General features: G+C 45.9%; 37 protein-coding genes, 1 tRNA gene and 1 other annotated feature (1 of these 39 only partly in view). Of the genes, 6 read left to right on the top strand and 32 right to left on the bottom strand.

Annotation, left to right across the window (positions count from 1 at the left end; genetic code table 11):
* The 9 genes from GPK88_RS15690 to GPK88_RS15650 form a co-directional block, all read right to left on the bottom strand.
* Nucleotides 1–423: M48 family metalloprotease (locus GPK88_RS15690; RefSeq protein WP_215708017.1), on the bottom strand; the 423-nt coding region annotated here is incomplete at its 3' end.
* Nucleotides 424–507: 84 nt separating this feature from the next.
* Nucleotides 508–1,086 (bottom strand): MarR family transcriptional regulator, encoded by a 579-nt coding sequence (locus tag GPK88_RS15685; RefSeq protein ID WP_173771951.1) that lies wholly within the window; start codon nt 1,084–1,086, stop codon nt 508–510.
* Nucleotides 1,087–1,353: 267 nt separating this feature from the next.
* Nucleotides 1,354–2,565: a threonine ammonia-lyase gene (gene ilvA, locus GPK88_RS15680; protein ID WP_148447143.1), complete on the bottom strand. Its 1,212-nt coding sequence runs from the start codon at nt 2,563–2,565 to the stop codon at nt 1,354–1,356.
* A gap of 6 nt (nt 2,566–2,571) precedes the next feature.
* The gene (gene ftsY, locus GPK88_RS15675; protein WP_118062468.1) at nt 2,572–3,510 is read right to left on the bottom strand and encodes a signal recognition particle-docking protein FtsY; all 939 of its coding nucleotides are present in this window, start codon (nt 3,508–3,510) and stop codon (nt 2,572–2,574) included.
* 19 nt (nt 3,511–3,529) lie between these two features.
* Nucleotides 3,530–7,090, bottom strand: a complete 3,561-nt coding sequence (gene smc, locus GPK88_RS15670; protein ID WP_215708016.1) for a chromosome segregation protein SMC — start codon at nt 7,088–7,090, stop codon at nt 3,530–3,532.
* Between the two features lie 14 nt (nt 7,091–7,104).
* Nucleotides 7,105–7,785, bottom strand: coding sequence for a ribonuclease III (rnc, locus tag GPK88_RS15665; RefSeq protein ID WP_021977667.1), 681 nt, complete (start codon nt 7,783–7,785; stop codon nt 7,105–7,107).
* The gene (locus GPK88_RS15660) at nt 7,775–8,023 is read right to left on the bottom strand and encodes an acyl carrier protein (RefSeq protein ID WP_148447149.1); all 249 of its coding nucleotides are present in this window, start codon (nt 8,021–8,023) and stop codon (nt 7,775–7,777) included. Before GPK88_RS15660 ends, rnc begins: the two co-directional genes overlap by 11 nt.
* A gap of 44 nt (nt 8,024–8,067) precedes the next feature.
* Nucleotides 8,068–9,114 carry a phosphate acyltransferase PlsX gene (gene plsX, locus GPK88_RS15655; protein ID WP_173762615.1) on the bottom strand — a complete coding sequence of 349 codons (1,047 nt, stop codon included), beginning with the start codon at nt 9,112–9,114 and terminating at the stop codon, nt 8,068–8,070.
* Nucleotides 9,115–9,362: 248 nt separating this feature from the next.
* On the bottom strand, nt 9,363–11,195 hold the full coding sequence (locus tag GPK88_RS15650; protein WP_173762614.1) for an ABC-F family ATP-binding cassette domain-containing protein: 1,833 nt from the start codon (nt 11,193–11,195) through the stop codon (nt 9,363–9,365).
* Nucleotides 11,196–11,711: 516 nt separating this feature from the next.
* On the opposite strand from GPK88_RS15650, the gene GPK88_RS15645 reads away from it, so the two are divergent.
* On the top strand, nt 11,712–12,440 hold the full coding sequence (locus GPK88_RS15645; protein ID WP_021977671.1) for a LytR/AlgR family response regulator transcription factor: 729 nt from the start codon (nt 11,712–11,714) through the stop codon (nt 12,438–12,440).
* On the opposite strand, the gene GPK88_RS15640 is transcribed toward GPK88_RS15645, so the two are convergent.
* The 7 genes from GPK88_RS15640 to pta all read right to left on the bottom strand — a co-directional run bounded on the left by GPK88_RS15640 (nt 12,379) and on the right by pta (nt 19,104).
* Nucleotides 12,379–14,061: a sensor histidine kinase gene (locus GPK88_RS15640; RefSeq protein ID WP_215708015.1), complete on the bottom strand. Its 1,683-nt coding sequence runs from the start codon at nt 14,059–14,061 to the stop codon at nt 12,379–12,381. The genes GPK88_RS15645 and GPK88_RS15640 overlap by 62 nt on opposite strands.
* Nucleotides 14,062–14,101: 40 nt before the next feature.
* Complete coding sequence (locus GPK88_RS15635) at nt 14,102–14,278, bottom strand: hypothetical protein (RefSeq protein ID WP_173771957.1); 177 nt, start codon at nt 14,276–14,278, stop codon at nt 14,102–14,104.
* A gap of 169 nt (nt 14,279–14,447) precedes the next feature.
* On the bottom strand, nt 14,448–15,815 hold the full coding sequence (locus GPK88_RS15630) for an MATE family efflux transporter (protein ID WP_215708014.1): 1,368 nt from the start codon (nt 15,813–15,815) through the stop codon (nt 14,448–14,450).
* A 95-nt stretch (nt 15,816–15,910) separates the two neighbouring features.
* Complete coding sequence (gene rpmF / locus GPK88_RS15625) at nt 15,911–16,093, bottom strand: 50S ribosomal protein L32 (RefSeq protein ID WP_015525241.1); 183 nt, start codon at nt 16,091–16,093, stop codon at nt 15,911–15,913.
* 3 nt (nt 16,094–16,096) lie between these two features.
* Complete coding sequence (locus GPK88_RS15620) at nt 16,097–16,624, bottom strand: YceD family protein (RefSeq protein WP_092069907.1); 528 nt, start codon at nt 16,622–16,624, stop codon at nt 16,097–16,099.
* A 255-nt stretch (nt 16,625–16,879) separates the two neighbouring features.
* Nucleotides 16,880–18,070, bottom strand: coding sequence for an acetate/propionate family kinase (locus GPK88_RS15615; protein WP_215708013.1), 1,191 nt, complete (start codon nt 18,068–18,070; stop codon nt 16,880–16,882).
* Between the two features lie 26 nt (nt 18,071–18,096).
* Entirely contained in the window at nt 18,097–19,104 is a 1,008-nt protein-coding gene (pta, locus tag GPK88_RS15610) for a phosphate acetyltransferase (protein ID WP_148447162.1), read from the bottom strand.
* 218 nt (nt 19,105–19,322) lie between these two features.
* Here pta and GPK88_RS15605 point away from each other — a divergent pair, with 218 nt between their 5' ends.
* A complete protein-coding gene (locus GPK88_RS15605) occupies nt 19,323–20,693 on the top strand; it encodes a tRNA(Met) cytidine acetate ligase (RefSeq protein WP_252197788.1) in 1,371 nt (456 codons plus the stop codon).
* Here GPK88_RS15605 and GPK88_RS15600 read toward each other — a convergent pair.
* The 10 genes from GPK88_RS15600 to GPK88_RS15555 form a co-directional block, all read right to left on the bottom strand.
* On the bottom strand, nt 20,683–21,858 hold the full coding sequence (locus GPK88_RS15600) for a pyridoxal phosphate-dependent aminotransferase (RefSeq protein WP_148447165.1): 1,176 nt from the start codon (nt 21,856–21,858) through the stop codon (nt 20,683–20,685). The genes GPK88_RS15605 and GPK88_RS15600 overlap by 11 nt on opposite strands.
* Nucleotides 21,859–21,916: 58 nt before the next feature.
* Entirely contained in the window at nt 21,917–22,705 is a 789-nt protein-coding gene (locus GPK88_RS15595) for an ABC transporter ATP-binding protein (protein WP_148447167.1), read from the bottom strand.
* Nucleotides 22,706–22,708: 3 nt separating this feature from the next.
* Nucleotides 22,709–23,620, bottom strand: a complete 912-nt coding sequence (locus tag GPK88_RS15590; RefSeq protein WP_148447253.1) for an ABC transporter permease — start codon at nt 23,618–23,620, stop codon at nt 22,709–22,711.
* A 36-nt stretch (nt 23,621–23,656) separates the two neighbouring features.
* Nucleotides 23,657–24,685 carry an ABC transporter substrate-binding protein gene (locus GPK88_RS15585; protein ID WP_148447169.1) on the bottom strand — a complete coding sequence of 343 codons (1,029 nt, stop codon included), beginning with the start codon at nt 24,683–24,685 and terminating at the stop codon, nt 23,657–23,659.
* 135 nt (nt 24,686–24,820) lie between these two features.
* Nucleotides 24,821–25,071: a binding site (T-box leader), on the bottom strand.
* A 69-nt stretch (nt 25,072–25,140) separates the two neighbouring features.
* On the bottom strand, nt 25,141–26,505 hold the full coding sequence (locus GPK88_RS15580) for a PFL family protein (protein ID WP_148447171.1): 1,365 nt from the start codon (nt 26,503–26,505) through the stop codon (nt 25,141–25,143).
* A 92-nt stretch (nt 26,506–26,597) separates the two neighbouring features.
* Nucleotides 26,598–26,870 (bottom strand): ACT domain-containing protein, encoded by a 273-nt coding sequence (locus tag GPK88_RS15575; protein ID WP_021977683.1) that lies wholly within the window; start codon nt 26,868–26,870, stop codon nt 26,598–26,600.
* 13 nt (nt 26,871–26,883) lie between these two features.
* Complete coding sequence (locus GPK88_RS15570) at nt 26,884–27,681, bottom strand: MBL fold metallo-hydrolase (RefSeq protein ID WP_022427103.1); 798 nt, start codon at nt 27,679–27,681, stop codon at nt 26,884–26,886.
* Entirely contained in the window at nt 27,668–28,267 is a 600-nt protein-coding gene (gene coaE / locus GPK88_RS15565) for a dephospho-CoA kinase (RefSeq protein WP_021977685.1), read from the bottom strand. The genes GPK88_RS15570 and coaE overlap by 14 nt, the downstream gene beginning before the upstream one ends.
* Complete coding sequence (gene polA / locus GPK88_RS15560) at nt 28,268–30,907, bottom strand: DNA polymerase I (RefSeq protein WP_173762612.1); 2,640 nt, start codon at nt 30,905–30,907, stop codon at nt 28,268–28,270.
* A gap of 2 nt (nt 30,908–30,909) precedes the next feature.
* The gene (locus GPK88_RS15555; RefSeq protein WP_148447177.1) at nt 30,910–31,257 is read right to left on the bottom strand and encodes an anti-sigma factor; all 348 of its coding nucleotides are present in this window, start codon (nt 31,255–31,257) and stop codon (nt 30,910–30,912) included.
* 164 nt (nt 31,258–31,421) lie between these two features.
* Between GPK88_RS15555 and GPK88_RS15550 the strand changes: the two genes are divergently transcribed.
* A complete protein-coding gene (locus GPK88_RS15550) occupies nt 31,422–32,291 on the top strand; it encodes a DegV family protein (protein ID WP_195567409.1) in 870 nt (289 codons plus the stop codon).
* A 60-nt stretch (nt 32,292–32,351) separates the two neighbouring features.
* Here GPK88_RS15550 and ftsH read toward each other — a convergent pair whose 3' ends face one another.
* On the bottom strand, nt 32,352–34,229 hold the full coding sequence (gene ftsH / locus GPK88_RS15545; protein WP_174095856.1) for an ATP-dependent zinc metalloprotease FtsH: 1,878 nt from the start codon (nt 34,227–34,229) through the stop codon (nt 32,352–32,354).
* Nucleotides 34,230–34,450: 221 nt separating this feature from the next.
* On the opposite strand from ftsH, the gene GPK88_RS15540 reads away from it, so the two are divergent.
* A tRNA-Leu gene (locus tag GPK88_RS15540) sits at nt 34,451–34,532 on the top strand.
* Between the two features lie 78 nt (nt 34,533–34,610).
* On the top strand, nt 34,611–35,987 hold the full coding sequence (locus tag GPK88_RS15535) for an MATE family efflux transporter (RefSeq protein ID WP_173762609.1): 1,377 nt from the start codon (nt 34,611–34,613) through the stop codon (nt 35,985–35,987).
* Nucleotides 35,988–36,105: 118 nt separating this feature from the next.
* Here GPK88_RS15535 and GPK88_RS15530 read toward each other — a convergent pair whose 3' ends face one another.
* From GPK88_RS15530 to GPK88_RS15515, 4 genes are read right to left on the bottom strand one after another with little or no spacing between them, the layout of a single operon-like run.
* Entirely contained in the window at nt 36,106–37,395 is a 1,290-nt protein-coding gene (locus GPK88_RS15530; protein WP_118071640.1) for a diaminopimelate decarboxylase, read from the bottom strand.
* Nucleotides 37,396–37,446: 51 nt separating this feature from the next.
* Entirely contained in the window at nt 37,447–38,883 is a 1,437-nt protein-coding gene (gene pyk / locus GPK88_RS15525; protein ID WP_148447185.1) for a pyruvate kinase, read from the bottom strand.
* 30 nt (nt 38,884–38,913) lie between these two features.
* A complete protein-coding gene (locus GPK88_RS15520) occupies nt 38,914–39,804 on the bottom strand; it encodes a DUF1751 domain-containing protein (protein ID WP_148447187.1) in 891 nt (296 codons plus the stop codon).
* Nucleotides 39,805–39,834: 30 nt separating this feature from the next.
* The gene (locus GPK88_RS15515) at nt 39,835–40,776 is read right to left on the bottom strand and encodes a magnesium transporter CorA family protein (protein ID WP_173762608.1); all 942 of its coding nucleotides are present in this window, start codon (nt 40,774–40,776) and stop codon (nt 39,835–39,837) included.
* A 226-nt stretch (nt 40,777–41,002) separates the two neighbouring features.
* Here GPK88_RS15515 and aroC point away from each other — a divergent pair, with 226 nt between their 5' ends.
* Nucleotides 41,003–42,097 carry a chorismate synthase gene (gene aroC, locus GPK88_RS15510; protein ID WP_148447189.1) on the top strand — a complete coding sequence of 365 codons (1,095 nt, stop codon included), beginning with the start codon at nt 41,003–41,005 and terminating at the stop codon, nt 42,095–42,097.
* Nucleotides 42,098–42,247: 150 nt separating this feature from the next.
* Here the strand turns inward: aroC and GPK88_RS15505 are convergent, their stop codons facing one another.
* On the bottom strand, nt 42,248–42,566 hold the 3' end of the coding sequence (locus GPK88_RS15505; protein ID WP_021977696.1) for a lactonase family protein. The gene runs 767 nt beyond the window's last position; only the last 319 of its 1,086 coding nucleotides appear in the window; its start codon lies beyond the right edge, outside the window — the gene reads right to left on this strand; the stop codon is at nt 42,248–42,250.

The raw sequence follows: 42,566 nt of genomic DNA, 5'->3' as shown, positions 1-42,566 counted from the left end.
TGAATTTGCCAGAACATGTCCATGGACAATATGTCCGAATTCATGGGCAATGATAAAATTCAGCATGGACTGATACAGCTCTTTTTTATAACTGTCTTCTTTTTCTTCTGACAGGTGAAATACTTTTCTGAAATTTTTATTACCGATGAATTCTTCGACTTCTTTCCAGAAAGCGACACAGAGTCCTATTGTCAGTACTATGTAGTTTTTTCCTTCGTATTTCTTTGCAAATGCATTTACTCTGATGTCATTTACGATCCAGACGGAGACCTGCATTTTTTCAAATACGTCTTCGGATACCCATGTCTTGATTCCTGGTCTCATTTCGGATAGCAGTGGGTTGGTGATTTCTGCTATGGAGTAGAAATCCGGGATGTATTCTAGAAGTTCGATTTCGGCTTTGTTTATTTTAATTTTCTCCATTACTCTTTTTTTATCTCCATTAAACTTTTCGTAATTTAAAAGTTATCTTTTTATTAACAACTATTTCTGAATCTACATTATTTCCTAGTCAATATTTTCTATCTTAGTTCTAATGTATTCTTGTCCTTCACTGGACAATTCATAAAAAACGCAATTTTCACATTGAATTCCATTAACCAATCCAGCATTCTCAAGAGCCTTTAACGTATCTGCAACTGAACTTTTTGAAATACCCAGTTCTGTTAGATCTTTATATCTTGCATGCAAATGTTTATATAAAAATTCCATGATATCTCTAGCATCTTTATGTTGAGCTTCTATAAATTTTGTATTTACCTTTACCTTTTTATTAATAGCAAGATTTTGGTAAATTTTATTAAAAATATTATATTGATCTACTATTTTCGCTGAAAGAAGCAGAATCTGATCAGCAGATTTATTCAATTCCTTTGTCATTTCTATTCTTAATTTACGTTGTTCTTCTAACAATTGTTTCATTTTTTCCAAATTATTTTCTTCATATGCCATTAAATACGAATCTGAAATGGAAATCAATAAATCTCGAAATAAATCTTCTATAGCTCCATCCACAACTACTTTATTTCTGTTATTTTGGTTAACGCATTCTTTTAATTCTGCAATATAATATTCCATTTCTTTCATCTTGCCACCTCATTCTCCATAAAACTTATAGAAATCCTCATATTATATAGTTGTCTTAGCTCATTTCTCATTCCTCCAATTACTACTCAGTTTACTACATTTCATTACAAATTTCATTCTATTTTCATCGACAAATTTCGACTCTACCCATACCAAAGGTTTCCACTTTCGGAATTTTCCAGAAATTTTTCAACATAAAAAACGCCCCAGATTCATCATAACTCTGAGACGTTTTCCACATTTGCTTTTATTTAGCTCTATCTTTCTTTACAATATCGCCCGCACAACCCTAGGCTTGCATCCAGCCTTCTCCAGTGCCGCAACAATCTGATTCTTATGATCTGTTCCGAATGCTTCCATGGTGATTCGAAGTTCTACGGCTGCGTTTCGGTTGGTGCTTACGAACTGGTTGTGATCCAGCTTGATGACGTTGCCCTGGTTCTCGGCGATGACGCTGGCTACTCTTACGAGTTCGCCTGGCTTGTCCGGGATGAGGACGGAGACGGTGAAGATTCGGTCTCTCTGGATGAGGCCGTGCTGTACAACAGAGGACATGGTGATTACGTCCATGTTTCCACCGCTTAAGATGGAGACGATCTTCTTTTTCTTCACATCCAGGTGGCGGAGAGCTGCTACGGTAAGGAGACCGGAGTTCTCTACGATCATCTTGTGGTTCTCTACCATATCCAGGAAAGCTACGATCAGTTCGTCATCATCGATGGTGATGATATCGTCCAGGTTCTCCTGGATGTACGGGAAGATATTTTTTCCAGGGGTCTGTACTGCGGTACCGTCGGCGATGGTGTTTACGTGAGGAAGGGTTACGACCTCACCTTTTTCCAGGGATGCCTTCATGCAGGCTGCTCCTGCAGGCTCCACGCCGATGACCTTGATATGTGGGTTGAGGAGTTTTGCAAGGGTGGAAACACCGGTTGCAAGTCCGCCGCCGCCGATTGGGACGAGGATATAATCTACCAGCGGAAGTTCCTGTACGATTTCCATGGCGATGGTTCCCTGTCCGGTTGCTACTGCCGGGTCATCAAACGGATGAATGAAGGTGTAACCTTTTTCTTCTGCAAGTGCAAGTGCGTGTGCACAGGCCTCATCGTATACGTCACCGTGAAGGATAACTTCTGCGCCATAGCTCTTGGTACGCTCTACCTTGATCAGTGGTGTGGTGGTCGGCATAACGATGACTGCTTTTACTCCGTATTTATGTGCGGCATAGGCAACACCCTGTGCGTGGTTTCCTGCGGATGCGGTAATCAGGCCTTTATTTCTCTCTTCATCGGAAAGTGTGCTGATCTTATAGTATGCGCCACGTACTTTGTAGGCACCGGTGCGCTGCATGTTCTCCGGTTTCAGATAAACCTTGTTTCCTGTCATATCTGAGAAATAACTGCTGTATATCAGCTTTGTTTCCTGTGTCACTTCTTTTACTTTGGCTGCCGCTTCTTCAAAGCTCTCTAATGTAAGCATTTGTATTTAGCTCCTTTCTTCTACGTCAAAGAGGGCGTTTACAAATGCGTCTGCGTCGAATTTCTGCAGGTCATCGATGCTCTCGCCTACTCCGATGTATTTTACTGGTATGTCAAGCTCGGACTGGATCGCTACGGCGATTCCACCTTTGGCTGTACCATCAAGTTTGGTAAGAATGATTCCGGTAACATTGGCTACCTCTGCAAACTGTCTTGCCTGAGAAAGTGCGTTCTGGCCGGTGGTTCCGTCAAGGACTACCAGGGTTTCCAGATAAGCTTCCGGGTACTCACGTTCCAGGATACGGTATATTTTGCGAAGCTCCTCCATCAGGTTCTTCTTATTGTGAAGTCTTCCTGCTGTATCGCAGATCAGCACATCTGCGTTTCTGGCCTTGGCTGCTGCCACCGCATCATAGACAACCGATGCCGGGTCTGCACCGTCCTGTCCGCCGATGATCTCAACACCTGCACGGTTGGCCCACTGTGTCAGCTGTTCTCCTGCTGCCGCACGGAACGTATCTGCTGCACCAAGGATCACCTTCTTTCCCTGATCCTTCAGTTTACCGGCCAGTTTGCCTACGGAGGTAGTCTTACCGACTCCGTTGACACCGATTACCAGGATTACGGATTTCCGGTTCTCGAATTCATATTCTGTGCTCTCCACCTGCATCTGCTTCTTGATGCTGTCGATCAGAAGCTGCTTGCACTGGGAAGGCTCCTTGATATGCTGCTCGGCCACCTGTTCCTTCAGATGTTCCAGAATGGAGGTGGTTGCGTTGATGCCGATGTCTCCCATAATCAGAATTTCTTCCAGCTCTTCATAAAAATCATCATCAATACTGGAAAATCCGCTGAAAATGGAATCAAATCCGGCAACGATATTGTCTCGCGTTTTGGTAAGGCCGCTTACCAGACGTTTAAAAAATCCTTTTTTTTCTTCTGCCATACTTGTTTCATCCCCTCTGTTACCGGGTAAGCTGGTTCTCAACTAGGTCTACAGATACCAGCGTGGATACCCCTTTTTCCTGCATGGTAATTCCATAAAGCCGGTCTGCGGCATTCATGGTACCACGTCTATGTGTTATTATAATAAATTGTGTGTTCTTCGTCAACTTCTGTAAATAACCTGCAAAACGGCCTACGTTGGAGTCATCCAGAGCTGCCTCGATCTCATCCAGAAGACAGAACGGTGATGGTTTCAGGTTCTGGATGGCAAAAAGAAGGGCAATGGCTGTCAGTGCCTTCTCTCCACCGGAAAGCTGCATCATGTTCTGGAGTTTTTTTCCGGGCGGCTGGGAAATAATTTTGATTCCTGCCTCCAGAATGTCCTCGTCTTCCGCAAGTTCCAGAGTTCCCCGGCCTCCGCCGAACAACTCTTTAAAGGCTTTGTCGAATTCTTTTTGGATTTCTCCGAATTTTTCGGTGAACTGTTTCCGCATTCCCTCATCCAGCTCCTGAATGATCTGTTCCAGCGTTTTTTCCGCTTCCAGAAGATCGTTGTACTGGCCACTTAGGAAGGTATGACGTTCCAGAAGTTCTTTGTAATCTTCAATGGCATTGACATTGACAGAACCAAGGGAGCGGATCTCTTCTTTTAGCTTGTGGATCTGCTGTTTCATCACATGGCGGTCACTGAATTCTTCTTTTCGGTACTGCAGCGCATTATTCGGGGTGATCTCGTATTCCTCCCACATGTAGGAAATACGGGCTTCCCGGTTTTCTTCGATCTTTTCTGCCTGAGTTTTCAGACGGAAACATTCTTTGTCCAGAAGGCTGATCTGATTGGATAATTCATCCCGTTTTTCAAAGAACTCTTTATGGCTCTTTGTGCTTTCTTCTTTTTCCTGCTGCAGTTTTTCAAGCTGTTTCTGGGAAGCTTCTTCTTTTGCGGCAAAACTTTCGATCTCAGCCTGGACATTTTTGATCGTTTTTCTTTTTTCTGCAGTTTCCTGGCTGCCTTTTTCCAGGGAATCCAGAATTTCTTCTTTTTCTTTTAAAAGAACATCGATCTCTTCTTTCAGACGTTTCAGGTTCTCCTTTATGAAGCTTTCCTTCTGCTGGGATGCGGATGCATCCAGACGGATCTTTTCCAGAGTTTCCAGGGTTTGTGCCTCATCTTTTTTCCAGTCTTCCAGTTCCTTCTGTCGGGTTTCGATGAAGGTTTCCAGTTCTTCCTCGTCCTTTTTGGAAGTTTCCAGTTCCTGGGTGATCTGGGCGTTATCTGCCTGCATTTCTCTTGTCTGGCGGCGGATTTCTTCCTCTTCCCGCTGGATTCTCACATAACCGCCCCGGATTTCTTCTGCTTTTTTCTCCAGCTGCTCGATGTTCATTCTGGCTGTATTCTGCCCGATAGACTGCTCCTGGAATTTCTGCTGCAGGGAATTTACGGTATCCCGCATTTCATTTCGTTTCCTGCGGTTATCCTCCATGGACTGACGGATTTCGTTGTACCTGGCCGCCAGTTCTTTTACTTTCTTTTCCAGTTCTTCGATCTCACGGCGGCGGCCAAGAAGGTTGCTGTTGTTCTTAAAAGCACCACCGGTCATGGAACCGCCCGGGCTTAAGGACTCTCCCTCCAGAGTTACCATCCGGATACTGTGGCGGTATTTTCTGGCAATGGCAATGGCGTGGTCAATATTGTCCACAACCAGTACTTTTCCAAGAAGATAACCGATCAGTCCTGCGTATTCTTTGTCTGCACTTACCAGACCACTTGCAAGACCGATGGCTCCCTCTTCATTTAAGGCTCCCCTCTGGGCGAATTCGCCTCTCTGGGAAATACTGTTTAAGGGAAGGAAGGTAGCACGTCCGTACCGGTTTTTCTTCAGGAATTCGATCATCTCCTTGGCTGTCTGCTCATTGTCTGTGACAATGTTCTGGATGCTTCCGCCAAGTGCTGTCTCAATGGCGATCTCGTAGTTTTTTTCCACATGGATGATATCTGCCACAACACCGCGGATGCCCGGTACATGGTCTTTCTGCTCCATGACACGGCGGATACTGTTTCCGTAACCGTCGTAACGTTCCGTGATATTCTTTAAAGATTCCAGACGGGAAGCCTCTCTGTGGTAGGCTCTCTGGCTTTCTTCCAGCTCGGTATTCTGCTGTTTCAGGGTTTCCTGGATGGCTTTGATCTCTTTTGTGAGGTGGCTTCCCTCTTCCTGGATGGCCAAAATGGCTTCGGTGATGGTATCGTACTCTTTTTTTGCCCGGCTGATGGCTGACTGCTGTTCTTCTTCCTGTGTTTTCAGGGAAAGCATTCTCTGGCTGATTCCGGCTTTCCGGATATCCAGCTGTTCCATCATGGCATCAAAACGCTGGGCCTTACCTTTGGTGTTTGCACGGGAGTTGAGGATTTCGATAATTTCGTTTTTTCCATCTTCTACTGCCTGGGTACATTCTTCAATGTTGCTCTGGATGTTATCCAGCTTTTCCTGCTCGTCGGAGAGCTCTTTGCTGATCTCGCGGAGCTTTGCCTGCAGGTCTGCTCTCTGCTCTTCCAGTTCCTCTTTGTCTGCGGATTTTTTCTCCGTGTCTTCCTGGATAGCCAGAAGACGGCTGCGGTAATGGCTGTCGTTCTGCTCGCCTGCAAGGATCTGTTCATGAAGGACATTGATCTCACCAGAAAGCTGCTGCTTACGGATGGCACGGTCCCGGCTTTCTTCCCGGAGAGTGTCCATACGCTGATTTAGCTCTTCCAGAGATTTTTCCAGGCGCTCATACTCCTCTTTTGTGCGGCTGTGGGCGTCTTTTGCCTCCTGTAACTGGTTTTCCGCGATTCTGGTCTTTTCTTCCAGCTCTTTGATCAGATTGCCGGTGTGTTCATATTCCAGAAGGAACATGTTCACATCCAGCTCTTTCAGACTTTCTCTTTTTGCCAGATAGATCTTTGCAGTTTCAGACTGACGTTCCAGAGGTTCCAGCTGTTTGGTCAGCTCGCTTAAAATATCAGTGACACGGACCAGGTTCTGCTGTTCTTCTTCCAGTTTTTTCAGAGTGGTGTTTTTTCGTCTTTTGAACTTGACGATTCCTGCTGCCTCGTCAAAAAGCTCTCGGCGGTCTTCCGGCTTGCCACTTAAGATCTTGTCAATCTGGCCCTGGCCGATGATGGAGTAGCCTTCTTTTCCGATGCCGGTATCATAAAACATCTCATTGATGTCTTTCAGACGGCAGGAACTTCCGTTGATGCGGTATTCGCTTTCTCCGGAGCGGTACAGCCTTCTGGTTACGGTTACTTCCTCAAAATCCACCGGAAGTTTGTGGTCACTGTTGTCCAGAGTGATGGCCACCGATGCAAAGCTTAAGGGCTTTCTGAGTTCTGTTCCGGAAAAAATAACGTCCTGCATATTTCCGCCTCGCAACTGCTTGGCACTCTGCTCTCCCAGAACCCAGCGGACTGCATCGCCGACGTTGCTTTTTCCACTGCCGTTTGGACCTACAATGCCAGTGATTCCGTTATGAAATTCAAAATTGATTTTCTGTGCAAAGGATTTGAATCCCTGCACCTCTATATTTTTCAGATACATTGGACACCTGCTGTTTATTTGATCCTACGGATCGCCTCAAGGGCTGCGGCCTGCTCTGCCGCTTTCTTGGTATGGCCGGTTCCGGTTCCCATACTTTCTCCGTTGATCAGGGCTTCTACCGTAAAGCTCTTGCTGTGATCCGGTCCTTCTTCTTTCAGAAGACGGTATTCCACCGGATGGTTTCCGCCCTCCTGTACCATCTCCTGCAGTACAGTCTTGCTGTCATAAAAAATTCTCTTGTCTTCCAGATCATTGAGGATAAATTTCAGGACAAATGTCTGGGCCGGTTCAAAACCGCCGTCCAGATACATGGCTCCAATGAGGGATTCCAGCGCATCGGATACGATGGAGTCACGTTTCCGGCCACCCATCATTTCCTCGCCTCTTCCAAGAAGAATGAACTCCGGAAGGCCGAATTCTCTTGCACAGTAGGCAAGGCTCTTTTCGCATACCATGCTGGCACGCTTTTTAGTAAGTTCTCCCTCCTGGTTGTTGCGGAATTTTTTGTACAGAAAGTCACTGCTGATCAGTTCCAGCACTGCGTCACCCAGGAATTCCAGACGCTCGTTGCAGCCAAGTTTTCCAAGATGTTTCTCATTGGCATAGGAGCTGTGTGTCATTGCCTGTTCCAGCAAAGATTTTGCGGTAAACTGATATCCGATGGTCTGTTCCAGTTTTTTTAAATTATTTTCCATTTCTTTTTCCCTTCGTTGCGCGGCGAAGAGTCTCCACTGCATCGGAAATGGTTACAATCTCTTCTGCATCCTCTGCATCTATGTGGATATCGTAGGTTTCTTCCAGATCAATAAGCATCTGGAAAAAATCCAGGGAATCCATGCCCAAGTCATCCACAAAGGTCGTTTTTTCCGTAAGGGGATCTACGGTTCTTCCCAGAGTTTTTTCTATGATTGTTTTCAGTATTTCCAGTTCCACGACTGTTCGCCTCCTGTTCTGTCTGTAATAATTTCTGTTCTGTTTTATTTTTCTTCGGCTTTTGCTTCTGCCTGTGCTTTCTGTTCGGCCGCAATGAATTCTTCGATCTTTTCGTTGATCTTTTCTTCCTTAAACTGCTCGCACTGGAAGATGGCATGACGGATTTCCACGCTCTTTGCGCTTCCATGGCTCTTTACTACCAGGCCTTTCAGTCCAAGAAGCGGAGCTCCGCCGTATTCGCTGGCGTCAAAGGCTTTCAGGGTTTCCTTGAGGGCCGGTTTCACCATCAGGGCTCCTACTTTGCTTCTAAGGCTTGTCATCATGCCTTTTTTGATCATGGATACCATGGTTGCTCCCACGCCTTCATAAAGCTTGAGGATCACATTTCCCACAAATGCTTCGCAGACAACCACATCTGCGTATCCTGCCGGGATATCCCTTGCCTCAATGCTTCCGATGAAATTAATATCTTTGCATGCTTTTAAGAGAGGGAAAGTGGCTTTAACCAGGGCATTGCCTTTTTCTTCCTCTGCACCGTTATTTACGATGGCTACTCTTGGTTTCCTAACTCCCACTACGTTCTCCATATAAATGGAACCCATCTGTGCAAACTGTACCAGATGGTTCGGTCTGGCATCTACGTTGGCGCCGCAGTCGATTAGAAGGGAAACTCCTTTGGCTGTCGGGATCAGCGGGGCAAGAGGCGGTCTCTGGATGCCTTTGATCCTGCCTACAATCACCTGTCCGCCTACCAGAACTGCTCCGGTGCTTCCGGATGATACGAAGGCATCTGCCTCCTGTTTTTTTACAAGATTTAAGCCTACTACAATGGAGGAATCTTTCTTTTTCTGGATCGCCATTACCGGAGGCTCTGCGGTCTCGATCACCTGGGAAGCGTGTACCACACGGATTCTGTCTTTCGGGTAATCCTGGTATTTCTGAAGTTCTGCCTTTATCACATCTTCCTGTCCTGTGAGGATAACCTGAATGTTATGTTTCTCTTTTACGGCTTCTACGGCTGCCTTCACCGGCTCTACCGGGGCATTGTCACCGCCCATTGCGTCTACAACGACTTTTACCATTTCTGACATATGTTGTCCTTTCTCTGTCCGAAAACCTTTTCGGAATGCATATGGTACACTGTAGTGAAAATCCTCAGACCCAGCGGTACAAGGATTTTCACTGCAGAGTACCAAAACAAATGTACCGTTACTTATGATACTAAAATTCTGCCCGGGAAGTCAATACGTTTCGCGCAAACCCTGAAAATAAAACAGTTGAAAACAGAGAGCTTATAGCGGTATTCCCCGAAATGCTATAAGCTCTCTGCTGATATATCTTATTCTTTCTGCGCCTCGATCTGTTCCGCAAGGTCGTTTAAATACACCCAACGATCCATTTTTTCATCCAGCTTCTGCTGGGTTTCCTGCTGTTCTTCGGAAAGTTCCCGGAGTTTTCCGGCGTTGGTGGCATTGACTGCCATTTCTTTGTCGATCTGTTCCAGACGTTCCTCCAGTGCCGCAATGTCATCATCGATGGTTTCAAATTCTTTCTGTTCTTTATAGGTAAATTTCAGCTTCTGTTTCCGGTTCTGTTTCCAGGTATCTGCTGAGGATTTCTTTTTTTCCGGTTCCGGCATCTCGTCCTGGCTGCTGCCTGCCATATCCGAACGTGTTTCCAGTGTCTGGCCTTTTCTGGCTTTCGCTTCCAGATAATCGGTGTATCCCCCTTCATACTGTACCAGCTGTCCATCCCCCTCAAATGCCATAATGCGGTTTACCACATTGTCAAGGAAATAACGGTCATGAGATACGGTAATCACAATACCGGAAAAAGAATCCAGATAATCTTCCAGGATAGTCATAGTAGGGATATCCAGATCATTTCCTGGCTCATCCAGGAGCAGGACGTTCGGTGCCTCCATCAGGACTTTCAGAAGGTACAGTCTTCTCTTCTCTCCTCCGGAAAGTTTTTCTACAGGTGTGTACTGCATGGCCGGGTCAAAAAGAAATCTCTCCAGCATCTGGGAAGCGGTGATTCTTCCTTCTTTCGTCGGAACATATTCTGCCACTTCGCGAATATAATCGATCACTCGCTGTCTTCCATCCATATCCGGAACGTTCTGGGCGAGATATCCGATGCGGATGGTTTCGCCGATCTGAATTTCTCCGGAATCCGGAGCAACCAGTCCTTCTACCATCTTAAGGAGGGTGGATTTTCCACAGCCGTTGGGGCCGATGATTCCAAGGCGCTGATCTCTTAGAACAATATAATCAAAATCATTGATCAGAAGGCGGCCTTCTATGGATTTACTCACGTGATGGAACTCTACGGTCTTTTTACCCATACGGGTTTCCACGGAGTCCATCTCTATATTCTGATCTTTTACCGGAGTTTTTCCTGCTTTCAGTGCTTCCAGACGGTCAAGCCTTGCCCTCTGCTTGGTACTTCTGGCACGGCAGCCTCTCGCCGCCCATTCCAGTTCCATTCGAAGGACACTGCGGCGTTTACGGTCGCTGGCAAGCTCCATCTCTTCTCTCTGGGCTTTCAATTCCAGAAACCTGGAGTAATCTCCTGCGTAGGAATATAATTTTCCGTGGCTGATCTCCAGGATACGGTTGGCCACACGGTCCAGGAAGTATCGGTCATGGGTAACCATGATCACAGTTCCACGAAAATTCCGAAGAAAGTCTTCCAGCCAGGTAACCATCTCCCCGTCCAGGTGGTTGGTAGGCTCATCCAGGATCAGGATGTCTGCCGGATTTAAAAGCATTCTGGCCAGTGCCACTCTCTTTTTTTCACCGCCGGAAAGATTATCCATATTGCTGTTCTGGTCTGTAATTCCAAGCGTGTTCAGCATACGGCGTGCCTCGCTCTCCGTACTCCAGTCTTTCTGCCATTTGCCCTCTGCCACATAGTCCAGAATGGTCATATGCTGTGGAAATTCCGGAGTCTGGGGAAGCCAGCTGATACGAATTCCGTTCTGGGTGATCACCTGGCCTTCATCCGGTTCTTCTTCTCCTGCAATGACCCGGAGCAGGGTGGTTTTTCCTGTTCCGTTGACACCGATGATTCCGATCTTTTCTCCCTGATCAATGCCGCAGGAAATATCGTCAAAAATTACCTTGTCTCCAAAAATCTTGTGGATATGTTCTATATTAAGAATGTTCATGTGTGTTTCTCCATTTTCTTTTTTCGTAAGTTCCTGCAGATAAAGATATCCGCATTGGCTTTTTCACTCTACAACGAATAATAACGAATTTCCTGCTTTCCGTCAAGAAGCATGTATTTTGGGAACGGGGAAAACGGCTGCGTTTCATGCTCTGAAATACAGCCGTTGTTGTAAGGGTTTTTTTAAGGGTTTTGTCTGGATTTTTGTTGACAGTTTCTCATGTCGCCAGTTTTCTTTTTTACTTTCCGTATATCTACCGCCTTTCTTTTTGGATGACATCATTGTAAAAAATTTCCCGGCAAATGACAACCAACCTGTGACAAAATGACGTTTTCCATGATATCTTGCACTCTTTTTCCAGAATTTACTAATGATTTTGAGAGAATATGAGATCTTACGACATTTCTCTACAAAATCTCCCCCGTAAAACTTATGTAAAATCGTAAACTGCCTCTGGACATTCCTAAAAGTTATGCTATACTACCTTTACACTTATTTCTCCGGAGGTTACAGATTTTGAATATTGCTATTATTGATGACATTGCATCGGACGCAGAACAGCTGAAACGTATTATTACTTCTTATTTTGAAAACAGACAGATTCCCACGGAAATCCGGTACTTTTCCAGTGCGGAGGCTTTCTTTGACGATTACCGGCCCGGAAATTTCCAGATCCTGTTTCTGGATATCTATATGGATGGCATTACCGGCATGGAAGCAGCCAGAAGAATCCGAAATCAGTCTGATGACTGCATTCTTGTTTTTGTGACTACCAGCAGTGAATTTGCGGTGGAAAGCTACGACGTAAATGCCGCCTACTATCTTCTGAAACCTTTTCAGCCGGAAAAGCTGTGTCAGATTCTGGATTCTTTTCGTCTGAAAGAGGCTCTTCATGCACGATATATCGAAATTATTTCTGACCGTGTTCCTGTGCGTGTGCCGCTGCACAGCATTCTGTATGCAGATACATTCCGCAATGCCGTCTGCCTGCATACAGATGCCGGCCCGCTGCGTTCTTACCTTACATTCCATAAATTTGAGGAGCAGATCCGTGACTGCCACAATTTTCTCTCCTGTTACCGTGGATGTATGGTAAATATGGACCGCATCCAGGAAGCCACCGACGACGGATTCCTTCTGGATAACGGAGAAACTGTCCAGATCCGGAAACGTGGTTCTGCCGCTATCCGAAAAGCTTATCTTCAGTATCTTTTTTCGTCAGGCGAAGGAAAATCTCTGCCTTAAAAATCCCATTATGGTCCTGAAAGTCTGCAAGACCACCATAACGTGCCGCAATCTCCGAGATGGATGCGGTTCCGATTCCCTGTCCGGAATGTTTTCCGGAGAAAATTCCGTCCCTGCCTCTTCGAAGAGAACCTGTACAACTATTTTCTTCTTCGATCAGCAGTTTATTATTTCTGGCCCGGATCTGTACCCGGATAAATCTTGGGCTGCCATCCGGGCACCTTTCGGCTGCCTCAACTGCGTTTTCCAGCAGATTTCCAAAAAGCCGGCAGAAGTCTGTATCTTCGATTCCTGTATTCTCCGGTGCCTCCACCTGGCACTGAAAAGAGATTCTTTTTTCCCGGCAGATCTCCTCATAATAATGAAGAATTGCATCGGTTACCTGATTTTTACAGTAGGTCTGATATGTAAGCCTCTCCTGAAACTCCCTTGTATACCGGCAAAGATACGTCTGCATTTCCTCATACTGTTTCTGTTCCAGAAGGGCAGCCAGCACCCGGAGATGTTGCCGCATATCATGACGGACACGGCTGGTTTCATCCATCTGCGCTTTCAGTTTTTCGTAATGTTTTTTCTGAGCAAGCAGACGCAGTTCTGTCTGTTTGCTGTATATCTCATAGGTGAGACGGATTTTGTACGCTTCTGAAAGATCTCTCCACAGCACGCAGGCAAACGCAATGGCCAGTACCATCCCTCCGGTCTCCGGAAACCGGCCTCCGATGATAGGTTCGTAAAGAGGCCAGATCCGATCTGCTGCAAGGGAACAGGCGTAAACCGTTGTTCCCACCAGAACAATTTTCCCATATCCGCAGTCAGTTTCCCCGAAAGTATTTACCAGCATATAAAACGCCGCAACCCATTTGACAGCTTCGCTGATCCAGGATGCTTCATAGAAAATTCCTGCTGAGGGAAGAATATCCACAAAAATTTCCAGAAGAAAAGCTGCCACAATCCAGACATCAATCATAAGAGACAGATATGTCCTGGTGCGGATATGTACTGTAAGCACTCCAAACATGACGCAAATACAAAATGCCATGGCAAATCCGCTCCCAAGTACCCGCAATCCTCTCTGCATATTGATCTGAACCGGGGACCCGAACACCGGAATATACTGAATTCCGGATTTGACATGGTTTTTGTCTGCCACTGCTATGACAATTTCCGCCATTTCAGATCCCTGAAATGTAAAAACACGGTTCATAATCTGCTCTTTATAAGTTTTTTCATCCGGATCTCCCACTTCTCCTGCCAGTTCTCCGTTGATATAAATCCGGTATGCGGAAAAGACCTTCTTAAGAGAAAGGGCCCATGTCTGTTCTTTTTTCGGCAGAATCAGAATCATCCGATAGGTTCCGCAGCCATAGGGAGAGGCATTTTTGTCACCCAGTTCCATTCCTCCGTATTCTCCAATGGAAATATACCGGCTGTAATATCCGGTGTTTTCTTTCAGCATATCTGGAGTAAGAAGTTTCCCCGGAAAATACTGCCATTCTCTGACCAGATAATGCAGTTTCCCCGCTGCTTTTTCCTCATCCAGACAGAGAATTCCCTGAATGGGCTCCTCTCCTCTGGCCGTATATTCATTGTTCATGCGGTACATCAGAAAAAATGCCGTCATGGATAAAATCACTGTAATTCCGAAAATAAGAGTCCACAGCTTATTTTTCTTCTCTATGGCTGCCACCCCGCTTTCCGGATCGGTTTCGGATTCCCACCGTCAGGGCTGTGATTGCTGCCATTGCCGTTTTTATGGCGTACCTCATGCAGATCCCCATAACAATCACTCCAAGTACTGATAAAATCCCATATCTTATTGTTTTTCGCAGATTGTGCATGTGATTCATCCCCTTTTGTGCTGTTTTAAATATCCATCTATATGCGTCCAGAATACCGCTTTTTCTCTTTTCAGGCAATGAAATCAATTCGTAATAAATCGACATTTTTCGAGAAAAACAAAGGTGCCAATCACTGCTATCACGCAGAATCAGCACCCTTTTTATATGGTTATTTCTTTTTTTGTATACCGGGAAAACGCCGGAAATAGTAAATGACAAACAGCACCGCAGTAATTACCCAGGACACCGGATAGCTGAGCATAATGCTGTTAATTCCGGGATGGGATTTTACAAAGGCAAACAGCCAGATAATCCGGATCATGCAGACGCCTCCGCATGTCAGAATCATGGGGATCAGAACTCTTCCGGCACCACGCAGGGCGCCGGACAGAATTCCGATCACAACATAAAGCGCATACGATGGGATCAGGAACCGGATCATATGGACTCCAATTTTCACCACTGTCTGATCTGTGGTAAATAGGCGGTAAATTGGTCCCGCAAACAGAACAATTGCACCACTTACAATAAATGCGGTAATATATGCCATTGCCATACAGACACGGACGCTTTTTCGCATGCGGTGGTATTTTCCGGCACCGTAGTTCTGTCCCACAAAGGTGGTAATTGAGATAGCAAAGGCATTGCAGACCATCCAGAATACCGCGTCAATTTTTCCCAGGGTTCCCCAGGCTGCCACGGTATCCGTTCCCAGCTCATTGACAAAAATCTGAATAGTAAGATTGGCAATGTTGTACATCACAGATTCCAGTCCTGCTGGAAGTCCAATCCTTAAAACTGCTCCAAGAGACCGGAGATCAAAACGGATCTCATGGAAATCCAGACGGTAAATATCTTCTGCCCGCATCAAAAACCAGGTTACAAGAATGGCACTGACTGCCTGACAGCTGACTGTTGCAAGTGCAACGCCAAGAACTCCCATATGGAAGATTACAACAAACACAACATCCAGAAGAATATTCAAAAGGCAGGTGATGATCAGCACATAAAGGGGTCTTTTGGAGTCTCCTACTGCTCTTAAGATACTGGATACCATGTTGTAAACCAGATTGAAAAAAGTTCCCGCAAAATAGATATGCAGGTACAGTACAGAATCCGGAATTACTTCTGCCGGTGTTTTCATCAGGTGAAGGATCGGCTCTGCCAGGATAAATCCTGCTGTTCCCACAATTATGCTGGCTGCCAGACAGAAAATCATGGATGTGTGAAGCGCTTTTTTGAGATTTTTGTGGTCTTTTGCGCCGTAGAACTGTGAAATCACCACAGACGCACCAGAACATAGGCCCACAAAAAATCCTACAATCAGATTCACAATCATGCTGGACGAACCACCGACTGCAGCCAGCGCTTCTTTTCCCACAAAACGGCCTACCACAACCGTATCGGCGGTATTATAAATCTGCTGGAACAGAGTTCCAAACAAGATCGGAAAAAAGAAAAACAGAAGCTGTTTCCAGATCACGCCCTCTGTGATCTGGTTTACGGCGGTATTTTTCTGATTTTTGTTCTCTTTCATATTTTTATTTCCCCTCAGAGTATAAAAAAAGCCGGTATACTTATCTCAGCATACCAGACTCTTTTCTGCATCATATATTGACTGTCTAATTAAAATTAGTCCTCAACTTTGATGATTTCCTTCTTATTGTAGCTTCCGCAAGCTTTGCAAACTCTGTGTGGCATCATAAGTGCTCCACATTTGCTACATTTAACAAGGTTCATAGCGCTCATTTTCCAGTTCGCTCTTCTCTTGTCACGTCTAGCTTTGGAAGATTTGTTCTTAGGACAAATGGACATAGGTTACACCTCCTTAAATTTACTGAATATATCACTGATAGCTGCCATGCGGGGATCCTTAGGCTCCTCCTTGCATCCGCAGGGACCTTCGTTCAGGTTCTTCCCGCAGCGGCTGCAGATACCTTTACAGTCTTCTTTACATAAGACCTTCAAAGGCCAGCATATCAATACCTCAAGATAGACCAACCGGTCCACATCCAGGTTCATACCTGTGAGATAGCTGCTTTCATCCAGATCATTGACACGTTCTTCGTCAGAAAGCTTCATGTCGAGCTTCTTCTTAAATTCCAGCGGTATCTCTACGGCTACTGTCTCAAGACAGCGGTCACAAGGGATTCCCACTGTAATCTTACCGGTTCCTGTAAGTTCAAGAACCTTATCACCGGTATTGGTGATTGTAAGCTCTACCGGTTCTTTCGCAAGTACCGGAAAACTTCCCATCTGAAAATCAATCTTCTCCAGTTCAGGAACAACTGACTCCTGGATCGTCTTGCCATCACAGGAAGAAATGTCTAATAAATGAATCTGCATAAGTCTCTCCTATCCACACTCAATCCATTATACATATGGTCTTGTGATTTGTCAACGTTATTTTCGGGAAAATATTACATTTTTTTAATTTTTTGTTACTGTTGGCTTAATCGGAAATTCAGGGGCAAATTTCGGGGGTGGACTGTTACCTGTCCGCCCCCGAATGTATACTGCTGGTTCGCAGTAATATTCTGCCTGATTTCCGGCTATGCCCGAACGGTTTTATACCATCTGTGTCAGTACTGAAGCGGCTGATTATACCAGTGCTACAGTCTCACGGCAGATTGCAAGTTCCTCGTTTGTCGGGATAACTGCAACTTTAACTTTGGAATCTGGTGTGGAGATTACGATCTCCTCGCCACGATGTCCGTTTTCGTCTTTGTCAAGTGTTACGCCAAGGTATCCAAGATAGCTTACAACTTTCTCACGTACCGGGATTGCGTTCTCACCGATACCTGCTGTGAAGACGATCGCGTCAACACCGTTCATTGCTGCAACATATCCGCCTACGAATTTAGCGATGCCGTAGCAGAGAACATCGATTGCGTTTGCTGCATCTTCGTTTCCACCCTCAGCTGCCTCGTTAAGGTCACGGAAGTCACTGGAAAGTCCGCCGGAAAGTCCAAGAAGACCGGATTTCTTGTTGAGTACGTTCATAACGCCCTCGATGTCAAGGTTCTCTTTCTTAGCGATGAACTCCATGATAGCCGGGTCGATGTTACCGGAACGTGTTCCCATAACAACACCTTCCAGTGGTGTAAGACCCATTGTGGTGTCTACACATTTTCCGTTTACAACAGCGCTGATGGAAGATCCGTTTCCAAGGTGGCAAACGATAACTTTGGAGTTGTCTTTGTCAAGGCCGAGGAACTCAACAGCTCTCTTGGATACGAAGCTGTGGGATGTTCCATGGAAACCGTATCTTCTTACTTTATATTTCTTGTAGAATTCAAGCGGAAGTCCGTAGAGATATGCTTTTGCAGGCATTGTCTGATGGAAAGCGGTATCAAATACACCTACCTGCGGTACACCTGGCATAAGCTCTGCACATACACGAATACCGATCAGGTTTGCCGGGTTGTGAAGCGGTGCAAGGTCGTTGCACTCTTCTACTGCTTTGATCATCTCATCTGTGATCACTGCGGAAGAAGCGAATTTCTCGCCGCCGTGTACGACACGGTGTCCGATTGCGTTAACTTCTTTCAGGCTTCCGATTGCGCCTGTCTTGTCATTGGTAAGTGCATCCAGTACCATCTGGATTGCCTCTTTATGTGTTGGCATAGCTGCCTCTGTGATCTCTTTGTCACATCCGGCTTTCTGATATACCAGTCTTCCGTCGATACCAATTCTCTCGCAGAGACCTTTTGCAAGGACATTCTCTGTCTCGGAATCGATTAACTGATATTTTAATGAAGAACTTCCACAGTTGATAACCAATACGTTCATGATTTTACTCTCCTGATTATTTATAATTATTTATCCTCTGCCTGGCACTGTACTGCTGTGATTGCTACAACACCTACGATATCGTCTGCAGAGCATCCACGGGACAGGTCGTTTACAGGTTTCGCAATACCCTGTGTAACAGGTCCGTATGCTTCAGCTTTACCAAGACGCTGAGCAAGTTTGTATCCGATGTTACCTGCATCAAGGTCTGGGAATACCAGTACGTTCGCTTTACCAGCTACTTCGCTTCCTGGTGCTTTGGATGCGCCTACGCTTGGAACGATAGCTGCATCAAGCTGGAACTCTCCGTCAAGTTTAAGCTCCGGATGCTCCTCTTTTGCGATTCTGGTAGCCTCTACGACTTTATCTACGTCAGGATGTTTTGCACTTCCCTTGGTGGAGTGGGAAAGCATAGCTACGATTGGCTCCTCCTGAACAAGAAGTTTGAAGGACTCAGCGGAAGATGCTGCGATTGCGGAAAGTTCATCCGGTGTCGGGTTCTGGTTCAGACCGGAATCAGCAAATACGAATGCACCGTTTGCGCCATACTCGCAATCCGGAACTACAATCAGGAAGAATGCGGATACAAGCTTGGTTCCCGGTTTTGTCTTCAGGATCTGAAGGCATGGACGAAGTGTATCTGCTGTAGAGTGGCATGCACCGGATACCATACCGTCTGCATCACCCATCTTAACCATCATTACGCCATAGTATGGGTACTGAGTATGAAGGATCTCTTTCGCTTTTTCAGGTGTCATTCCTTTTTTTGCTCTCAGTTCTACGAATTTATCAATGTATGCCTGAGTTCTGTCGGATGTCTCCGGATCTACGATCTGTGCGCCGGAAATATCAAAGCCGCCCTCTGCAGCTTTCTTGTTGATCTCTTCCTCATTACCGATGAGGATGATTTTGGCAACTCCCTCTTTCAGAATCTTGTCAGTTGCCTCAAGAGTTCTCATATCCTCTGTCTCTGGCAGTACAATTGTTTTTACGCTTTCTTTTGCTCTTTTCTTAAGCAGTTCAACAAATCCCATGATTAAATGGCTCCTTTCTTGATGTAACAAAAACGCTAGTGTCTGTTCGGGCACTACACTGTGTTTATTATACCCCCTTACACTTTGTATTTCAAGCTTTTCATTGTCAGAAAATGGATGTGTGGCGTATTTTTTGAGATGCAATTTACGAGCCTGGATGCAAAGCAGATTATGTATGGCTTAACTTTTTGTGATGCTTATGTTAGAATAGCTTCATTATGGAAAAACGCAGTGCCGGACAGGTATATGCGGCCCATATCCTGGTAATGCTTTGCGTAGAATTTAACTTTTCAGAAATGGCAGGTTTTTATATGAAAGTTGTTGGAATTATTGCAGAATACAATCCTTTTCACAGGGGGCATGAATATCAGATCCGTTATGCCAAGGAAACTCTTGGTGCTGATTATGTAATCGTCGCCACAAGCGGGGATTTTGTACAGAGAGGAGCTCCTGCTCTCATGCCAAAACATCTCCGGGCAGAGATGGCTCTTCTTGGCGGTGCCGATCTCGTCCTGGAACTTCCCGTCCAGGTTTCCACTGCCAGTGCGGAGGGCTTTGCCGCAGGCGGCGTAAGCCTTCTGGACGGACTTGGGATTGTGGATGAACTTTGTTTTGGCAGTGAATGCGGCGATACGGAGATCCTTATGGAAACAGCCCGCATTCTTGTGGCGGAGCCTCCTGTATACAGAGATTTTCTCCAGAAAAATCTCCGTGAAGGAATGAGTTTTCCCCTGGCAAGAAGCCGTGCGCTGACAAGTTATGTTACAAAATCTGCCATCTCTGATGTGTCTTTCGGTGACGGACATTTTATTTTTCCGGAGCAGATGGATTCCATCCTTTCTTCCCCAAACAATATCCTTGGCATTGAGTACTGCAAAGCCCTGCTGTGCCAGAACAGCTCCATCCGCCCCCATGCACTTCTCCGAAAGGGAAGCGGATATCACGACTCAGATCTCTCGGATATTTCCGGAGATTTTTTCCCGTCTGCTTCCGGTATCCGGAAACTTCTTTCCACCGAAAGGGATGCCATGGCTTTTTCCCGTTTTATTCCGGCTGCAGCATTTCCGGTCTTTTCCTCTGCACTGGAAAAGAAATGCTGGCTTCTGGAAACAGCTCTGGATCTTCCTCTTCATTATAAACTTCTTCTGGAAACGGAAGAAAGTTTACATCAGTATCCGGATCTTTCCGATGCTCTGATCCGCCGGATTTTAAAATACCTGAACCAGTATGAAAGTTTTTCCCAGTTTGCGGATCTTCTGAAAACCAGAGATATTACACGGTCTGCCATCTGCCGCGGTCTTGTCCGGATCTTTCTGGATCTGAAAGAAAAAGCACCCGGACATATTCCCTATGCCCGGGTGCTTGGTTTCCGAAAAGACAGTGCACCGCTTCTTGGTCAGATTAAGAAAAGCACTTCCATCCCTATGCTTACCAAAGCTGCAGATGCCTCTTCCATCCTTAATAAAGACGGATTAGGGATTTTTAATCAAACCTGCGAAGCTTCAAATCTTTATGAAATGCTTCTCTGCCGGAAAACAGGTCAGCCTTTTGTTCATGAATTCCAGAAACCACCGCGGATTATTTTGTAACCGTAACGGTAATCTCGCTTTTTCCAATGGCTTCCACTGCTTCCCGGATTTTCTCCGGCGGAAGCACCAGTGCGAAACGTACGTAGCCTTCCCCGTGTGGTCCGAAACTTGCTCCCGGTGTTACGATAACGCCTGCTTTTTCCATCAGTTCCATACAGAAAGCCATACTGTCCGTGCGGCCGCCGGGGATCTTTGCCCAGACGAACATGGTGCCTTTTCCATTTGGAAGTTCCCAGCCAATGTCACGAAGTCCCTGGCAAAGTGCATCTCTTCTCTCCTGGTACATCTGGCACTGTTCTTTTACGCTGTCCAGCGGTCCCTCAAGTGCGGCAATAGCTGCTTTCTGAAGTGGCAGGAACATACCGAAATCGATCTGGCTTCTCAGCTTGCGAAGTGCTGCGATCACGTCAGGCCGGCCTACCAGGAAGCTGAGCCTTGCGCCGGTAACATTAAAGGATTTGGAAAGACTGAAGAACTCTACGCCGATCTCTTTTGCTCCTGGTGTTGCAAGAAAGCTTCCGCCAAATGCTCCGTCAAAAATAATATCGCTGTATGCATTATCATGAATAATAAGAATATCATATTTTTTCGCAAATTCCACGATTTCTTCGTAAAGTCCCGGTGTAGCAATGCTTCCTACCGGATTGGACGGAAGGGATACCACCATGTATTTAGCCTTCTTCGCCACTTCTTCCGGGATTCCCTTTACATAGGGGAGAAAGTCATGTTCCGCAACCAGTGGATAGTAATACGGAACTGCTCCGGCCATCAGGCTTCCTGCTGCAAATACCGGATAGCACGGGTCCGGAAGAAGGACGGTTTCTCCCTCGTCACAGAGAGCCATGCCAAGATGTCCCATTCCTTCCTGGCTTCCATAAACGGTCATTACCATATCCGGTGTCAGTTCCACGTCAAAACGTTTTTTATAATAAGTACAGACTGCTTCCAGAAGCTCCGGCAGATCCCGGAGGCTGTACTTCCAGTTGTTGTCATCCATGGCCGCTTCCGCTACGGCTTTTTTGATGTATTCCGGAGTTTTAAAATCCGGGGTTCCCACACTCATGTTATAGATCTTCATGCCCTGAGCTTCCAGCTCCATGCGCCGGTTGTTCAAAGCAGCAAAAATTTCATCGCCAAATCGGTCCAGTCTTTTTGAAAACTGCATATCATTCGTCCCTCTTCCATAATAAAGTCAAAGTGATGGTTCTTCTATTTATCATTCATTATTCCGACAGAAGAATACGGTCATTATCCAGTGCTTTTCCAGCTCCTGTCTTAAACTTCTCAAGGAGACCGTCCACGGTCATGTTCTTCTTCTCTTCTCCTCCAATATCCAGTACGATATTACCAGAATCCATCATCAGGATACGGTTTCCAAGATCAATTGCAGACTGCATGTTGTGCGTGATCATTAAACAGGTCAGCTGATGTTCTTCCACAATCCGTTTTGTGAGATTCAGAACTTTCTCAGCAGTTCCCGGGTCAAGCGCTGCGGTATGCTCGTCCAGAAGAAGTAATTTCGGCGGATTCATCGTTGCCATCAGAAGTGTCAAGGCCTGTCTCTGTCCGCCGGAAAGAAGTCCTACCGGATGACTCATCCGCTCTTCCAGGCCAATGTCCAGTTTCTTCAGTTCTTCACGGAAACGTTCTTTTTCCTGTCGGGTTGTATGAGAAAGCCATCCGCCTTTGCCAGCTGCAAGTGCAAGATTCTCTTCGATTGTCATGCCCGGCGCAGTTCCACGCATCGGATCCTGATAAAGACGGCCGATTTCTTTTGCACGTGCATGCTGTGGCATAAATGTAATGTCTCTGCCGTCCAGCTCGATCGCTCCTGCATCTGTGAGAAAATCACCACAGATTGCGTTGAAAAGTGTTGATTTTCCCGCACCATTGGAACCGATGATCGTAGCAAAGTCGCCTTTTTTCAGTTCCAGGGAAAGATCTTCGATTGCCTTTTTTTCGTTTACAGTTCCCGGATTAAATGTTTTTGAAATATGGCTGATTTTTAACATGGATCATCTGCCTCCTTTTGTATGAGTCATTCTTCTTCGGATCTGCGGCCACTGTTTCTTAAGATACGGACCGGAAATTGCAAGAACAACGATCACAGAAGATACCAGTTTCAGCATAAACGCCGGCATATTGAAACGAAGTGCAATGGTGTACACAAGGCGGAAGATAAAGGAACCAAGCACCATTCCTACCGCCCTTACAAAAATTCCTCCATGACCAAGAAGAGTACCTCCGATCAGCAGAGATGCCAGTGCGATGGTGACCATACCCTGTCCGATGTTGATATCTACGGATTTCTGTGACTGGGACAGAAGGCATCCGGAAAGTGCGGTAAATGCATTTGCCACACAAAGGCCAATCACAGTTGTAAAGACCGGATTGATGGAGGAAGATTTTACCATATCGGAATTATTTCCGGTTGCCCGGATTGCAAGACCAAGTCTTGTTCTCAGGAAAAATACCAGAAATACGATCACAAGGATCACTGCGATGGCTGCAATGATAATATCTTCTCTGCCTTTTAAAGGTGTACCTGCAAGTGCATCCTTCATCATGGTAAATACCGTGGTTGTCCGGTTCATATTAATGAGGGAAGATCCTCCCATGACCGCAATATTTACGGAATATAAGGCCGTATTTACAATGATACCTGCAAGCAGGCTGTCTACTCCCAGCTTTGTCTGCAGTATGGCAGTTACAAATCCCGATGTAACACCTGCTGCCATAGCTGCCACAATGGACAGAAACGGATGTCCGCTTACAGCTACTACAGCTCCTACAGCGGCTCCGAAAGTAAAGCAGCCGTCTGTAGAAAGGTCGCAGACATTCAGCATGGAATAACTAAGGAACAGGGCAAGAACTGTCAGGGAACAGATCAGTCCAAGCTTCAGGGCAGTCTCCCCGAGGGAGAGCATAGTTGCAATCGTCACAGTGATTTCCTCCAATTGGATTTATTTTGTTTCTACTTCGTCGAAGCTTTCTGCAGTTGTGATCTCATTTACCTGTGTACAGAGAGGCTCAAATGCTTTCTTTACGGTATCAAAATCAAGGCCCAGTTCTTTACAGGTTTCTGTATTAACTGTTGCAGTACCATTATCGAATGTTTCCACAGCGGTTTTGGCCGGATCTGCGTTATCCACCAGGATATCTGCGATCATATCGGCTGTTTTCTGTCCAAGGTTTGCATAATCAACGCCATATCCTACAAAGGCACCATTTAATGCAAAGGAGTCAGCACCTGTGTAGTGTGGAATTCCTGCCTCAATAAATTTCTCATAAATAGAAAGTTCTGCTGTCATGATGGTGTTATCAGTAGGTGTAAATACTGCATCCACACCATCTGCGATCAGTGCATCTGCCGCAAGCTGAACTTCATCGGTAGTGGTTCCGGTACGTTCTACATATTCGATTCCCTGCTCATCCAGGTAATCTTTTGCTTCCTGGATTGCTGTTGTGGAGGAATCCTGTCCTACATCATAAAGAAGACCGATTTTCTTTACATCCGGGTTCTGCGCCTGGATCAGTTTCATGATAGAAGAAGTATCCAGGTAATCACTGGTTCCTGTAATATTTGCGCCAGGTGCATCCAGAGAATCTACAAGGCCGGAGCCAACCGGATCCGATACTGCGGAGAAAACAACCGGTGTATCACTTCCCTCTGTAGCAGACTGCATACGCATTGCCACCGGTGTAGCCACACCTACCATCAGGTCAACGTTATCTGCCTGGAAATCGGAGATGATCTGTTCCATAACGCTGGCATCTGCATTGCAGTTATCATAAGATACATCAAATGTGATGCCTTTTTCTTTGCCGATCTCTTCCAGACGGGACTGGATATTGTCTACGATCTGGTTCAGGGAAGCATCATCTACATAATTGCAGATACCTACTTTAAAATCCTCTGCCATAACCGGGCTGGCCACCATCATACTTGTTGCTGCTACTGCTGCTGCGATTACTAACATTCTTTTTTTCATAATTTTGTTCTCCCTTCTTATTTCCGCTTATGATTACTTTTTGTACACCCTGCGGCCTGCTTTTCCGGAACAACTTTTTATGCAACAGAATCTCTTTTTTCCTGTAACACAAAAACCGTCTCAAGCTTATATTATGCTTGAGACGGTAATAAAAGTTCTTTATTATCGCGGTACCACTCAAATTGACGAATCGTCCACTTTCCGGTGTACTAACATACACTCCTCATTGATAACGGGTTCGGTTCCCGTCGGCGCCTACTGTACAGATAAATAGTTCGGGCCGCCCTCGAAAGTCCATTCAACATCTGGTCCCCTGCGGATTCCCACCATCACCGCTCTCTGTGAAGCTTCCTGAAATGTTTACTTCTCTTTCTCACTGGTTTGTTTTTTAAGTTGTGTTTACTTTAGCACATCAACGTGAGTCTGTCAACCCCGAAATGAAATTAATTTCAGAATTAATTTTTAAAACTGTGAATCGGTGCCGGAATTCTTCCGCCTCTCTGTACAAATGCATCGCAGGAGAAGGAATTTACAGGCATGATCGGAGCATAACCAAGAAGGCCTCCGAATTCAACAGTCTCGCCTACACCTTTGCCGATTACCGGAATCAGACGTACTGCGGTTGTCTTCTGGTTTACCATACCGATGGCAGACTCATCGGCAATGATACCTGCCAGTGTGGTAGCTTTGGTATCTCCCGGAACTGCGATCATATCCAGTCCAACAGAGCATACGCAGGTCATGGCTTCCAGTTTCTCCAGCGTAAGCGCTCCCTCATTTACCGCATCGATCATTCCCTGATCCTCGCTGACCGGAATAAAGGCACCGCTTAATCCGCCCACAGCTGCTGCTGCCATAACGCCGCCTTTTTTTACCTGGTCATTGAGAAGCGCAAGTGCTGCAGTTGTTCCAGGTGCACCGGCTCTCTCAAGACCGATTTCCTCCAGAATCTCTGCTACGGAATCACCGATGGCCGGTGTTGGTGCAAGGGAAAGATCCACAATACCAAACGGCACATCCAGACGTTTGGATGCCTCACGTGCAACCAGCTGTCCCACTCGTGTTACCTTAAATGCGGTACGCTTGATCATCTCGCAGAGAGTTCCGAAATCTTCTCCGCGAACCTGCTCCAGGGCTTTCTTGACAACACCAGGGCCGCTGACACCTACATTGATGATGCAGTCAGCCTCTGTAACACCGTGGAAAGCACCTGCCATAAACGGGTTGTCATCCGGTGCGTTGCAGAATACCACAAGTTTGGCACAGCCAAGGGAATCCTGCTCTTTGGTTGCCTCTGCGGTTGCAAGGACGATCTCGCCCATCAGTTTTACGGCATCCATGTTAATACCGGTCTTGGTGGAACCAACGTTTACAGAACTGCAGACACGCTCTGTCTCTGCCATTGCCTGCGGGATGGAGCGGATGAGAAGTTCCTCTGCCGGAGTCATTCCCTTGCTTACCAGTGCGGAATATCCGCCGATAAAGTTCACTCCAACTTCCTTGGCACATTTATCCAGTGTTCTTGCGATGGTCACAAAATCTTCCGGTTTCTTACATGCGGCTCCACCAACCAGAGCGATCGGTGTTACGGAAATTCGTTTATTTACAACCGGGATTCCGTACTCGGTTGCAATCTCATCACCGGTAGCTACCAGGTTTCTGGCTTTTGTGGTGATCTTCTCATATATTTTCTGATTCAGTGCATCCAGGTCAGGATCGATACAGTCTAAAAGGCTGATACCCATGGTAATGGTACGCACATCCAGATTCTCCTGTTCGATCATTTTATTTGTCTCGTTTACTTCAAAAATATTGATCATTTTATTTTCTCCCTGATGATTGGTATAATGCGGATAAAAGCATCCGCTTCGCTACTTGCTCATAATCAAACAACAGTATATCCGTTATTTAATTATACTCGATGCATCATGTTAAAAATATCTTCATGCTGGCAGTGGATCACTACGCCGATCTCTTTGCCAAGATTCTCAAGCTCTTTTGCAAGTGTGCCGCCGTCTTTTTCACATTTTGCTGTGTCTGCGATCATCATCATGTTGAAGTACCCCTGAACGATGGTCTGAGAAATATCCAGAATATTAACCTGATTCTCTGCAAGGTATGTACAAACCTTTGCGATAATTCCTACTGTGTCATTTCCTACTACTGTGATAATTGTCTTCTTCATCGTTTTTTCCTTTCTACACTGTGATTATTTCTGATATGTGATCCCTCTTCGCTACCTGGATCTTAAAATCCCTGGAACGGTACGGGTTGTCACCAAGTGTCACCTCCGAGCACACAGTCTCGTAGGCAAGTTCTTCATAGTTGTTTTCTCTGCTTAAATGGCCGAGAAAAACCGCCTTCAAATTATCATGAAGGATCCTACAAAGCAGGCGGCCTGCATTCTCATTGGAGAGATGGCCTCTGTCTCCTAAGATTCTCTGTTTCAGATAATAAGGGTATTTTCCAACCTGGAGCATGCGGATGTCGTGGTTGGCTTCCAGAAGCACCGCATCCAGATTCTCCAGATTTTTTACAATGTAATCGTTATATTTTCCAAGGTCTGTGGCAATACCCACAGAATGTTCTCCGCATTCCAGGCGGTAACCTACCGGCTGTGCCGCATCGTGAGGAATGGTAAAAGGATTTACTGTCAGATCTTTAATCTCAAACGGCTCATCTTCCCGGATCTCGTGGATCAGCCCCTCCGGCATTTTTCCAAGGGATTTCATCCGAAGCATGGCGTCTGCAGTCCCGCCTGTGGTGTAGATGGGAATTCCGTATTTTCTGGAAATCACTCCCAGGCCCTTGATATGGTCGGAATGTTCATGGGTGATCAGGATTCCGTCCACGTCTTTCCCGGTAAGATCCAGGGAATTCAGGCCTTTTTCGATGCTCTTCCCGCTGATCCCCACATCTACCAGGACATGTGCCTCCTCAGAGCCCACATAGATACAGTTGCCACTGCTTCCGCTGGCAATACTACAAAGTCTCATTTCTCTCTATCCCTTCTCTGATCTGTCTCCGGGTATCCGAAAGATCTCCATTGTTTTCGATTACATAATCCGTATGTTCTCTGAAAACCTGGTCGGATACCTGGTTTCGGATAATGCCAAGAGATTTCTCCCTGGAATAGCCGCGGCTTTCCATCAGGCGCTGGATCCGGATCTCTTCTTCTGTATACACATACCAGACTTCATCACAGAATTCCTGATAATTTTCTTCCAGAAAAAGGGCAGCCTCCACAACGCAGATTCCTCTTCCCGCTTCCTTCTGTTCTCCAAGAAGACGGAGGATTCTCTGTTTTACGGCCGGATGAATGATCCCGTTTAATTTCAAAAGCATATCCTTATCTGTGAATACTACATCAGAAATCCTTCTCCGGTCAATAGTTTTATCTTTTTTTATGATTTCTTTTCCAAACAATGCGATCACCGCATCGTAACATTCTTCTCCCGGTTCCATCAAAATATGGCCAAGCTGGTCTGCCTGAATCACATATGCCTGAAACTCTTCTTCCAGGATTCCAAGTACTGTACTTTTTCCGGCGCCTACTCCGCCGGTTACTCCGATCACTCTCATTTATTTCGCCTCATACCAGCTGTCGCCCTGATGCATATCCACGTCAAGTTCCACTGCAAGATCTGCGGCTCCCTTCATCTCTTCTTCCAGAATGCGGGAAACGATCTCGATTTCTTCCTTCTTTGTCTCGATCAGAAGCTCATCGTGTACCTGAAGCACCAGTCTTGAGCACAGGCCTTCTTTTTTCATTCGTTCATAAACATGGTTCATGGCGATCTTGATGATGTCCGCCGCTGTTCCCTGGATCGGGGAATTCATAGCCACACGCTCGCCGAAAGAACGCTGCATGAAATTGCTGGATTTCAGTTCCGGCACCGGTCTTCTTCTGCCAAACATAGTCGTTACGTAACCGTGTTCTTTTCCGTCTTTTACCAGACCATCCAGAAATCCCTTGATCTTCGGGTAAGTTTCGAAATATTTTTCGATGTAGGCTGCTGCCTCTTTTCTGGTAATACTTAAATCCTGGCTCAGTCCGAAAGAACTGATTCCATACACGATTCCGAAGTTTACAGCCTTGGCATTTCGTCTCTGAAGCGGTGTCACCTCATCAAGGGGCACATGGAATACCTGAGATGCGGTAAGGCGGTGAATATCCTCTGCTTCCCGGTAAGCCTGGATCAGTTTTTCATCCCCGGACATATGAGCCAGCACACGAAGCTCGATCTGGGAATAATCTGCATCCAGAAATACAAATCCCTCCTCCGGCACAAAAACCTTACGAATCAGTCTTCCCAGCTCCATACGTACCGGAATATTCTGAAGATTCGGATCTGTGCTGCTGATACGTCCGGTTGCAGTGATGGTCTGGTTAAAAGTGGAGTGAATTCGTCCATCTTTTCTGATCACATTTCCAAGCCCGTCTGCATAAGTGGATTTCAGTTTGGTCAACTGACGATACTCCAGAATATCTTTTACAATGGCATGATCCGGCGCCAGTTTATCCAGGATATCCGCTGCTGTGGAGTAACCGGTCTTGGTCTTCTTTCCGCCGGGAAGTCCCATTTTTTCAAAAAGAATCACGCCCAGCTGTTTCGGGGAATTGATATTAAATTCCTCCCCTGCTTCCTGCCAGATGGTTTTTTCCAGCTCCTGGATACGGACTTTGAGTTTTTCGCCGTAACTTTTAAGTTCTTCCCCTTTAACGGAAATTCCCCATTTTTCCATGGAATCCAGAGTAAAGACAAGAGGAAGTTCGATCTCATCATAAACCTTACGCATGCCTGTTTCGTCCAGTTTTTCAAGGAGAACACCCCGGGCCATGCATGGCACAAACGCCTGATAGCAGGCATAGTTTCCAAGACCCTCCATCTCTTCTTCCCAGGCTTTTTTCAGGGAAGTTTTCCCAAGAAGGTCTTCTTTTGCCGGGAGCATCATGCCGTCCAGATATTCTCTGGCGATATCGTCATGGGTATAGGCAGACTTCAGAGGATTCAGAAGATACGCCGCAACCCCTGCGTCAAAAACTTTCTCCGGATTTTCCAGAGGAACATGTTTAAGTACTGCTTTGATGTCCATGGCACAGAGCAGCGTTCTGTCCGCCAGGGTTTTCAGCTTTCCGCAAAGGTAGTCTCCGGTAAGAAGTCCTCCCACCGGAATCTGATAGATTTCTTTTTCATCTAGGACCAGTCCCACGGTATACACCTGATCCGGGTCTGCAAGAACAGAAATACCCACCTGCTCCTTCCTGGCTGCTTTCTCAAACAGGGCCTCCACGCCGGAAAGATCATTGCAGGTAAAAAATTCCAGTTCCATGGAGGAATCCGCTGCCGTAACCGGGTCAAAACGGTTCAACATATTCTTAAATTCCAGTCGTTTGCACAGTTCATAAGCTTCCGGAGTATAGGGATTCTCCACTTTCGCTTTTTCGTAGGAGAATTCCAGGGGACTGTCTGTGTTGATAGTTGCGAGTTCTTTGGAAAGCTGTGCCATATCATAATGTTCACGGAGAGATTCTTTTGCCTTATTGGGCTTTACTTCTTCCAGATGTTCATGGGCATTCTCAATGGAACCGAACTGCACGATCATCTTGGTTGCGGTTTTTTCTCCAACGCCCGGAATTCCCGGGATATTATCGGAACTGTCCCCCATCAGAGCTTTCAGTTCTATGATCTGTGGCGGCGTTACCTGATATTTCTCAATCACTTCCGCGGTATGATAATCCTCAATGGTGGTCTTCCCCCGGACAGTCTTCGGCAGCCGGATCAGTACCTTATCTGTGGCAAGCTGAAGAAGATCCCGGTCTCCGGAAAGAATGGTCACATCCATGCCTTTCGCTTCACTTCTTCTGGCAACCGTTCCAAGAAGATCGTCTGCCTCATAGCCTTCCATAAACATCATGTTGATCCCCATGGCAGAAAGCATCTCCTTGATCAGCGGAACCTGTTCCCGAAGCTCCTCCGGCATAGGTTTCCGGGTGCCTTTATAAGCTTCATAGCGCTTATGTCGGAATGTCGGTGCACTCAGGTCAAAAGCAACGGTAAGGTACTCCGGTTTCTCTTCCTCCATGATCCTGAACATAATGTTCAGAAATCCATATACCGCTCCTGTATGGCGTCCTTCTGCATTGGTAAGATCCGGAAGTCCATAAAACGCCCGGTTCAGAATGCTGTGTCCGTCAATCAGTAATATTTTTTCACTCAAAATCAAATTCCCTCCTTCAGTTCCAGAATCACGAAAATGAGAAAGATCACCAGTGCTGCGATCAGAACGCAGAAAGCTGCTGCCGCAATTGCTCTGCGGATTTTTCTTCTGCGGATATATCTCCTGGATTTCCGGATATCCTCCTCCAGAAGTTCCTTAAAGTCCAGAACGGAATCCTCCTGTTTCTCATCCAGCTGCTGCATGGCTTTATGCACAATGAAATATGTGGCAAGCTCATCGTAGCAGGAGGAACAGTTCTCTATATGTTCCAGAAAATCCTCCAGATCATTTAACGGCAGCGTATGATTGATATACTTGTTAACCATTCCCTCTGCAATACGACAATTCATATTTTTCCCTCTCTTTGCTGCTTCGTAACGTTAATGCTATCATTATAGCGAATTAAACGGTGAATGACAAGGGCGGTTTCCTGTGGTATACTTGAAGTATCCCGGGCAGTTCCCTTACAAAGCATCTGCCCGGGTCAAAAATCCGAACAGGGAGGATCCATATTATGAAATCTATCGCAATTGTTACAGACAGTAACTGCGGCATGTCACCTGCCCAGGCAAACGAACTTGGCATCTACATGCTCCCAATGCCATTTTTTATAGATGATAAAGAATATCTGGAAGACATTGACATGAACCAGGCACAGTTTTTCCAGCACCTCGAACAGAATCCCAGTTGCAGGGTTTCCACCTCACAGCCCACACCGGAATCGGTCACTACCCTCTGGGACAAACTTCTCAAAGACTATGACGAGATCGTACATATTCCCATGTCCAGCGGCCTTTCCAGTTCCATGCAGACTGCCCACATGCTTGCAGAAGATTACGACGGCCATGTACGTGTGGTAAACAACCAGAGAATCTCCGGAACTTTACGCTACTCTGCCATCGAAGCCATCCAGCAGGCCAAAAACGGCCTCTCCGCCGATGAGATCGGAACCTGGCTGGAAGAAACCCGTTTCGACTCCAGCATCTACATCACCGTGGCAACCCTGAAATACCTGAAACAGGGTGGACGCATCACCCCTGCAGCTGCAGCCATCGGAACCATGCTTCGCCTGAAACCGGTTCTGCAGATTCAGGGCGAAAAACTGGACGCCTTCTCCAAAGCCCGCACCATGACCCAGGCCAAAAACACCATGACCAAAGCCATCAAAGATGATATTGCAAACCGCTTCGGAGAAAAGATCAACCTGGATATCATCCACTCCCACAATCTGGAAGCAGCTGAGGAATTCCGAAAAGAAGTCCTCACCAGCTTCCCGAGCATCGGTGAAGTCAATATCTTTCCACTGTCATTAAGCGTCTCCTGCCACATCGGCCCGGGAAGCCTGGCTCTCACCTGTTCTAAGGTACATCCGGAAATCTGGTAAACAATCTGAACAATTTATATTTTTACAACAAAAGCGGAGCCCCAGGGCCCCGCTTTCTTCTTACTGCCTTGTTTCATTTTCCTGAATTTCTTCAATCTCATCCGGTTTTTCATTCAGAATCTTCATAAACTCCTCACCAGTAATTGTTTCATGCTCATACAGATACTTGGCAATCTCATGAAGCTTTCCGATATTATCCGTCAGGATCTTCGTAGCCTTCTCATGCTCCCGTCTCACAAGCTCCACAACCTTCTTATCCAGAAGCGTCTGCGTCTCAAAAGAACAAGTCAGGCTGGCATCTCCTCCAAGATACTGGTTGCTTACATTTTCCATGGCAACCATATCAAAATCATCACTCATACCATACCGACTGATCATCGCCCTGGCAATCTTGGTCGCCTGCTCAATATCATTGGATGCACCAGTGGTAATGGAATGGAAAATCAACTCCTCTGCTGCACGGCCACCTGTAAAAGTAGCGATCTTATTCTCAAGTTCTTCCTTGGACATCAGGAAATGTTCCTGCTCATCTACCTGCATGGTATAACCCAGCGCACCGGAAGTACGCGGAATGATCGTAATCTTATGGACCGGTGCAGAATCTGTCTGCTTGGCAGCAACCAGTGCATGTCCAACCTCATGATAGGAAACGATCAGTTTCTCCTTGTTGGAAAGCACACGGTTCTTCTTCTGATATCCGGCAATAACAACTTCAATACTTTCTTCAAAATCCGCCTGTGTGGCAAATTTCCGTCCGTCACGGACTGCACGGAGAGCCGCCTCATTGACAATGTTGGCAAGTTCTGCACCGGAAGCCCCAACTGCAGCCTTGGCGATCTCGTCAAAACGGACACTGTCTGCAATCTTGATCTTCTTGGCATGGACTTTCAGGATCTCCTCACGTCCCTGCAGATCCGGAAGCTCAACCGGGATCCTTCTGTCAAAACGTCCCGGACGAAGAAGTGCCGGATCAAGGGAATCCGGTCTGTTGGTAGCCGCCAGGATCACAACACCCTTGGAGCCGTCAAAACCGTCCATCTCCGTCAAAAGCTGGTTCAGTGTCTGCTCACGCTCATCGTTTCCGCCGCCCATTCCGGAGCCGTCACGTTTCTTGCCGATGGTATCGATCTCATCAATAAATACGATACATGGTGCCTTCTCATTGGCCTGTTTAAAAAGATCACGGACCTTGGCAGCACCCATACCCACAAACATCTCCACAAATTCCGAACCGGAAATTGAGAAAAACGGAACCTCCGCCTCACCGGCAACTGCCTTGGCAAGAAGAGTTTTACCGGTTCCGGGAGGGCCTACAAGAAGGGCACCCTTCGGCATGGAAGCACCGATTTCTCTGTATTTCTCCGGATTATGAAGGAAATCTACAATTTCCGTCAAAAGCTCCTTGGCTTCATCCTCACCGGCAACATCTGAAAATTTGATTCCCGTAGAGGATTTCACATAAACCTTGGCATTGCTTTTGCCAAAGGACATCATTCCTCCCGGTCCTCCGTTTCCCATGGAACTCATCATCTTCTTGCTGAGCCAGCGTCCCAGGAGAATAAAAATTGCGATCGGGAGTACATATCCCAGGATCAGAGATAAAAGCAGGGACTGTCTCTGAGGTGCAGTACCCTCTATACTTACGCCCGCATCGTAAAGATGGGATACAAGATCCTGATCCTCTACAGATACCGTCTTACAATAGACATCATTTCCATCTACCTTCATCGTATAATAGATATAATCAGAATTAATAGTTGCTTCATATACTTTTCCTCTGTCTACAGCTTTCAGGAAGGTGGTGTAATCGGTCTCTTTTACACTTCTCTCAGAAAGAGCAGGAAGAGCAAAAACATTCAGCAGAACAATAATTACGACCGCAATAATGTAATATACATACAGCGGCCGCTTCTCTGGTTTTTTTGAATTCAGATTCATGCAGTCTCCTCCGTTATCTTATAGTATATTGCTATATCCACAGTGCTATATCAGGTGGTACAGCCTTGTAGTACACTCTACCACTTTTTTCAGTCAATTTCAAGGATGCCTCATCCGATTTCATAAACTTTTTAGAATTAAAAATATTTCCAAATAATACCTTTATTCTGAAAAAATCCTTGCAAGCCACCTGATACTGTGCTATTATAATAAATGGTTATGCCGCTGTGGCGGAATTGGCAGACGCACTTGACTCAAAATCAAGCGGAGCGATCCGTGCCGGTTCGAGTCCGGCCAGCGGCACTATCGTATAAGACCTGACGGAGAGATCTGTCAGGTCTTTGTCATATAATACAAAAAATCACGAAAGGAACAAAAACAATGGAAAAAGACAAAAGCTTTTTAGGTACAGAACCTGTGGGAAAGCTGCTTCTGCGTCTCGCACTTCCCACAGTAGCCGCACAGCTCATTAACATGCTCTACAACATTGTAGACCGTATCTACATTGGCCACATTCCCGGAAATGGTGCTCTTGCTCTTACCGGTGTAGGCGTCTGTATGCCACTTATTATGGTAGTATCCGCGTTTGCCGCCCTTGTTGGAAATGGCGGCGCTCCCAGAGCCAGCATCTTTATGGGAAAAAATGAAACAGAAAAAGCCGAACAGACCCTTGGAAACTGTTTTTCCATGCAGATCATCATCTCCCTGATCCTGACTACTATCCTGCTTCTCGGAAACCGCAGTTTTCTTCTTGCCTTCGGCGCCAGCGCAAACACCATTGACTATGCGGTAGGCTACATGAATATCTATGCAACAGGAACCATCTTTGTACAGCTGACCCTTGGTATGAATAATTTCATCACTGCCCAGGGCTTCGCAAAAACAGGAATGCTCTCCGTACTAATCGGTGCGGTTTCCAATATTATCCTGGACCCGGTTTTTATTTTCGGGTTCCACATGGGTGTCCGGGGCGCTGCTCTGGCAACAGTAATCTCCCAGGCATTTTCCTGTATCTGGGTGCTCGCTTTCCTCTTTGGAAAAAAGACCTTCCTGCGGCTTCGAAAAAGCACCATGAAACTGAAAGCCGAAATTCTTCTGCCCTGTATGGCCCTTGGCTCTTCTCTCTTTGTCATGCAGCTCAGTGAAAGCATTATCTCTGTCTGCTACAACTCCTCACTCTTAAAATACGGCGGGGATGTTGCCGTAGGAGCCATGACCATCCTCACCAGCGTCATGCAGTTTGCCATGCTTCCTCTTCAGGGACTTGGTCAGGGTGCACAGCCTATCATCAGCTACAACTATGGTGCACGTAACGAAAAGCGTGTACGTTCTACATTTAAGCTTCTTGTAAAAACAAGTGTTTCTTATTCCGTGATCCTGTGGCTGATCATTATGATCTTCCCGCAGATCTTTGCCGGAATGTTTACTTCGGACAGTACATTACTTGCTTTCACAAAGACAGCTCTCCGGATCTATATGGCAGTTGTGTTTATCTTTGGTATCCAGATTGCCTGCCAGATGACCTTTATCTCCCTTGGCAGAGCCAAGGATTCCATCATTGTGGCTATTGTCCGGAAATTTGTGCTGGTCATCCCGCTGATCTATATCCTGCCCAATATTTTCCGTGCTGATCAAACAAATGCAGTTTATATGGCTGAGCCGGTTGCAGATATCCTGGCTGTTACCTTCACTGCCATCCTGTTTTTCTTTGAGTTTAAAAAAGCCATGGCAGAAATCTCCGGCAGCAAGACGCAGTAACCCTGCATTTGACCCTGCCAGCGATCTTACAGTTCTTACCAGACGCTTAAATATAAAACAGCCTTCCTGCATCATTACCAAGATGCATGGAAGGCTATTTCTATATCTTTCTGCTATTTTATTTCAGTTCGTCTTCATCCTGAAGAAGTTTTTCAAAAACAGGGAAGCAGTCAAATGTTGCAAAATAATCTCTTGGTGTCTCGGCACGGCGGATCATCTCAAAGCTGCCATCCTCATGAAGAAGGATCTCTGCAGATTTCAGTTTACCATTGTAGTTATAGCCCATTGCAAAACCATGAGCGCCTGCATCGTGGATCACAAGGAGATCTCCCATGTCGATCTTCGGAAGCATACGGTCAATGGCAAATTTATCATTGTTTTCGCAGAGGGAACCTGTCACATCATATTTATGGTCACATGGCTCGTTCTCCTTACCCATAACGGTAATATGATGGTAAGCACCATACATCGCCGGACGCATCAGGTTTACCGCGCAGGCATCTACACCGATGTACTCTTTGTGTGTATGTTTCTCGTGGATGGCTTTTGTAACAAGGCAGCCATACGGTCCCATCATGAAACGTCCAAGTTCTGTGTAGATTGCAACATCGCCCATTCCTTCCGGAACAAGAACTTCTTCGTAAACCTTGCGGACACCCTCACCGATCACACGGATATCGTTCGGCTCCTGATCCGGTTTGTAAGGAATTCCGATTCCACCGGAAAGGTTGATAAATTTAATGTGTGCGCCTGTCTCTTTCTGAAGTTTTACAGCAAGCTCGAACATAACCTTCGCAAGCATTGGATAGTAATCGTTGGTTACTGTATTGCTGGCAAGGAATGCATGAATTCCGAATTCTTTGGCACCTTTGGATTTCAGGATGCGGAATGCATCAAAGATCTGCTCGGTAGTCATTCCGTATTTGGCATCTCCAGGATTATCCATGATACCGTTGCTGATCTTGAATACTCCGCCTGGATTGTAACGGCAGCTGATCACTTCCGGAATTTTTCCGAGAGCTCTCTCTACGCTCTCAATATGTGTGATATCATCAAGGTTGATGATTCCACCAATCTCATCTGCATATTTGAACTCTTTCTCCGGTGTATCGTTGGAAGAGAACATGATATCGCCTTTTTTGCAGCCTACTGCCTTTGCCATCATAAGCTCTGTTGCAGAAGAGCAGTCACAGCCACAGCCATACTCCTGCAGAATGTTGATCAGATACGGGTTCGGGGTTGCTTTTACCGCAAAAAACTCCTTGAATCCTTTATTCCATGCGAAAGCTTCTTTCAGGGCTTTTGCATTCTCACGGATTCCCTTCTCATCATAGAGATGGAAAGGGGTCGGGTATTTCTCGGTAATCTCGTTGAGTTTTTCAAGTGTCACAAATGGTACTTTTTTCATAATAACTGCATCTCCTGTTTTCCGACCGCGGTTCCATATGAACCCCCGGTCTTATTCTGCCTCGATCACGTGCATCATATTTGTCACTGCACCATGACCGTTTGTCATGTTGGTCGCAGGGTCTCCTGCTGTAAATACAACAAGGTCTCCTTTATGGATCAGATGACGGCTGCGGACAACATTCATAGCCTGAGACATGATATGGTCCGTGGTATCTCTCTGATATCCTTTCAGAGGTGTTACACCCCAGATCAGCTGAAGTTTGTGCTGGATGGTTGAGTTCGGTGTAATGGCATAGATCGGAACCTTCGGGCGGAAATTGGAAATCAGTCTGGCTGTATTTCCACTCATGGTCGGTGTCACGATGGCATTTGCCTTCAGATTCTTCGCAGTGCGGACTGTTGCAAGTGCAACTGCACTGGAGATCTTCTCTCTTCCATCCATGGAACGATGTTCAATAAATACCTTATAATCCAGATGCGGTTCTGTCATCTCTGCGATCTCCGCCATCATCTGAAGAGCATCAACCGGATATTTACCAGCTGCTGTCTCACCGGAAAGCATGATCGCATCGGTTCCATCGTAGATCGCATTGGCAACGTCCGCTACCTCCGCACGTGTCGGGCGGGGATTACGGATCATGGAATCCAGCATCTGTGTTGCTGTGATAACCGGTGTATAATGTTCATTACATTTACGGATGATCTCTTTCTGGATGTGCGGCACCTGGCTTGCAGGAATCTCCACGCCAAGATCTCCTCTGGCAACCATGATACCATCCGATGCTTCAATGATGGAATCAATGTTCTCAACACCTTCTGCATTCTCAATCTTCGCAATAATACCGATGTCCTTTCCACCGTTATCATTCAGAAGTTTACGGATCTCACGGATCACCTCTGCGGAACGGACGAAAGATGCCGCAATGAAATCAAATTTCTGCTCGATACCAAAAAGGATATCGTTCTTATCCTGCTCTGTGATACCCGGAAGATTTACTTTTACGTAAGGAACATTTACGCCTTTTTTCTCTCCCAGCTCACCACCGTTTAAGATATCACAGATGATATCGGTTCCTTTGATCGCCTTAACTTCCAGCTCGATCAGACCATCATCAATAAGAATCTTGTTTCCCGGTTTCACGTCTTTATAAAGTGTCTCATATGTGATGGCAACTTTTTTGTCATCACCTTCAAAATCACCGATTCCAAGTACAAACTGGTTTCCTGACTCCAGTTTTACCTTCTGTCCGTCCTTTAAAAGTCTGGTACGGATTTCCGGTCCCTTTGTATCAAGAAGCATCGCGATCGGCATATCCAGCTCCTCACGAAGCTCTTTGATCATGTCCACACGGCCCTTCTGCTCCTCGTGGTCTCCGTGAGAAAAGTTGAATCTGGCAATATCCATTCCATTCTCCATAAGAGACTTCAGAGTTTCTCTGTTGTTGCTGGCAGGTCCAAGTGTACAGATGATCTTTGTTCTTTTCATAATTGAATATCCTCCCTCTTTTTTTACGTTTTACTGTACGTGTTTGTGCGTAAATAAATGATCCTGGCAATATTCATAATTTCCCTTGCACTTTGAGCAGAAGCGGAACTCCAGATTTGGATCATCCTTTTCGGTACGTCCGCAGATCGCGCATTTATGCTTGGCAATTCCATCTGGTCCATAGCCCGTTCTGGTCGGAGCCATGGCCTTCTTAAACTGCTGTCTCCTGTGAATCTCCTTCGGATTGTAACGGTTCATATCCCGCGTACTGAAATAAAAGATCACAAAATTCAAAAGTGATGCTACAATCGGCACAACGCCTACCCAAAGTCCAACTCTAAGATATGATACGATATCCCACGCAATAAACAGTCCATATACAAATGCCATCCATTTCATCTTGATGGGGATCACAAACATAAGCAGCAGCTGAAGATCCGGATATGTGACTGCATAGGCAAGGAAAATGGAAAGACTGATATAATATGTGGTAAAAATGCCACCGCCAAGAGAATAGGTAATCCCATTCATCATCACATAGCCACCTGTAAATACATACAGAAGCACTGCCGCGATCACAGTAAATAAAAGTCCTGAAAAAATATACAATGTATACCGGAAAGTCCCCCAGGTACGTTCCAGAGAAGTACCAATCGGATAATAGAAGAAAAAGATTGCGAGAAGGAACATCACAAGATTACCGGTTCCTCCCACACTGGACGGCGGATAAATCACCCATGTCACCAGTCTCCAGATCTGTCCTTTCATGACCATGGACATATCAAGACTCAGCATATCCAAAACTCCCGGAGCAAACATGGCCAGAAAATATCCCAGCACATAACATCCGATGATGTAAACGGTCAGATTGGGTATTCCGAATCTTCCAAACTTACGTTCTAGTTTGTCGATAAATTTCATTAAAATCTCCTTTCAGAAAACTTTTGAAAATCAGAAAAACCGCTTCTTGGAAAGAATGATCGCTGCCACAACACTGATTGCCACAGAAAACAGGATAATGATCAGAAAGCCCCATGGACTCTGTGATAACGGCATACCGGAACCGGCCACGTTCATTCCGTAAGCACTGAACACGATAGTCGGAATGCTCATAACAATGGTAATAATCGCCAGTACTTTCATGACAATATTCATATTATTGGAGATAATAGACGCAAAAGCATCCATGGTTCCGTTCAGGATTCCACTGTACACATTTGCCATTTCGATCGCCTGTTTGTTCTCAGTGATGACATCTTCCAGAAGATCCGTATCTTCCGGATATTTTTTGATACTGTCTATCTTCAGAAGCTTCTCCAGCACAACCTCGTTGGACCGGAGGGATGTGATAAAGTAAGTCAGGGATTTCTGCAGTTCCAGAAGCTCAATCAGCTCCTCATTTCTTGTGGAAAGATGCAATTTTTCTTCCACCTGCTCACTTTTCTTGTCGATGATACGCAGATAACGCAGATACATACTTGCATTTCTGTAAAGGATCTGGAAAATAAAACGGGTCTTCATATAGGTAAAAAAGCTCCGGACTCTTCCTTCCATAAATCTGGTCAGAACCGGTGTGTCCTCCAGACAGATGGTAAAGATCATAGACCCTGTCACAATGATACCAAGCGGTATGGTTCCATACCAGTCCTTGTCATTACGTTCCTCGATCATAGGAACGTCAACCAGGATCAGTGTATAATTATCCTCAACTTCGATACGTGACCGTTCTTCCTCATCCAAAGGGGATCGTAAATCGTCAACCTCTATATCAAACTTCTCGGAAAATTCAAAAATCTCTGTTGCCGTCGGATTCGTCAGCGCAATCCAGCAGCCGTCCTCCGGTTCCTGTATCTGGTGGATGGCTCCGTCTATTGTCTTGTAAATCCTTACCACGATTCCCACTTCCCTTCTTTTGCTTTTCTTTTGCCAGGGCAAAATTCATTTTTATTATAAATAGTCAAAATAGCTTTGTCAATTCATACATTTTCTTTTTAAAAAAGCTTTTAAATGATTTCACAGGATCTTTACATAAAAATTCATTCTGTTTTCCACGTTCTTTACATTTTTTCCGGCTTCCTATATAATGATTCCAGAATTCCAACGAAAGGAAGTTATACAAATGAGTCAGTCATCATTCGGAAAAAAATTCGTAGTTACTACCTGGGGAGAATCTCATGGCAAGGCTATCGGTGCAGTTCTCGACGGCTGCCCCGCAGGTCTTTCTCTCTGCGAGGAAGATATCCAGGTTTTTCTTGACCGGAGGAAACCCGGCCAGAGCCGCTACACAACTGCCCGTAAAGAAGGGGATCTGGTTGAAATCCTTTCCGGAGTTTTTGAAGGAAAAACTACCGGCACACCGATTTCTCTTCTGATCCGCAATACCGACCAGCGTTCCCGGGATTACGGAAATATTGCATACTCCTACCGCCCCGGTCATGCAGACTTTACCTTTGACCAGAAATACGGTTTCCGCGATTACCGTGGAGGCGGACGTTCTTCCGGAAGGGAAACCGCCGGACGTGTGGCAGCCGGTGCCATTGCCATCAAGCTTTTAAATGAACTTGGCATTACGTTTACCACCTACGCAAAATCCATCGGTCCTGTGGAAATCCAGTCTTTCTCAGAAGAAGAAATCCGAAACAATGCCCTCTGCATGCCAGATGCCGACGCGGCAGAAAAAGCATCCGCCTATCTCGAACAGTGTCTCAACAGCCAGGACAGTGCAGGCGGTGTTATTGAATGCCGGATCAAAAATGTTCCTGCTGGTCTGGGTGATACGGTTTTTGACAAGCTGGATGCCACTCTTGCTCATGCGATCATGTCCATCGGTGCTGTAAAAGCTGTTGAGATCGGTGACGGTATTAATGTGACACGTCTTACCGGTTCCGAAGACAACGACGGTTTTGTCCAGAAAGACGGCATCATTTCCAAGACCTCCAACCATGCAGGCGGTATCATGGGCGGTATGAGTGACGGCAGTGACATTATCCTCCGTGCCCATATCAAACCAACACCATCGATCAGCCAGCCCCAGTCCACCGTAACCAGCTCCGGCGAAAATCTGGAGCTTGAGATCAAAGGACGCCATGATCCTGTTATTGTTCCACGTGCCGTAGTTGTTGTGGAAGCCATGGCAGCTCTCACAATCACCGATGCACTTTTTGCCAATATGAGCGCACGCATGGACCGCATCCACGAATTCTATCGCAGATAAAACCGCCCTTATTCCTGAAAGATCCGTGGATTCATCCGTAATGCCAAATGCTTTTCCAGCAAAAAACAGACTCAGGGAATCTTATTGCTTATCCCTGAGTCTGTTTTTGTATCCGGATATCTGGCCGTTGCAGTCATTTACCGAAAAGAATCATTTGCAGATGCCATCCACATCTCCCGGCACCGGCCAGATATGGATGCTGTTCGGTGTTTCGATCTTTCTTGGCTTCTCATTCATCATAATAATATTTTTTTCGTAATCTACTGTAAAAACAGTAATACTGTTACTTCCATGATTTGCAATGGCAATATGTTTGTTATCCGGGAAGATCATAAGATCTTTCGGATAATCACCACTGATCGGAAGAGTAAATTTCTTGGTCAGAAGGCCGGTTTCCTGGTCTACCGCATACATGGTTACTGTGTTCTCACCTGCAGTTGTGCAGAAAAGATATTTGCCATCCGCAGAA

The organism is Blautia sp. MCC269, assembly GCF_018785655.1.
GTDB lineage: Bacteria > Bacillota > Clostridia > Lachnospirales > Lachnospiraceae > Blautia_A.
The sequence above is the reverse complement of the archived record's forward strand: the minus strand, read 5'-3'. Positions and strand labels throughout refer to the sequence as shown.

Bases quoted from the DNA above. Each gene is read 5' to 3' on its own strand.
- GPK88_RS15570 (WP_022427103.1), bottom strand. From the start codon at position 27,681: ATGAGACTTTGTAGTATTGCCAGCGGAAGCAGTGGCAACTGTATCTAT.
- GPK88_RS15520 (WP_148447187.1), bottom strand. From the start codon at position 39,804: ATGAAATTTATCGACAAACTAGAACGTAAGTTTGGAAGATTCGGAATA.
- GPK88_RS15535 (WP_173762609.1), top strand. From the start codon at position 34,611: ATGGAAAAAGACAAAAGCTTTTTAGGTACAGAACCTGTGGGAAAGCTG.
- GPK88_RS15635 (WP_173771957.1), bottom strand. From the start codon at position 14,278: ATGCACAATCTGCGAAAAACAATAAGATATGGGATTTTATCAGTACTT.
- ftsY (WP_118062468.1), bottom strand. From the start codon at position 3,510: ATGGCAGAAGAAAAAAAAGGATTTTTTAAACGTCTGGTAAGCGGCCTT.
- GPK88_RS15615 (WP_215708013.1), bottom strand. From the start codon at position 18,070: ATGAACGTATTGGTTATCAACTGTGGAAGTTCTTCATTAAAATATCAG.
- GPK88_RS15605 (WP_252197788.1), top strand. From the start codon at position 19,323: ATGGAAAAACGCAGTGCCGGACAGGTATATGCGGCCCATATCCTGGTA.
- GPK88_RS15650 (WP_173762614.1), bottom strand. From the start codon at position 11,195: ATGAACATTCTTAATATAGAACATATCCACAAGATTTTTGGAGACAAG.
- rpmF (WP_015525241.1), bottom strand. From the start codon at position 16,093: ATGTCCATTTGTCCTAAGAACAAATCTTCCAAAGCTAGACGTGACAAG.
- ilvA (WP_148447143.1), bottom strand. From the start codon at position 2,565: ATGCTTACATTAGAGAGCTTTGAAGAAGCGGCAGCCAAAGTAAAAGAA.
- GPK88_RS15590 (WP_148447253.1), bottom strand. From the start codon at position 23,620: ATGCTCTCCCTCGGGGAGACTGCCCTGAAGCTTGGACTGATCTGTTCC.
- GPK88_RS15550 (WP_195567409.1), top strand. From the start codon at position 31,422: ATGAAATCTATCGCAATTGTTACAGACAGTAACTGCGGCATGTCACCT.
- GPK88_RS15620 (WP_092069907.1), bottom strand. From the start codon at position 16,624: ATGCAGATTCATTTATTAGACATTTCTTCCTGTGATGGCAAGACGATC.
- GPK88_RS15555 (WP_148447177.1), bottom strand. From the start codon at position 31,257: ATGAATTGTCGTATTGCAGAGGGAATGGTTAACAAGTATATCAATCAT.
- pta (WP_148447162.1), bottom strand. From the start codon at position 19,104: ATGGGATTTGTTGAACTGCTTAAGAAAAGAGCAAAAGAAAGCGTAAAA.
- pyk (WP_148447185.1), bottom strand. From the start codon at position 38,883: ATGAAAAGAACAAAGATCATCTGTACACTTGGACCTGCCAGCAACAAC.
- GPK88_RS15580 (WP_148447171.1), bottom strand. From the start codon at position 26,505: ATGATCAATATTTTTGAAGTAAACGAGACAAATAAAATGATCGAACAG.
- GPK88_RS15685 (WP_173771951.1), bottom strand. From the start codon at position 1,086: ATGAAAGAAATGGAATATTATATTGCAGAATTAAAAGAATGCGTTAAC.
- GPK88_RS15600 (WP_148447165.1), bottom strand. From the start codon at position 21,858: ATGCAGTTTTCAAAAAGACTGGACCGATTTGGCGATGAAATTTTTGCT.
- aroC (WP_148447189.1), top strand. From the start codon at position 41,003: ATGAGTCAGTCATCATTCGGAAAAAAATTCGTAGTTACTACCTGGGGA.
- ftsH (WP_174095856.1), bottom strand. From the start codon at position 34,229: ATGAATCTGAATTCAAAAAAACCAGAGAAGCGGCCGCTGTATGTATAT.
- coaE (WP_021977685.1), bottom strand. From the start codon at position 28,267: ATGAGAGTGATCGGAGTAACCGGCGGAGTAGGCGCCGGAAAAAGTACA.
- GPK88_RS15585 (WP_148447169.1), bottom strand. From the start codon at position 24,685: ATGAAAAAAAGAATGTTAGTAATCGCAGCAGCAGTAGCAGCAACAAGT.
- GPK88_RS15575 (WP_021977683.1), bottom strand. From the start codon at position 26,870: ATGAAGAAGACAATTATCACAGTAGTAGGAAATGACACAGTAGGAATT.
- GPK88_RS15595 (WP_148447167.1), bottom strand. From the start codon at position 22,705: ATGTTAAAAATCAGCCATATTTCAAAAACATTTAATCCGGGAACTGTA.
- rnc (WP_021977667.1), bottom strand. From the start codon at position 7,785: ATGGAAAATAATTTAAAAAAACTGGAACAGACCATCGGATATCAGTTT.
- GPK88_RS15630 (WP_215708014.1), bottom strand. From the start codon at position 15,815: ATGAAAGAGAACAAAAATCAGAAAAATACCGCCGTAAACCAGATCACA.
- plsX (WP_173762615.1), bottom strand. From the start codon at position 9,114: ATGTCAGAAATGGTAAAAGTCGTTGTAGACGCAATGGGCGGTGACAAT.
- GPK88_RS15530 (WP_118071640.1), bottom strand. From the start codon at position 37,395: ATGAAAAAAGTACCATTTGTGACACTTGAAAAACTCAACGAGATTACC.
- smc (WP_215708016.1), bottom strand. From the start codon at position 7,090: ATGTATCTGAAAAATATAGAGGTGCAGGGATTCAAATCCTTTGCACAG.
- GPK88_RS15640 (WP_215708015.1), bottom strand. From the start codon at position 14,061: ATGACGGCATTTTTTCTGATGTACCGCATGAACAATGAATATACGGCC.